53 protein-coding genes (1 of these 53 running past the window's edge) are annotated in these 55859 nt (G+C 69.8%); 22 read left to right on the top strand and 31 right to left on the bottom strand.

What is annotated here, in order from left to right; translation table 11 throughout:
* Positions 1 to 435, bottom strand: partial view of an HAD domain-containing protein gene (locus tag IEZ09_RS34900; RefSeq protein WP_189258085.1) — the 5' portion only. 78 nt of this gene lie to the left of the window's left edge; 435 of the gene's 513 nt are visible here — the first part of the coding sequence; it begins with the start codon at positions 433 to 435; its stop codon lies beyond the left edge, outside the window.
* Between the two features lie 59 nt (positions 436 to 494).
* Here IEZ09_RS34900 and IEZ09_RS34895 point away from each other — a divergent pair, with 59 nt between their 5' ends.
* Positions 495 to 815 (top strand): hypothetical protein, encoded by a 321-nt coding sequence (locus tag IEZ09_RS34895; RefSeq protein ID WP_189258084.1) that lies wholly within the window; start codon positions 495 to 497, stop codon positions 813 to 815.
* A 111-nt stretch (positions 816 to 926) separates the two neighbouring features.
* Here the strand turns inward: IEZ09_RS34895 and IEZ09_RS34890 are convergent, their stop codons facing one another.
* The 4 genes from IEZ09_RS34890 to IEZ09_RS34875 all read right to left on the bottom strand — a co-directional run bounded on the left by IEZ09_RS34890 (position 927) and on the right by IEZ09_RS34875 (position 5655).
* A complete protein-coding gene (locus tag IEZ09_RS34890; protein WP_189258083.1) occupies positions 927 to 3035 on the bottom strand; it encodes a 3-hydroxyacyl-CoA dehydrogenase NAD-binding domain-containing protein in 2109 nt (702 codons plus the stop codon).
* Entirely contained in the window at positions 3032 to 4249 is a 1218-nt protein-coding gene (locus tag IEZ09_RS34885; protein WP_189258082.1) for a thiolase family protein, read from the bottom strand. Before IEZ09_RS34885 ends, IEZ09_RS34890 begins: the two co-directional genes overlap by 4 nt.
* Before the next feature lie 90 nt (positions 4250 to 4339).
* The gene (locus IEZ09_RS34880; RefSeq protein WP_189258081.1) at positions 4340 to 4789 is read right to left on the bottom strand and encodes an ABA4-like family protein; all 450 of its coding nucleotides are present in this window, start codon (positions 4787 to 4789) and stop codon (positions 4340 to 4342) included.
* Positions 4786 to 5655 (bottom strand): hypothetical protein, encoded by an 870-nt coding sequence (locus IEZ09_RS34875; RefSeq protein ID WP_229813240.1) that lies wholly within the window; start codon positions 5653 to 5655, stop codon positions 4786 to 4788. Before IEZ09_RS34875 ends, IEZ09_RS34880 begins: the two co-directional genes overlap by 4 nt.
* A gap of 96 nt (positions 5656 to 5751) precedes the next feature.
* Between IEZ09_RS34875 and IEZ09_RS34870 the strand changes: the two genes are divergently transcribed.
* On the top strand, positions 5752 to 6390 hold the full coding sequence (locus IEZ09_RS34870) for a MerR family transcriptional regulator (RefSeq protein WP_189258079.1): 639 nt from the start codon (positions 5752 to 5754) through the stop codon (positions 6388 to 6390).
* 96 nt (positions 6391 to 6486) lie between these two features.
* Here IEZ09_RS34870 and IEZ09_RS34865 read toward each other — a convergent pair whose 3' ends face one another.
* Together IEZ09_RS34865 and IEZ09_RS34860 are read right to left on the bottom strand one after the other, a co-directional pair.
* Positions 6487 to 7005, bottom strand: a complete 519-nt coding sequence (locus IEZ09_RS34865) for a GNAT family N-acetyltransferase (RefSeq protein WP_229813239.1) — start codon at positions 7003 to 7005, stop codon at positions 6487 to 6489.
* Positions 7006 to 7120: 115 nt separating this feature from the next.
* Positions 7121 to 8056 carry an NAD-dependent epimerase/dehydratase family protein gene (locus IEZ09_RS34860; RefSeq protein ID WP_189258077.1) on the bottom strand — a complete coding sequence of 312 codons (936 nt, stop codon included), beginning with the start codon at positions 8054 to 8056 and terminating at the stop codon, positions 7121 to 7123.
* Positions 8057 to 8165: 109 nt separating this feature from the next.
* Here IEZ09_RS34860 and IEZ09_RS34855 point away from each other — a divergent pair, with 109 nt between their 5' ends.
* Positions 8166 to 9128, top strand: coding sequence for a GlxA family transcriptional regulator (locus IEZ09_RS34855; protein ID WP_189258076.1), 963 nt, complete (start codon positions 8166 to 8168; stop codon positions 9126 to 9128).
* Here the strand turns inward: IEZ09_RS34855 and IEZ09_RS34850 are convergent.
* Both IEZ09_RS34850 and IEZ09_RS34845 read right to left on the bottom strand, forming a co-directional pair.
* Complete coding sequence (locus tag IEZ09_RS34850) at positions 9076 to 10326, bottom strand: ribonuclease D (RefSeq protein ID WP_189258075.1); 1251 nt, start codon at positions 10324 to 10326, stop codon at positions 9076 to 9078. The genes IEZ09_RS34855 and IEZ09_RS34850 overlap by 53 nt on opposite strands.
* Positions 10327 to 10396: 70 nt before the next feature.
* Complete coding sequence (locus IEZ09_RS34845) at positions 10397 to 11113, bottom strand: response regulator (RefSeq protein WP_015099292.1); 717 nt, start codon at positions 11111 to 11113, stop codon at positions 10397 to 10399.
* A 254-nt stretch (positions 11114 to 11367) separates the two neighbouring features.
* On the opposite strand from IEZ09_RS34845, the gene IEZ09_RS34840 reads away from it, so the two are divergent.
* Positions 11368 to 12513, top strand: coding sequence for a dipeptidase (locus tag IEZ09_RS34840; RefSeq protein WP_189258074.1), 1146 nt, complete (start codon positions 11368 to 11370; stop codon positions 12511 to 12513).
* Between the two features lie 226 nt (positions 12514 to 12739).
* Here IEZ09_RS34840 and IEZ09_RS34835 read toward each other — a convergent pair whose 3' ends face one another.
* On the bottom strand, positions 12740 to 13285 hold the full coding sequence (locus tag IEZ09_RS34835) for a DUF3000 domain-containing protein (RefSeq protein ID WP_229813237.1): 546 nt from the start codon (positions 13283 to 13285) through the stop codon (positions 12740 to 12742).
* Between the two features lie 92 nt (positions 13286 to 13377).
* On the opposite strand from IEZ09_RS34835, the gene hemE reads away from it, so the two are divergent.
* The 3 genes from hemE to hemQ are packed head-to-tail and all read left to right on the top strand — an operon-like array spanning position 13378 to position 16558.
* A complete protein-coding gene (hemE, locus tag IEZ09_RS34830) occupies positions 13378 to 14415 on the top strand; it encodes a uroporphyrinogen decarboxylase (protein ID WP_189258072.1) in 1038 nt (345 codons plus the stop codon).
* Positions 14415 to 15842, top strand: coding sequence for a protoporphyrinogen oxidase (gene hemG, locus IEZ09_RS34825; RefSeq protein WP_189258071.1), 1428 nt, complete (start codon positions 14415 to 14417; stop codon positions 15840 to 15842). Before hemE ends, hemG begins: the two co-directional genes overlap by 1 nt.
* 23 nt (positions 15843 to 15865) lie before the next feature.
* Positions 15866 to 16558, top strand: a complete 693-nt coding sequence (gene hemQ / locus IEZ09_RS34820) for a hydrogen peroxide-dependent heme synthase (protein WP_189258070.1) — start codon at positions 15866 to 15868, stop codon at positions 16556 to 16558.
* Here the strand turns inward: hemQ and IEZ09_RS34815 are convergent.
* The 10 genes from IEZ09_RS34815 to IEZ09_RS34770 form a co-directional block, all read right to left on the bottom strand.
* A complete protein-coding gene (locus IEZ09_RS34815; RefSeq protein ID WP_189258069.1) occupies positions 16542 to 19586 on the bottom strand; it encodes a S8 family serine peptidase in 3045 nt (1014 codons plus the stop codon). The genes hemQ and IEZ09_RS34815 overlap by 17 nt on opposite strands.
* 119 nt (positions 19587 to 19705) lie before the next feature.
* Positions 19706 to 22780: a S8 family peptidase gene (locus IEZ09_RS34810; protein WP_189258068.1), complete on the bottom strand. Its 3075-nt coding sequence runs from the start codon at positions 22778 to 22780 to the stop codon at positions 19706 to 19708.
* 164 nt (positions 22781 to 22944) lie between these two features.
* The gene (locus IEZ09_RS34805; protein ID WP_189258067.1) at positions 22945 to 23307 is read right to left on the bottom strand and encodes an SCO6045 C-terminal-like domain-containing protein; all 363 of its coding nucleotides are present in this window, start codon (positions 23305 to 23307) and stop codon (positions 22945 to 22947) included.
* A 1-nt stretch (position 23308) separates the two neighbouring features.
* Positions 23309 to 24139, bottom strand: coding sequence for an MbnB/TglH/ChrH family RiPP precursor modification enzyme (locus IEZ09_RS34800; RefSeq protein WP_189258066.1), 831 nt, complete (start codon positions 24137 to 24139; stop codon positions 23309 to 23311).
* Entirely contained in the window at positions 24139 to 24930 is a 792-nt protein-coding gene (locus tag IEZ09_RS34795; protein ID WP_229813236.1) for a TIGR04222 domain-containing membrane protein, read from the bottom strand. The genes IEZ09_RS34800 and IEZ09_RS34795 overlap by 1 nt, the downstream gene beginning before the upstream one ends.
* 10 nt (positions 24931 to 24940) lie before the next feature.
* The gene (locus IEZ09_RS34790) at positions 24941 to 25765 is read right to left on the bottom strand and encodes a TIGR04222 domain-containing membrane protein (RefSeq protein ID WP_189258065.1); all 825 of its coding nucleotides are present in this window, start codon (positions 25763 to 25765) and stop codon (positions 24941 to 24943) included.
* 90 nt (positions 25766 to 25855) lie between these two features.
* Positions 25856 to 26749: a TIGR04222 domain-containing membrane protein gene (locus IEZ09_RS34785; RefSeq protein ID WP_189258064.1), complete on the bottom strand. Its 894-nt coding sequence runs from the start codon at positions 26747 to 26749 to the stop codon at positions 25856 to 25858.
* Positions 26750 to 27001: 252 nt separating this feature from the next.
* Positions 27002 to 27424: a peptide-methionine (R)-S-oxide reductase MsrB gene (msrB, locus tag IEZ09_RS34780; protein ID WP_189258063.1), complete on the bottom strand. Its 423-nt coding sequence runs from the start codon at positions 27422 to 27424 to the stop codon at positions 27002 to 27004.
* Positions 27425 to 27516: 92 nt separating this feature from the next.
* On the bottom strand, positions 27517 to 27807 hold the full coding sequence (locus tag IEZ09_RS34775; protein ID WP_189258062.1) for a hypothetical protein: 291 nt from the start codon (positions 27805 to 27807) through the stop codon (positions 27517 to 27519).
* A gap of 23 nt (positions 27808 to 27830) precedes the next feature.
* Positions 27831 to 28796: an asparaginase gene (locus IEZ09_RS34770; RefSeq protein WP_189258061.1), complete on the bottom strand. Its 966-nt coding sequence runs from the start codon at positions 28794 to 28796 to the stop codon at positions 27831 to 27833.
* 103 nt (positions 28797 to 28899) lie between these two features.
* Here IEZ09_RS34770 and IEZ09_RS34765 point away from each other — a divergent pair, with 103 nt between their 5' ends.
* The 3 genes from IEZ09_RS34765 to IEZ09_RS34755 are packed head-to-tail and all read left to right on the top strand — an operon-like array spanning position 28900 to position 34142.
* Complete coding sequence (locus IEZ09_RS34765) at positions 28900 to 29547, top strand: GntR family transcriptional regulator (RefSeq protein WP_189258060.1); 648 nt, start codon at positions 28900 to 28902, stop codon at positions 29545 to 29547.
* A 10-nt stretch (positions 29548 to 29557) separates the two neighbouring features.
* Positions 29558 to 31810 carry an XRE family transcriptional regulator gene (locus tag IEZ09_RS34760; RefSeq protein WP_189258059.1) on the top strand — a complete coding sequence of 751 codons (2253 nt, stop codon included), beginning with the start codon at positions 29558 to 29560 and terminating at the stop codon, positions 31808 to 31810.
* Positions 31811 to 31814: 4 nt separating this feature from the next.
* The gene (locus IEZ09_RS34755; protein WP_189258058.1) at positions 31815 to 34142 is read left to right on the top strand and encodes an ATP-binding protein; all 2328 of its coding nucleotides are present in this window, start codon (positions 31815 to 31817) and stop codon (positions 34140 to 34142) included.
* Here the strand turns inward: IEZ09_RS34755 and IEZ09_RS34750 are convergent.
* A complete protein-coding gene (locus IEZ09_RS34750; RefSeq protein WP_189258057.1) occupies positions 34134 to 34514 on the bottom strand; it encodes an SsgA family sporulation/cell division regulator in 381 nt (126 codons plus the stop codon). The two genes, IEZ09_RS34755 and IEZ09_RS34750, sit on opposite strands and share 9 nt — an antisense overlap.
* A 187-nt stretch (positions 34515 to 34701) precedes the next feature.
* Between IEZ09_RS34750 and IEZ09_RS34745 the strand changes: the two genes are divergently transcribed.
* A complete protein-coding gene (locus IEZ09_RS34745; protein ID WP_189258056.1) occupies positions 34702 to 36771 on the top strand; it encodes a helix-turn-helix transcriptional regulator in 2070 nt (689 codons plus the stop codon).
* Here the strand turns inward: IEZ09_RS34745 and IEZ09_RS34740 are convergent.
* Genes IEZ09_RS34740 through IEZ09_RS34725 form a run of 4 tightly spaced genes read right to left on the bottom strand, consistent with a single transcriptional unit; the run spans position 36768 to position 40414 of the window.
* The gene (locus IEZ09_RS34740) at positions 36768 to 37328 is read right to left on the bottom strand and encodes a helix-turn-helix transcriptional regulator (RefSeq protein ID WP_189258055.1); all 561 of its coding nucleotides are present in this window, start codon (positions 37326 to 37328) and stop codon (positions 36768 to 36770) included. The genes IEZ09_RS34745 and IEZ09_RS34740 overlap by 4 nt on opposite strands.
* A gap of 19 nt (positions 37329 to 37347) precedes the next feature.
* Positions 37348 to 38073: a MaoC/PaaZ C-terminal domain-containing protein gene (locus IEZ09_RS34735; RefSeq protein WP_189258054.1), complete on the bottom strand. Its 726-nt coding sequence runs from the start codon at positions 38071 to 38073 to the stop codon at positions 37348 to 37350.
* 15 nt (positions 38074 to 38088) lie between these two features.
* Positions 38089 to 39258, bottom strand: a complete 1170-nt coding sequence (locus IEZ09_RS34730; protein WP_189258053.1) for an acyl-CoA dehydrogenase family protein — start codon at positions 39256 to 39258, stop codon at positions 38089 to 38091.
* A gap of 10 nt (positions 39259 to 39268) precedes the next feature.
* Positions 39269 to 40414, bottom strand: coding sequence for an acyl-CoA dehydrogenase family protein (locus IEZ09_RS34725; protein WP_189258052.1), 1146 nt, complete (start codon positions 40412 to 40414; stop codon positions 39269 to 39271).
* 40 nt (positions 40415 to 40454) lie between these two features.
* Between IEZ09_RS34725 and IEZ09_RS34720 the strand changes: the two genes are divergently transcribed.
* The 5 genes from IEZ09_RS34720 (at position 40455) to IEZ09_RS34700 (ending at position 44396) form a co-directional block, all read left to right on the top strand.
* Entirely contained in the window at positions 40455 to 41054 is a 600-nt protein-coding gene (locus tag IEZ09_RS34720; RefSeq protein ID WP_189258051.1) for a TetR/AcrR family transcriptional regulator, read from the top strand.
* Positions 41055 to 41063: 9 nt separating this feature from the next.
* Complete coding sequence (ligD, locus tag IEZ09_RS34715) at positions 41064 to 42065, top strand: non-homologous end-joining DNA ligase (RefSeq protein ID WP_189258050.1); 1002 nt, start codon at positions 41064 to 41066, stop codon at positions 42063 to 42065.
* 346 nt (positions 42066 to 42411) lie between these two features.
* Positions 42412 to 42612, top strand: coding sequence for a DUF8847 domain-containing protein (locus IEZ09_RS34710; protein WP_189258049.1), 201 nt, complete (start codon positions 42412 to 42414; stop codon positions 42610 to 42612).
* Positions 42613 to 42700: 88 nt separating this feature from the next.
* On the top strand, positions 42701 to 43615 hold the full coding sequence (locus IEZ09_RS34705) for a DUF1996 domain-containing protein (RefSeq protein ID WP_189258048.1): 915 nt from the start codon (positions 42701 to 42703) through the stop codon (positions 43613 to 43615).
* 88 nt (positions 43616 to 43703) lie between these two features.
* The gene (locus IEZ09_RS34700; protein ID WP_189258047.1) at positions 43704 to 44396 is read left to right on the top strand and encodes a DUF6319 family protein; all 693 of its coding nucleotides are present in this window, start codon (positions 43704 to 43706) and stop codon (positions 44394 to 44396) included.
* 261 nt (positions 44397 to 44657) lie between these two features.
* On the opposite strand, the gene IEZ09_RS34695 is transcribed toward IEZ09_RS34700, so the two are convergent.
* The 3 genes from IEZ09_RS34695 to IEZ09_RS34685 form a co-directional block, all read right to left on the bottom strand.
* On the bottom strand, positions 44658 to 46223 hold the full coding sequence (locus IEZ09_RS34695) for a tetratricopeptide repeat protein (RefSeq protein WP_189258046.1): 1566 nt from the start codon (positions 46221 to 46223) through the stop codon (positions 44658 to 44660).
* Between the two features lie 102 nt (positions 46224 to 46325).
* Positions 46326 to 46634, bottom strand: a complete 309-nt coding sequence (locus tag IEZ09_RS34690) for an ATP-binding protein (protein ID WP_189258045.1) — start codon at positions 46632 to 46634, stop codon at positions 46326 to 46328.
* A 64-nt stretch (positions 46635 to 46698) separates the two neighbouring features.
* A complete protein-coding gene (locus tag IEZ09_RS34685) occupies positions 46699 to 48201 on the bottom strand; it encodes an alpha/beta hydrolase (RefSeq protein WP_229813235.1) in 1503 nt (500 codons plus the stop codon).
* Between the two features lie 176 nt (positions 48202 to 48377).
* Between IEZ09_RS34685 and IEZ09_RS34680 the strand changes: the two genes are divergently transcribed.
* The gene (locus IEZ09_RS34680) at positions 48378 to 49247 is read left to right on the top strand and encodes an EamA family transporter (protein WP_229813234.1); all 870 of its coding nucleotides are present in this window, start codon (positions 48378 to 48380) and stop codon (positions 49245 to 49247) included.
* Here IEZ09_RS34680 and IEZ09_RS34675 read toward each other — a convergent pair.
* Positions 49244 to 50308: an ATP-dependent DNA ligase gene (locus IEZ09_RS34675; protein ID WP_189258042.1), complete on the bottom strand. Its 1065-nt coding sequence runs from the start codon at positions 50306 to 50308 to the stop codon at positions 49244 to 49246. The two genes, IEZ09_RS34680 and IEZ09_RS34675, sit on opposite strands and share 4 nt — an antisense overlap.
* A 17-nt stretch (positions 50309 to 50325) precedes the next feature.
* Complete coding sequence (locus IEZ09_RS34670; RefSeq protein ID WP_229813233.1) at positions 50326 to 50979, bottom strand: pyrimidine reductase family protein; 654 nt, start codon at positions 50977 to 50979, stop codon at positions 50326 to 50328.
* Positions 50980 to 51045: 66 nt separating this feature from the next.
* Here IEZ09_RS34670 and zapE point away from each other — a divergent pair, with 66 nt between their 5' ends.
* Positions 51046 to 52032 carry a cell division protein ZapE gene (gene zapE / locus IEZ09_RS34665; RefSeq protein WP_189258041.1) on the top strand — a complete coding sequence of 329 codons (987 nt, stop codon included), beginning with the start codon at positions 51046 to 51048 and terminating at the stop codon, positions 52030 to 52032.
* Here the strand turns inward: zapE and IEZ09_RS34660 are convergent.
* Positions 51953 to 53026 (bottom strand): M48 family metallopeptidase, encoded by a 1074-nt coding sequence (locus IEZ09_RS34660; protein WP_189258040.1) that lies wholly within the window; start codon positions 53024 to 53026, stop codon positions 51953 to 51955. The genes zapE and IEZ09_RS34660 overlap by 80 nt on opposite strands.
* 228 nt (positions 53027 to 53254) lie before the next feature.
* Here IEZ09_RS34660 and IEZ09_RS34655 point away from each other — a divergent pair, with 228 nt between their 5' ends.
* The 4 genes from IEZ09_RS34655 (at position 53255) to IEZ09_RS34640 (ending at position 55849) form a co-directional block, all read left to right on the top strand.
* Positions 53255 to 53500, top strand: a complete 246-nt coding sequence (locus IEZ09_RS34655; protein ID WP_189258039.1) for a DUF3040 domain-containing protein — start codon at positions 53255 to 53257, stop codon at positions 53498 to 53500.
* A gap of 49 nt (positions 53501 to 53549) precedes the next feature.
* A complete protein-coding gene (locus IEZ09_RS34650) occupies positions 53550 to 55145 on the top strand; it encodes an ABC-F family ATP-binding cassette domain-containing protein (protein WP_189258038.1) in 1596 nt (531 codons plus the stop codon).
* 99 nt (positions 55146 to 55244) lie between these two features.
* Positions 55245 to 55544, top strand: coding sequence for a hypothetical protein (locus tag IEZ09_RS34645; protein ID WP_189258037.1), 300 nt, complete (start codon positions 55245 to 55247; stop codon positions 55542 to 55544).
* Between the two features lie 68 nt (positions 55545 to 55612).
* Positions 55613 to 55849 carry a helix-turn-helix domain-containing protein gene (locus IEZ09_RS34640; protein ID WP_189258036.1) on the top strand — a complete coding sequence of 79 codons (237 nt, stop codon included), beginning with the start codon at positions 55613 to 55615 and terminating at the stop codon, positions 55847 to 55849.
* Positions 55850 to 55859 lie beyond the last annotated feature (10 nt).

Raw genomic sequence — 55859 nt, 5'->3', positions numbered from 1 at the left:
CACCAGCAGCGTGCCCGGCCGGGCAGCCGCCCACTCCGGGTCACGTGGCTGGAACTCGTCGTCGAGCCACGCGATCGGCCGCGTGCCCGCCCACTCGGTGATCGCGGGAACCTTGCCGTGGTGGCCGTCGCGGTGGTCGGCCCCACCGCCGCCGAAGTCGATCCACTCGAGCTCCGGCAGCCCGAGGCGCGGCCCGATGTACTTGTTCGCCTCGTGCTCCCACGTCGTCGCCCACACCAGGTCCGCGTCCGTCGCGGCGGCGAGCGACAGCAGCCACGGTCCGTGGGACGGGTCCAGCCACACGCGCAACGGCCTGACGAAACCCGCGGGCCGGATGCGGTGCGTGGTGTAGCCGGGCGGGCGTCGGGTCGGCTTCGCGAGGTACGGGTTCAGCGGGCCGTCGACGTCGAGCAGGATCGCGGGCCGGGCCATCATGACCTGATCGAAACATCCGGACTGCTAATGATCCCGCGAATTTTCCCGATACGGGACACATGACTCTCACGGAGATCGCGGCCTGGTGCACGGCAGACCACGTGCGGGCCGCGCTCGAACGTCAGCTCGAAGGCGCGCTGGTGGAGGTCCCCGAGGACGACGACTCACCGCGCCGGGCGTTCAGCGAAGCGTTGCGGCGGTCGCTCATGCTGCGCCAGAAGCACCCGTTCGACGTCGTGGCCCTCGGGCTGCCCGACCTGCTGCGCTACCGGGATCTGGTGGCCGGGTCCGAGGTGACGCTGCGGGCGACGAACATCGAGGCCTACTTCATCCGGCAGGACGGCAGCGCGGAGCAGTACCAGCCCGAAACCGAGGACTGATACTCGAGGCGGAGACGAGGCGCCGGACCAGCTGACGTACCAGGCGTAGTGCCGGCGACGCGAAGAAGCCCGGCTCCGTCGAGGAGGAGCCGGGCTTCGTCTGCGAGCGAACTACGCGGGAACGGACGCCACGCCCGGCGCCAGGAACCGCTTGCCTGTCACCTTCTCGGAGATGCCGGTGCGGTCCAGGTACGGCGTGATGCCACCCAGCCAGAACGGCCACCCGGCGCCCAGGATCATGCACAGGTCGATGTCCTGCGCCTCCGCGACCACGCCCTCGTCGAGCATGATCCGGATCTCCTCGGCCAGGGCCTCCAGCGCGCGGGTCTTGACCTCTTCGCCCGTCAGCGGGGAGTCACCGAACTCCCACAGCTCCAGGACCTCGGGGTCGACCGTCTGGTTGCCGGACGCGTCCCACTGCCAGACGGCGCCCTTGCCCGCGGCGACGAACTTCTTCATGTTCTCCGACACCGAGAAGCGGTCCGGGAACGCGTTGTGCATCGTCTCCGACACGTGCAGCGCGACGGCGGAACCGACCAGCTGCAGCAGGATCATCGGCGACATCGGCAGGCCGAGGGGCTCGGTGGCCTTGTCCGCGACCTCGAAGGGGGTGCCCTCGTCGACCGACTTGATGACCTCGCCCATGAAGCGGGTCAGCAGGCGGTTCACGACGAACGCGGGCGCGTCCTTCACCAGCACCGAGGACTTCTTCAGCTGCTTGCCGACCGCGAACGCCGTGGCGAGCGTGGCGTCGTCGGTCTGCTCGGCGCGCACGATCTCCAGCAGCGGCATGACCGCGACCGGGTTGAAGAAGTGGAAGCCCACGACCCGCTCGGGGTGCTTGAGCTTCGACGCCATGTCCGTGATGGACAGCGACGAGGTGTTCGTGGCGAGGATGGCCTCGGGGGAGACGTGCTCCTCGACCTCGGCGAACACCTGCTGCTTCACGGCGAGGTCCTCGAACACGGCCTCGATCACGAAGTCGGCGTCGGCGAACGCGGCCTTGTCCAGCGAGCCGGACACGAGAGCCTTGAGACGGTTCGCCTCGTCCGGCGAGATGCGGGACTTGCCGAGCAGCTTGTCGATCTCGCTGTGGACGTAGCCGACGCCCTTGTCCACGCGCGCCTGGTCGATGTCGGTCAGCACGACCGGCACGTGCAGGCGGCGGATGAACAGCAGCGCCATCTGCGAGGCCATCAGACCGGCGCCGACGACGCCGACCTTGGTGACCTTGCGCGCCAGCGACTTGTCCGGCGCGCCGGCCGGACGCTTCGCGCGCTTCTGCACCAGGTTGAACGAGTACAGCCCGGCACGCAGCTCGTCGCTCATGACGAGGTCCGCGAGGCCCTCGGTCTCGGCGGCGTAGCCCTTCTCCAGGTCGTTCTCGCGCGCCAGCTCCAGCAGCTCCAGGGCCTTCTGCGCACCCGGCGCCGCGCCCTTGGTCTTGCCGTGCACGATCGCCTTGGCCCGCGCGACGGCGGCGTCCCACGCCTCGCCGCGGTCGATCTCCTTGCGCGGCACGGTGATCTCGCCGCGCACGACACCGGACAGCCACAGCAGCGACTGCTCCAGGTAGTCGGCGGAGTCGAACAGCACGTCCGCGATGCCCAGCTTCAGCGCCTCGGCGGGCTTGAGCATCTTGTTCTGGTTCAACGCGTTCTCGAAGATCACCGTCACGGCGTCGTTGGCGCCGATCAGGTTCGGCAGCAGCTGCGTGCCGCCCCAGCCCGGGAACAGGCCCAGGAACACCTCGGGCAGCGCGATCGCGGCCGCGTTCGACGCCAGCGTGCGGTAGTGGCACGACAGCGCGAGCTCGAGACCGCCACCCATGACGGCGCCGTTGACGAAGGCGAAGGTCGGGATGTCCGAGTCGGTGAACTTCTTGAAGACCTCGTGGCCCAGCCGGCCGATCGTCAGGCCCTGCGAGCGGTCCGTCGCCTTCTCGACGGCGGACAGGTCCGCGCCGACGGCGAAGATGAACGGCTTGCCGGTCACCGCGATCGCCGCGGGCTTCGCCGCGTAGGCCTCGTCGAAGGCCGCACCGAGCGACACCAGCGACTGCGGGCCGAACGTCGACGGGCGGGTGTGGTCCAGGCCGTTGTCGATCGTGATGAACGCGACCGGCTTGTCGAGGCCCGGCACGTCGATCAGACGCGTCTTGGCGTGGGTGACGACCTCGTCGGGGAAGATCGCCTTTGCTTCCTCAGCGGTGATGGTCACTTGTCGCCACTCCAGTTCGGGTTCTCCCAGATAACGGTGCCGCCCATGCCGATGCCGATGCACATGGTGGTGAGGCCGTAGCGGACGTCCGGCCGCTCGGCGAACTGACGCGACAGCTGCGTCATCAGGCGCACGCCCGACGAGGCGAGCGGGTGGCCCGTGGCGATCGCGCCGCCCCACTGGTTCACGCGCGGGTCGTCGTCGGCGATCTTGAAGTGGTCGAGGAACGCCAGCACCTGCACGGCGAACGCCTCGTTGATCTCGAACAGGCCGATGTCCTCGATGGACAGACCCGCGCGCTGCAACGCCTTCTCGGTGGCGGGCACCGGGCCGACGCCCATGACGGACGGGTCGACACCGAGGAACGAGTAGCCGACCATGCGCATGCCGATCGGCAGACCCAGCTCGCGCGCCGTGTCCTCGTCGGCCAGGATGCAGCCGGTCGCGCCGTCGTTCAGGCCGGCCGCGTTGCCCGCGGTGACCCGGCCGTGCGGGCGGAACGGCGTCTTGAGCTTCGCCAGGTCCTCGACCGTGGTGCCGGGACGCGGCGGCTCGTCGGCGGTGGCGAGGCCCCAGCCGTGCTCCGCGGAACGGGTCGCGACCGGCACCAGCTCGGGGCCGATCTTGCCCGCGGCGAGCGCGGCGGCGTACTTGGCCTGCGAGGCCGCGGCGTACGCGTCGGCGCGCTCCTTGGTGATCTCCGGGAACCTGTCGTGCAGGTTCTCCGCGGTCTGGCCCATGACCAGTGCGCTCGGGTCGACGATCTTGTCCGACAGGAAGCGCGGGTTCGGGTCGACGCCCTCGCCCATCGGGTGGCGGCCCATGTGCTCGACGCCACCGGCGATCACGACGTCGTACGCGCCGAACGCGATGCCGCTCGCCGCCGTGGTGACGGCGGTCATCGCGCCCGCGCACATGCGGTCGATGGCGTAACCGGGCACCGACTTCGGCAGGCCCGCGAGCAGTGCGGCGGTTCGGCCGATCGTCAGGCCCTGGTCACCGGTCTGCGTGGTCGCGGCGATGGCGACCTCGTCGACGCGCTCCGGCGGCAGCTCGGGGTGCCTGCGCAGCAGCTCACGGATGACCTTCACGACGAGGTCGTCGGCACGGGTCTCGGCGAAAATCCCCTTGGGGCCGGCCTTGCCGAACGGCGTCCGGACACCGTCGACGAAGACCACGTTCCGAACGCGTGCCGGCGCTGCTGGTGCGGCCACGGCGTCTCCTCCACTTGTGGTGACAACTCTGTCCACTCCGGCGGGGTGCGCGACATCCCTACCGGTCGGTAACGCCAACTCTAGCCCTAGTTACTGGCGGGTAACCACAGTGGCACCCCTGTTCTCTGTGTCACACACCTTGCGGACGATCAGGAACAGCGGCAACCCGACCGGGGCCAGCAGGATCGTGATCACCAGAACGGGTGCCATGACCAGCGGGTGGACGTTCAGGCGGCGCCCCTCGAGGTACATCCAGCGCCCGACGAACAGGTCCCACGCGATCATGTGCGCCCACACCAGCGCCGCGCCGGTGTCCGTGCTCATGAACTCGGCGAGCGCGGGCAGTTCCGGCCGCGTGACCAGCGGCAGCAGTTCCGGCAGCACGGGGATCATCAGCACCACGTAGATCGCGACCACGGGCAGGATGATCAGGTACGACTCGACGATCCTCTTCGTCCACGACCACCTCGGCACGAAGATCATGAGCGCCCAGAACGGCGCGGCCAGCAGGAACGTCAGGGAGAACAGGACGGCGGTCATGCGAGCGCGTACTCCTTCTTGATGTCGTTCTTGGTCTGCCGTGCCCACATCACGCCCAGCCCGGTCGCGACGGCGATGGCGGCGGCAACGATCAGAGTGAGCGCGTCGGGCTTGATGAGAGCCTGTCCGCGCAGCGCCTGCCACGTGACGAGCAGGGTGATGCCGAGGTAGCCGCCGCTGAGCACCCACGCGAGGCGCGCGTTCGCCCACCGGCCGGCGAAGAAGATCAGCAGCGGCAGGATCTGCACCGCGTGCATGCCGACGAAGTGCCCGATGCGCAGGTCGCCGTGGACGGTGCTCCAGCCGGTGAGCGGCATGTACGCGCCACCGTCCGGCCCGCCGATCGAGTGGCTGCCGACCACGCCCTTCGCGGGCGACTGGCCGGCGTGCGGCTGCGTCATGAGGAAGCCGACGCTCATGCCGACGAGCGAGATGAGCAGGCTGAGCCGGATCGCCCACTTCTTGGCGGCGTCGTCGAACTTCTTGCGGAACAGCACCACCGCGATGACGAAGCTCGTGCCGAACAGGACCATCGCCAGCACGCCCATGGCTCCGAACAACGCCGTGTCCAGCGGCGTCTCGAAGTTGAAGTGGCTGCGCTTCCCGCGGACGACCTGCCCGACGATGATCGCCATCTCGGCGACGCCGGCCAGTGCGAACACGGTGCCGAACCACCACGCGATCTTGTGCAGGCGCCCCTCGAGCAGGCTGGTGAACCACGCCAGCGAGGCGCTGTAGAGCGTGAACGACACGGCGAACTTGAACGGCTTGAACCAGATCGGCGAGTCGAGCAGCACCCGGTCGTCCAGCAGCATGCCGAGCGCGGCGATCGGGGTGAGCACGACCATCGACAGCGTGAAGAGCATTAACGGCCGGTGCCAGTGGTACGCGGTCTTCAACATCTGAACCCCCTGCAGAATGGATAGCGGCGCTTACCGCTGTCGGTAAGGTACACTATCCATATGCGTGTTGGCGAGCTTTCGAAGAGATCCGGCGTCCCAGTGCCGACGATCAAGTACTACCTGCGCGAGGGACTGCTGCCCGCCGGCGTGCTGACCAGCCCGAACCAGGCGCACTACGACGACGAGCACCTCCGCCGGCTCCGGCTGGTGCGCGCCCTCGTGGACGTCGGCGGCCTCTCCATCGCGGCGGTGCGCGAGGTCCTCGCCGCCATCGACACCCGCGACGACTCGCTGCACAACAAGCTCGGCGCCGTGCAGGAGGCCATCAGCCAGCCCGGCTCAGGTGAGCTCGACCCGCTCGCCGTCAAGGACGTCCAGGCGTTCTTCGAACGGCAGGGCGAGCGCGACTGCGTCGACGTCACCGAAAGCAACGTGACCCACATGCTCGCCGCCGCGCTGTCGGCCGCGCGCTCGGTGGGCCACGACCACTTCCACGACCTGCTCGACCCCTACCTGGAGGGGCTGAAGATCATCGCGCGGGCCGACGTCGAGTACATCGCGCGGCGCGGCTCGTCCGATGACGTCATCGAGGGGATGGTCGTCGGCACGCTCATCGGCGACGCCGTCATCAAGGCTGTGCGACGTCTCGCGCACGCCCAGGTGTCTCGCGATGTGATCGGCAACGGCTCCGACGACTGACCCGCGTGGAACTGATATATCGCGCGACATATCAGTTCCGCGGTGCCTGCTACCTGCGCCTTAGCAACGACTCTTTGGACTTCGTCCGCAAAACACTCATTGCAAGGGGCGCTGCCAGCGGACCTCGCCGTCGTGTCGTTCGTCGGTGGCGGTGAGTCCCGCGGAGGCGGCCACAGCGGCGGACGCGTGGTGGTCGGGATGGATGTGGGCGACCACGGTGTGCACCGGCTGGGTGCTGAGCCAGTCGACGAGCGCCCTCGCTGCTTCGCGCGCGATGCCGCGGCCCTGCCACGGCGTGCCGACGACCCAGGCGATCTCGGCGGTGTGGCCGGTGATCGTCGCCTGGACGGTGCCGGCGAGGCGGTTTTCGGCACGCACGAAGATCACCCAGTTGAGCCAGCGTTCGGCCGGGTCGGGGGAGCCCGCGGCCAGGCGCCGGTATCGGGCGAGGAGTTCTTCCGGGGAGAGCGGGGTGCCGCCGATGAAGGCGTGCAGTGCCGGGTCGGCCAGCACCTCGGCCATCTCGGCGGCGTGCTCGACCCGGAGCGGGAGCAGGTCCAGCCGGGCGGTGCTGATGGCCGGCGCCGGGCGGGTGTCCGTGCTGTCGTCCGTCACGCGGCCGATCATCGTCCAACCCGCCCCTTTGCAACGGCTCTTTTGCGGACGAAGTCCAAAGAGTCGTTGCTAAAGGGGCAGGTCAGATGGGGTGTGGGAACTGATATATCGGTGCTCAGGCGGTTGTCAGGGCGCGTGGCGGGGTGTTTGCCCGGTGCAGGGTTGCGGTGAGGACGTCGTCCAGCGGTGTCGCCGTCAGGCCGAACGCCGACTCGATGCGGGACGCGTCCACGATGAACGGGCGGTGCGACATGTGGTGCGTCTCCCAGAGCTCGTCCCACAGCGGGGCGGTGGCGCCGAGCAGGGTCAGTTCTCGGTCGGTCATCTCCATGAGCCGTGGTGTCGGTGCTTCCGCCAGCTCGGCGAGCCTCGTAGCCATGGCGCGGACGGAGGAGGTGACGACAGGGGCGTGCCAGGCCTGGCCGAGGGCGCGGTCGTCGTGGGCGACGGTGGTCAGGGCGCGCGCGGCGTCGTCGATCGAGGTGAACGAGTGCGGGGTGTCCAGGGCGGCGGGGACGAGCGCCGGTAGCCCGGCCAGGACCTTGGGCACGACCATCGCGTTGAAGATCGAGAAGGCGTCGGGGCCGATGAACTGACCGGCGCGCACTTCGGCGGCACGGACGCGGCCCGCGTCGTGGGCGGCCTTGGCCTCGAGCCACATGCGGGCGCGCACCTCGCCCTTCGGGCCGGTCGCGGCCAGTGGGTGGTCCTCGGTGAGCGGGCCGTCGACGGGGCCGTAGCCGTACAGGTTTCCGAGCATCACGTAGGTGGCGCCTACGCGTTCGGCGGCGGACAGGATCGCGCCGAACAGAGGCGGCACGGTCTGCGGCCACGTGTGATACGCGGGCATGGCGGCGTTGATGATCGTGGTGGCGCCGGTTGCGACCTCGGTCAGGGCGGTGGCGTCGCCGGCGTCGAGGGCGATCCTGGTGATCTGGGGGTGTTCGGGGCCGCCGCCGGTGCGGCTGACCATCCTCACCTGGTCGCCGGACTCTGCGAGCAGCAGCGCTGCGGCTGTGGCCGTGGCACCACGGCCGATGATCACGTGCATGATCCTCTTTTCGGGAACATCGGGTTCTGCGGATTTGCTTGATCCACTGTGGTGCGCGCTGTCGATTCGCGGCACCGGCCCGCTTGCCGAGTTCCCGGAGGTTCTGGCCATGCACCGTGTCGTTTTCGTCGTGGTTGCGCCGGTGTTCTCGTTCGACCTCGCCATCGCGCGGATGGTCCTCGACGCCGCCGACGGGTACGAGATCACGACGTGCACCGCCGAGCCCGGACGCGTCGAGGCTGTCGGAGGTCCGGACGTCGTCGTCGACCACGATCTTGCCGCCGTGCGGGACGCCGACACGTGCATCGTGATCGGCGGTGGTGGCCGCGACACCGACCCGAGGGTGCTGGATGCCGTTCGGACGGCGGCCGAGGCGGGGGCGCGCATGGCCGCGATCTGCACCGGTGCCTTCGTGCTCGCGCAGGCAGGGGTGCTCGACGGGCGTCGCGCGACCACGCACTGGGGGCTGACCGACGAGCTCGCACGTCGTCATCCCGGCGTGACGGTCGTGCCCGACGTGCTCTACGTCGCGGACGGTCCCGTGCTCACGTCGGCCGGTGCGGCGGCCTGCATCGAGCTGTGCCTGCACCTGGTTCGCACCGACCTCGGCGCCGCGAAGGCGGCCGAGGTCGGGCGACTCGCCGTCGTGGCCGCACCGCGGCCGGGAGACCAGGCCCAGGTGGTCGACACACCGGTGCCGGCCACCGAGGACACCTCGCTCGCCGCGACCCGTGAGTGGGCGCTGCGCCGGCTCGACGAGCCGCTCACGCTCGCCGACCTCGCCGCGCACGCCCGCGTGAGCGTCCGGACCCTGACTCGGCGGTTCCACGCCGAGACGGGGCTGAGCCCGCTCCGCTGGCTGTTGCACCGGCGTGTCGACCGCGCCCGTCAGCTGCTGGAGACCAGCACGTTGCCGATGGACCTGGTCGCCCACCACAGCGGACTGGGCAGCGCCGACTCGTTGCGGCAGCACCTCGTCCGCCGGACGGGACTCACCCCGACCGCCTACCGCCGGTCGTTCAGGACGACGGAGCAGTGGCGGTCAGTGCCTTCGCCAGCGCTTCGAGGGTGAGCTCGATCTGCCACGACCGGGCCCCGCCCTCGCGCAGCACGGTGGCCACGGATTCGGGGGAGAGGTCGGCCGGCGGCTGCCAGCAGGTGCGGCGCACCAGGTCGGGCAGCAGGAGGTTCTCCACCGGGAGGGTGTTGGCCTCGGCGATGGCCGTCAGTGCCGCGCGGGCGGCGGCCAGGCGGGCTGCTGCGTCCGGGTCCTTGTCCGCCCAGCGGTTGGGCGGGGGTGGGCCGTCGTGCTGGCCCGCGGGCTCGGGGAGCTCGGACTTGGGCAGGGCCGCTGCCTTGCGCAGGGCGTTCATCCAGACGCCGGACATGCGGCGCTGGGCTCGGCCGCGGAAGACCGGTAGCGCGAGCAGCTCGGCTTCCGAAGCTGGGTTGCGGGCGGCCGCCTCCATCAGGGCGGAGTCCGGGAGGACTCGGCCGGGGGCGATGTCGCGTTCGCGGGCCACGGCGTCGCGGGCTTCCCAGAGCGCGCGGACGAGGGCCAGTTGACGCTGGTTGCGCACGCGGTGGATACCCGACGTGCGCCGCCAGGGGTCGGTACGGGGGCGCGGCAACGGCGCCGTCCGTACCGCCTCGAACTCCTCGAGCGCCCAGGCGAGTTTGCCCTGGCGCTCCAGCTCGGCCTCGAGAACGTCGCGGAGCTGAACGAGCAGCTCCACGTCCAGAGCGGCGTACGTCAGCCAGTCGGCAGGAAGGGGGCGGCGCGACCAGTCGGCCGCGCCGTGCCCCTTCTCCAGCCGATAGCCGAGCAGTCGCTCGACCAGCGTGCCCAATGCCACGCGTTCGAACCCAGCCAGCCTGCCCGCCAGCTCGGTGTCGAACAGCGCGCCGGGTCGCAGCCCGAGTTCGGCGAGGCACGGCAGGTCCTGAGACGCCGCGTGCAACACCCACTCAGTGCCGTCCAGCGCCTGCACCAGCGGGTCGAGCCGTCCGCCCAAGGCGATCGGGTCGACCAACCAGGTGCCGGCGCCCTCCCGGCGCAGTTGCACCAGATAGGCACGCTGTGAGTAGCGGTAGCCCGAGGCTCGCTCGGTGTCCACCGCGACCGGGCCCTTCGCCCCGGCGAGCGCGTCAGCGGCTCGCCGGAGCGCAGCAGGATCGGCGACCACGGGCGGGACCCCATCAGCAGGTTCCGTCAGCGGTACCGGATCTGGTCCGGTCGGTGCGGTTGGCTCGTCGGCGGGAACATCCACAGCGGATGACCCTACGACGATCGCACCACTCACAGGTGTTCTCGGCCGGTTCAGTGCTTCAAACCGGTATCTAGCGGATCACGCCGGCACGCATGGCCAGCGCGACCATCTGAGCGCGATCCCCGGTGCCCAGCTTCCGGCCGATCCGCGACAGGTGAGACTTCACCGTCAACGCGGACAGGCTCAGAGCCTCGCCGATTTCCTTGTTGCTCTGGCCATCGGCGACCAGCTGGAGCACCTCGACCTCACGCGCGGAGAGTTCCCGCGGCGTGTTGTCGGTGCCCGGCACCCGAGTACCCGCTGCGAGTACTGGTGCCACGCTCGGATCTGCGTAAACGCCGCCATCGAGAACCCGGCGCACCCCGTCGGTGACCACCATCGGCGAGGCGGACTTCAGGAGGTACGCCTGAGCGCCCGCCTGGAAGGCCGACCTGACCGCGTAGGGGTCGTCGGAGGATGCGAGGACCACGATGCGGGGCCAGCCCTGGGCACGGAGTTCCGTGACCAGGTCGATGCCGGTGCCATCCGGCAGGCCCAGATCGAGGATCGCGAGGTCGCACGGTCCGGTAGCGAGTGCCCGCGCCCGAGCCTCCGCCACCGATGCGGCCTCATGCACTGTCCCGGCCCCCATCTGGGTGAGCCGAGCTGATATCGCCTCCCTCAGCAGTGGGTGGTCGTCGACCACCAGCACTGAAAAAAGCTCCTCCCGCGGGTGCGGGACCATGTTCGCCGGCAACGAGCCGGCTGGCGTGGTACGAACGGCCTGACCTAAGCCGACGGCAGCCACGTCACTACCTCCCTGGAGTCGGTCGTGCCCCCCGACCGGCACCGGGACTTTCGCCCAATCAGCCGCGCCACTGATCGACCGAAAGTGGTGTCGTCTGGGGCAGCGTAGCCGCCCAAGCGGGTCTACGGGACGATCAATCGGGTATCTATCCCTATTGAGTTGTGACAGATGGCCTCAGTTGTCACACGATTGGCTGACAACTGGATAGGGGGAGTAACGCGAGATGCCCTCATGACGACATCTAGGAGTTGGTTGTGTCGAGCCTGACCGGTCCCGAGCGAGCGCGGGCGTTGCTGCAGCGTGTGCCCCTCGTCGACGGCCACAACGACCTCCCGTGGGCGCTCCGGGAGTTCGGTGACGGAACGGGTGAGGACGTCTACACGACCGCTGCGAAGATCGATCTCACGGAACGTCATCCCAGCTTGCACACGGACATCGTGAAAATGCGCGAGGGCGGCCTCGGCATGCAGTTCTGGTCCGTCTGGATTCCCGGAAGGCTCGCCGGCGACGGAGCCGTGACGGCCGTCCTGGAGCAGGTCGAACTGGTCTACGAGCTGGCCGAGCGGTACTCCGCCGACCTGGGGATCGCCACCACGGCCGACGAGGCCGAAAAAGTCTTCGCGTCCGGGCGTGTCGCGTCCCTCCTGGGGGCCGAGGGCGGACATTCCATCAACTCTTCACTCGGAGTTCTGCGCGCCCTGCGCCGACTGGGCGTCCGCTACATGACGCTGACCCACAACGACAACACTCCGTGGGCCGACAGTGCCACTGACCAGCCGGAACACGGCGGCCTGACCGAGTTCGGCCGCGAGGTCGTGCGCGAGATGAACCGCATCGGCATGCTCGTCGACCTCTCGCACGTGGCGCCGAGCACGATGCACGCCGCGCTCGAGACCAGCGTCAAGCCCGTCATCTTCAGCCACTCGTCGTGCCGCCACGTCGCCGACCACCCGCGCAACATTCCGGACGACGTCCTGGTCAAGCTGAAGGACAACGGCGGTGTGGCCATGATCACATTCGTTCCGAGCTTCGTGGCGCCCCGGTTCGCTGAATGGGACGCAGCCCTTCGTGACGCCATGACGGCCGCCGGCGCGAACCACGCCGACATGGCCGAGCGCAAGACGTTCGCCGAGAAGTGGATGGTCGACAACCCGGCGCCGACCGCCACACTCGACGACGTCGTCGCGCACGTCGAGCACGCCCGTGAGGTCGTCGGCATCGACCACATCGGCCTCGGCGGCGACTACGACGGCGTGACGGCCCTCCCCGAGGGGCTCGAGGACGTCTCGACCTACCCGAACCTCATCGGGGCATTGCTCGACAAGGGCTGGTCCGAGGACGACTGCACCAAGCTCGCGGGCTCGAACATCCTGCGCGTCCTGCGCGACGCCGACAGCTGACGGGCCTCTGCCAACCGATATATCAGTTCCCGTGACGGGTTCTGGTCGTCGCTGACCTGCGCCTTAGCAATGAGTCTTTGGACTTCGTCCGCAAAAGCCTCATTGCTAGGGGCGGGGCGGGCTGTGCAACAGGAGTTTTGACTTCGTCCGCAAAAGAGTCGTTGCAAAGGGGTGGGCGGCGGCGGGCGGTGGGCCGAGCGGGCTGATATATCGGTTGGTCAGGAGCTCAGGAGCGCTGGCCGAACATGGTGACGCCGACCGGGGGGAGGCCCACGGCGGTGGCCATCAGTTCGTAGAAGGCGGTGCCGTGTTCGGCCAGCTCGCCGTCGAGGGCCGTCCAGGAGGCACGCAGTTCGAGGTCGTCGGTGCGGGCCGGGCCGGCGATGTCGCCGAAGCGGGCCGAGGACGTCTGCGTGACGGTGCCGCCGAGGGCGGTGAAGCGGGCGCCGGACTGTTCGAGGGCCTCGGTCAGCCAGGACCAGCCGACCTCGGGCAGCAGGGGGTCGGAGGCGAGTTCGTGGTCCAGTTCGACGCGGACGTAGGCGACCACGCGCAGGACGCCGCCCCACGCCTCGTCGCCGTCCGGATCGTGCAGGAGCACGAGGCGTCCGGTCGACAGTTCGTCCGACGGGCCGGTGACCTCAGCCGTCAGCGCGTACGCCCACGGCGCGAGCCGCTGCGGGGGGCGAACCTCGGTGAGTTCGATCTCGGGCCTGTGGCGAACCGACTTGAGCGTCCCCACCGCCCGGCGGAAGATTTCCGGCTCGGTCACACAACTGACTGTATGCCTCGGAAACCGACCGAGTGACGGCGGCACGCCGGGGCGTGGGACCATGAAGGCAAAGAAAGAGAGATGACTGCACAGTGTCTGATCTTTTGGCACCCCTTCTGGTCGCCGCGCGTGGCGGCACCCCGGCGCACACCCCCGTCTGGTTCATGCGGCAGGCAGGCCGGTCGTTGCCCGAGTACCGGGCGCTTCGTCAGGGCACCGCGATGCTCGACGCGTGCATGGATCCCGAGATGGTCTGCGAGATCACCATGCAACCCGTCCGGCGGCACGGCGTCGACGGCGCGATCCTCTTCTCCGACATCGTGGTGCCGCTCAAGGCCGCCGGTGTCGACCTCGACATCGTCGCGGGCACCGGGCCGGTGGTGGCGAACCCGGTCAGGACGCTCGAGGACGTCGAGAAGCTTCCCGAGCTGCGCGCCGAGCAGGTTCAGCCGGTCGCGGACGCCATCGGGTTGCTGCTCAAGGAGCTGCCGCAGCAGGTCGCGCTGATCGGGTTCGCGGGAGCGCCGTTCACGCTGGCGAGCTACCTCGTCGAGGGTGGGCCGAGCAAGAACCACGAGCTCACCAAGGCGCTCATGCACGGCAACCCCGAGCTGTGGCACGCGTTGCTGGCCAAGATCGCGGACATCACCGCGGCCTTCCTGCACGCGCAGCTCGACGCCGGGGTGCAGGCGGTGCAGCTGTTCGACTCGTGGGCGGGGGCGCTGTCCGAGCGCGACTACCGCGAGTTCGTGCTGCCGCACTCGAAGCGGGTGCTGGAGACGATCAGCACCGTGCCGCGCATCCACTTCGGCGTCGGCACCGGTGAGCTGCTGCCCGCGATGCGCGAGGCCGGGGCGGACGTCGTCGGCGTCGACTGGCGGATTCCGCTCGACGTCGCCGTGGAACGACTCCGCAAGGCCGCTCCGGAGCTGTCCAAGCCGGTCGTGCAGGGCAACCTCGACCCGGCGCTGTTCTTCGCGGGGTTCGAGGCCGTCGAACGCGAGGTGCGGCGCATCCACGCGGAGGGCAAGGCGGCCGCCGGCCACATCTTCAACCTCGGCCACGGCGTCCTGCCCGACACCGATCCGGAGATCATCACCCGGACCGTCGAACTGATCCACAGCTTGTAATGCACGACAGAACGCCGCACGTCGCAGTCGTCGGGGGAGGTATCTCCGGGCTGGCCGCCGCACACCGGTTGCGCATGCTGCTCGGGCCCGACGCGAAGATCACCGTGATCGAGCAGTCCGATCGGCTCGGCGGGAAGCTGCGGACCACCGAGCTGGCCGGCGTGCGGTTCGACGTGGGCGCCGAGGCGTTCCTGCACCGCAAGCCGGAGGCCCAGGAGCTGATCAACGAGGTCGGGCTCGCGGACGACGTCGTGCACCCGACCGGCGTCAAGGCGTCGGTGCACGCCGCGGGGCGCACGCATCAGCTGCCCGCGCACACGTTCATGGGCGTCCCGGCGAGCGTGGAGACGGTGCGGCACATGCTGTCGTCCGAGGGCGCGCTGCGGGTCGAGATGGAACCGACGCTGCCGCCGATCGAGCTCAGGGGCGGTGACGTCGCCGTCGGCGCGCTGATGAAGGACAGGTTCGGCCCCGAGGTGGCCGATCGTCTCGTCAGCCCGCTGCTGGGCGGTGTCTACGCGGGCCGCGCGGACGAGCTCGGCCTGCGCGCCACGATGCCGCAGATCGCGACCCTGCTGGACAAGGGCGTCGGTTCGCTGCTCGCGGCCGCCGCGATGATGATGCCCGCGCCGCCGCAGCCGAGGGCCGCGCGTCCGCCGGTGTTCGCGTCGCTGCGCAACGGCGTCCAGTCGCTCGTCGACAAACTGGCCGAGGTGGCGAAGCCGGAGATCAGGCTCGGCCTGCCGGTGCGCGTGCTGTCCTGGCAGGGCGACGGCTGGCGGCTCGAGATCGGGTCGGCCGCGACGCCCGAGTACCTGGAGTGCGACGGCGTCGTGCTCGCGGTCCCCGCCCCGTCGGCGCGCAAGCTGCTGTCCGAGATCGCGCCGCAGGTGTCCGCCGCGTACGGCAAGGTCGAGGTCGCCTCGATGGCCGTCGTCGCGCTGGCGCTGCCGCCGGGCACCGAGCTGCCGGAACGCTCCGGCACCCTGATCGCGGAGGGGGAGCGGTACAGCGACCGCATCACCCCGTTCACCGCCAAGGCGTTCACGTTCTCCAGCCGCAAGTGGTCGCACCTGAGCGATCCGGTGATCCTCCGCGGTTCGGTCGGGCGGCACGGCGAGACGGCGTTGCTGCAGCGCAGTGACGCGGACCTCGTGAAGGCCGTGCGCAACGACCTGTACGAGCTGACCGGGATCAAGGCCGAGCCCATCGACTACGTGGTGCAGCGCTGGGGTGGTGGCCTGCCGCAGTACGGCGTCGGGCACGTCGACCTCGTCGAGACCATCGAGAAGGGCATCGGCGACGTCCCCGGCCTCGCCGTGGCGGGCGCCACGCTGCACGGAGTGGGCGTGCCCGCGTGCATCGCCACCGCCGACGCGGCCGCCGCCCGTGTCGCAGCACACCTGCTGGGCCGCGTTCGCCGCTGAGTCAAGTCTGGGAAGATGGAGCCATGGCGCGCCTGAACTACAACGAACTCAACGACACCATCCGCTACACGATGTGGTCGGTGTTCCGGGTCGAACCCGGCAAGCTGCCGGAGGACCGTTCGGCCGCTGCCAGCGAGACCCAGAACTACCTGGACGCGTTGGAGGGCAAGGGCGTCACCGTCCGCGGTGTCTACGACGTGGCCGGTCTGCGCGCGGACGCCGACTTCATGATCTGGTGGCACGCCGAGGAGATCGAGCAGGTGCAGGCCGCCTACACGGGCTTCCGCCGCACCCCGCTCGGGAAGGTCTCCACGCCGGTCTGGTCGCAGGTCGCCCTGCACCGGCCCGCGGAGTTCAACCGCAGCCACATCCCCGCGTTCCTCGCGAACGAGGAGCCGCGCAAGTACGTCTGCGTCTACCCGTTCGTGCGCTCCTACGAGTGGTACCTGCTGCCGGAGGAGGACCGCCGCAAGATGCTGGCGGACCACGGCAAGGAAGCCCGCGACTTCCCGGACGTGCGCGCGAACACCGTCGCCTCGTTCGCCCTGGGCGACTACGAGTGGATGCTCGCGTTCGAGGCCGACGAGCTGCACCGCATCGTCGACCTGATGCGGCACCTGCGCGGCACCGAGGCGCGGCTGCACGTGCGTGAGGAGATCCCCTTCTACACGGGCACCCGCGTCCCGGCCGCCGAGCTGGTTACGAACCTGCCGTAACCCGGTACGCGCGGATGATCGTCACCTCGAAGGAGTTGCCCTTCGAGTCCGTCGCCGCCGCGCGCAACGAGGCGTACTTCGCGTCCGCCGGGTGGTAGATCAACGCGCTCGCGCCGCTGATCCCCGCCCGGCGCCAGGACGCGCCGTCGTCGAACGAGTACTCGACCCGCAGGTCGCGCAGCTCACCGGTGTCACCCTGCGACTGCGTGAGCAAACCCAGGCGTTGCAACGTTCCCGCGGGCAGCGCGCCGTTCGCGTCGAGCTTCGGTTCGAACCGCACGACCGACAACGGCAGCGCGGTCTCGCGAGCCGTCGCGGCCGAGCGGAACGTCCACACCGCCGAGACCCGCGTGCTCAGCTCGAACTTCGTGCCGCGTTCGAACGACCTCTCGACCCGGAAGGTCGCGTCCCGCGCGGGCAGGTCGGTGAACGTCGGGTTGGTGAAGAAGGTGCTTTCGCCCGCCAGCACGTCGTCGACGTACAGCGCCGTCCGCAACTCGTCCGTGGTGGTGACGCCGGCACCGTGGTTCCCGTCGCTGAGCAACGGCATGGCCAGCACCACGCTCGTACCGGTCCTCCGTCCGGTCGCGTGCTCCGGCAGGCCCGGCCCGAACACCGGACGCACCTCGCTCTCGCGGTAGGACCGGCCGGCCTGGTAGCTCCGCGACGGCGACAGGTTCGACGTGGCACTCACATTCGAGTGGATCACCGCCGCGGTCGACTCCCAGCGCACGTTCTCGGTCGTGACGAGGTCGACCGCCGGCTGCCCGTGCGGCACCTCGAAGGCCGTGGTCTCACCGCGCACGCCGAGCGACGTGCGTGCCGTCTCGCCCTTCAACGCCAGGCTGTCCGGCCGGACGGACCCGATCGTCGTCTCGACCCTGGCGAACTCCTCCTCGCGCGACTCGCGGACGAACCCGGTCGGAAAGCCCGGCACCTGGTGGGCCACCCGGTAGAACGTCCCAGGGGTCGCCGTCGTGGCGTCGAGCGAGACGAGCGAGGAGAACTCCCGCTCCGGCACCGGTGAGCCCAGCTGCTTGGTCCTCACGAGTGCCCTGCCGTCACGCACCGAGATGCTGCCTCTGGCCGGGACACCGTCGAACGTGCGCTGGTAGGCGACCACCGCCGTCGAGCTCGTGCCCAGCCCTGGGGCCGTCAGCGAGACCGGCTGGGTTTCCCGCACGTCGATCGCGACGGTTTCGTCGCGTGTCAGCCGCACGCCGGGGTGGACGAGCTGACCGGTGACGGTCCGTCCGGCGGGATCGACCCGGTCGATCTTCGAGTCGATCAGGTAGGTGCCCTTCGGCAGCCGCAGGACGTGGTCGCGCGTGGCGTCCAGCAGAACCGAGTGAGGCACGTCGAGCCCGGTGACGATGGTCAGCCCGGAGGCCGGGTTCTGCCCGTCGTACCCGGTGTGGTCCAGCCGCAGCGTGTAGCTCTCCGGCTCGCGGTCGAGACCGATCAGCGTGCGGACCCGCTGGTCGCCCGACGTCGCGACGACCTCACCGGTGACCACACCGTCCGCCGAGGCGGCGCGGGGATCGCCGGTCACCCGCACGGTCGCGGTGCCCTTCGCGGGCACGATGAGACTGTTGGTGCTCAACGAGAACACGCGCGCGGCCGAGTCGAGCGTCAGGTCGAGCGTGATGTCCGCGTCGGCCGTGTTGGTGTAGGTGATCTGCTTCGTGGTGGGCGTGTCGTCCTCACGCGGCCACACGTGGGTGCCGAGGTCGAGGGTCGCGGCGTCGGCGACGACCCGCTGCGTGATCGCCTTCGCCACGTCGATCCGCCCGGCGCCCTGCTGGAACGGGGTGAGGCCGGTGGTGGGCTTGGCGGTGGCGGCGAGGGCCGCCTTGAGCTGGCTCGCGGTCCACTCCGGATGTTGCTGCTTGAGCAATGCCGCCGCGCCCGTCACGTGCGGGGTGGCCATCGACGTCCCGCTCATCGCGATGTGGTCGTAGGAACCGGCCTTGGCGGCGACGATGTCGACTCCGGGTGCGGTCACCTCGGGCTTGACTGAGCCACGCGCGCCTGTTTTCGGGCCCTGGCTGGAGAACGGCGCGAGCTGGTCCTCGCGGTCGACGGCACCGACGGTCAGCGCGGCCTCGGCACTGCCGGGCGAGTTGATCGTGCCCGGCCTGCCGTCGTTGCCCGCGGCGACGACGAACAGCGTGCCGTACTCCGCGGTCAGCGTGTTGATCTCCTGCTCGACCGGGTCGATCTCGGGCCCGTCGGGGCCGCCTAGGCTCACGTTGACGATCTGGGCGCCCTGCTCGACGGCCCAGCGCAGGCCGCTGATGATCGCTGAGTCGGGGCAGCCGGACGACTGGCAGACCTTGGCGTCGAGGATCCGCGCACCGGGCGCGACACCGCCGTAGGTGGCGTGCCCGCTGACGATGGTCGCGGCAACGTGCGTGCCGTGCGCGTTGTTGGCCATGTCCGGTTCGGACGTGAAGTTGCGGCTGGCGATCTCCCGGCCCCACAGGTCGGGACCCCAGTGGTCGACGCCGGTGTCGACGACGGCGATCTTGACACCCTTGCCGGTGAGGCCGGCGGCGTGCGCGGCCGGTGCGCCGATCTGCTTGACGCTGCGGTCCAGCGACGGTTGCCGGAGGCCGTCGAGCCACACCTTGTCGGCGCTGTTCTTCAGCGAAGACCAGTCGCCGGCCGCCAGGCGGGGTGAGCCGCCGACGAGCAACGGTGTCCGGTCGCGATAACCGAACTCCTGCAACGAGGTGACGTCGAAGAGGCGTTGGTCGAGCCGGTTCGCGGCGAGCGGTGCCGCGGCGTCGCTCGGGATGACGAGCGTGTGGCCGTCGGGCCTGCGGTGGGTGCGGAACGTGATGCCGGTGCGGCCTTCGCCCGGCTTGATCGCGGTGACGGTGCCGTCGGGACCGAGCGAGACCTGGTCGCCGGTGACGAGCGTGATCTCATTGGCTGTCGCATGTGGACTGTCAGCGGCCGAGGCGACGGCGGGAACGGTGGTCAAGGCGAGCGCGACTACCGCGCTCAGTGCTCTGATGCGCATGTTTTACCCCCAGGACACAGCAAGTTAGCGTCCTGTTACGGGGTGTGCGCAGAGCTGAACGGCCGAATCGGAGGGTGATCTCGGCCGCCCGGCACACACCGGGCGGCCGAGAACCGGAACTAGCTCACCTTGTAGGCGTGGATCACCGTCACCTCAACGGTGTTGCCCTTGGTGTCCTTCGCCGTGGCCTTCAACGAGGTCCACTTGGCGTCCTTCGGGTGGTAGATCAACGCGCTGTTGCCGACCACACCCGCGTTGCGCCACGACTTGCCGTCGTCGTGCGAGTACTGGACGCCGGTGATCCGCACCCTGCCCGTGTCACCCTGGGACTGGGTGACCAGTCCGACGCGCTGCAACGAGCCTGCGGGCACCGCGCCGTTGTCGTCGAGCTTCGGCGTGAACCGCACCACCGAGAGCGGAAGCGTGTCGACCACGCCCGGCGTGCCCTTGGACCTGAACGTCCACGCCGCGGACACCTTGGTGCTGAAGTCGAACTTCGAGCTCCGGTCGAGGCTCGCCTCTGCGCGGAAGTCGGCCTCCGGCAGCGGCACGTTCGCGAAGTTGCCGCCGTCGGTCTCGCCGAGCAGCACACCGTTGCGGTACAGGGCCAGCCGGTAACTGTCCACAGTGGAACCGCCGCGGCCGTTGCTCGCGTCGCTCAGCATCGGCACGCCGATGAACATCTGCGTGCCGTTGCGCTGGGCGTACGGGTACGGGGACTCGGGCAGCGCCGGTGAGAACACCGGCTGGTGGTCCCGCTCCTGGTAGGTCTTGCCCGCCTCGTACGTGCGGTAGCCGGACATGGCGTCCTCGCGGGCGCCGTTCGCGTGGTCGATGCTCACGATCGACTGCCAGCGCAGCTCCTCGGTCGTCACGTAGTCGACCGCCTTGCTGCCCGCCGGCACCGGGTAGAGCGCCGAACCGCCGCCCACGCCGTGCACCGACATCGGCAGCTCGCCCTTGAGGGCCCTGCTGTCCGGCTTGAGACCGCCAATGGTGGCCTCGACGCGGGCCAGGTCCCTCTTGCCCGGCGCGCGCGTCAGGCCGTTCGGCAGGCTGCCGCCGAGCGGGTAGGACAGCCGGTAGTAAGTGTTGGCGTCGGCCGCGGAGTTCGCGTGCAGCGTCGTGAGGGACGCCAGCTCCTTCGGTGAGAGCGGCCCGCCGACCTGTCCCGCGGCGATGCGGTCGAAGCCGCCGAACGAGATCAGCCCGGCCTGCACGATCGTCTGGCCGTGCGTGCGCTTCCAGGACACCTCACCGATCACGAAGTCACCGGTGGGTTCCGGTGCCGTCACCGACAGCGGCTGCGCCAGGCGGGAGTCCATCTTGATCGTCAGGTCGCCGGTCAGCTTCACCGTCGGCTGCAGCAGCATGTCCAGGCCGTTCGGCGAGCTGATCGACGAGTCGATCACGTAGGTGCCCTTGGGCATGCGGACCTTCTGGTCACCGCCGCCGAAGATCGCCTTGAACGCCCTGACGTCCAGGCCGTCGACGAACGTCAGCGCGTCCGCCGGGTCCTGCCCGTCGCGGCCGATCATGTCGATCGTGAGGGTGTAGCTCTCCACCTCGCGGTCGATGCCGACGAGCGTGCGGACCGTGTGCGTGCCGGACGTGGCGACGACCTCGCCGGTGTACGCGGCGTCCTGGGTGCCGACCCTGGCGTCGCCGGTGACCTTGACGGCCGCGGTGCCCTTCGCGGGAACGGTGACCTTCGAGGCGCTCAGCGAGAACATGCCCTGCGGCGCACCGCTGGTGAGCTTCACGTCGAGCGTGATGTCCGCGTCGGTCGGGTTGCTGTAGGTGATCGACTTGGTCTCGGGCTTGTCGTCACCGTGCGGCCACTCGTGCCGGCCGAGGTTCACCGCGACGACGTCGGCCGTCAGCACCTGGTTGATCGCCTTGGCCACGTCGATGCGGCCCGCGCCCTGGTCGAACGCGCTCACGCCAGGAGTCGGCTTGGCCGTGGTGGCGAGCACCGACTTGAGCTGTGCCGGGGTCCACTCCGGGTGCTGCTGCTTCAGCAGCGCCGCGGCACCGGCCACGTGCGGCGTCGCCATGGACGTGCCGCTCGCCGCCAGGTGCTCGGTGGTGCCGGCCTTCGCGGCGACGATGTCGACGCCCGGCGCGGTCACCTCGGGCTTGAGCCCGCTGTCCCCGGCGCGAGGACCCTTGCTGGAGAACGGGGCGAGCTGGTCGTCGCGGTCCACGGCACCCACCGAGAGCGCGGCCTCGGCCGTGCTGGGGGAGCTGACCGAGCCCGGCGAACCCGAGTTGCCCGCCGCGATGACGAACAACGTGCCGTACTTCGCGGTCAGGTCGTTGACCGCCTGCTCCAGCGGGTCGATCTCCGGCGTGTCGCCGCCGCCGAGGCTCATGTTGACGACCTGGGCGCCCTGCTCGGCGGCCCAGCGCATGCCGTCGAGGATCCAGGACTCCTGGCAGCCGAACTCGACGCAGACCTTCGCGTCGAGCAGCTGGGCGCCCGGTGCGACGCCGCCGTACTTCGACCCGGCGCTCGCGACGGTCGAGCCGACGTGCGTGCCGTGGCCGACGTTGTCGGTGTTGTCCGGGTCGGTCGTGAAGTTCTTCTCCGCGATCTGCTGACCCTTGAGGTCCGGGTGGTTCTCGTCCACACCGGTGTCGACGATCGCGACCTTGACGCCCTTGCCGGTGATGCCGCGCTGGTGGGCGGCCGGCGCGCCGATCTGGGCGACGCTGCGGTCGAGGCTCGGCTTGCGGATGCCGTCGAGCCAGATCTTGTCACCCGAGTCGGCCTCGGCCTTCAGAGCGGCCCAGTCGTTCGCCGACCGCGCCCCGAGTCTCGCTCGGCCGTCCACGATCAACGGCATCCGGTCCCGGTAACCGAACTCCAGCAACGTGGTGACGTCGAAGAGTCTGCGGTCGAGCCGGCCCGCCGCCAGGGGCCCGAACGCGTCCTTGGGGACGACCATCGTGTGGCCGTCGGCACCGCGGTGGGTCTTGAAGGTCATCCCCTTGCGACCTTCACCCGGCTGAATCGCGACGACCTGCTGTCCTTGCCCCAGAAGGACCTTGTCGCCGGTGACCAGCGTGATCTCGTCGATCGACGGTGGTGGATTGGTGTGCTGCGGTGCGGCCGCCGCAGCGGTGGCCGTTCCCGCGGTCAGTGCGAGCGCCGCGAAGGCGGCACCCAGCACTTTCGGATTTCCGCGCATTCGAATCCCCTCGTGGTTCGAAATGCTGCGCGCTGTGGTCCGCGCAGGCCGGAAGGCCTTCCACGGCAAATGAAAATGGCCCCCCGACCCTTTCGAACGTATCGACGGTGGCCGGGGTCACACAGGGCTGAACGGGCGATTCTCGACGGCGTTCTGTTCGCCCGTCAGTTCGACTGCCAGAACTTCCAGCGCGCCTTGCGTTTCGCTGACAGTTCGCCCCTGGCCCGGCACCATTCGGCGAACGCCGCCGCGTCCTCGCGTGCGCGTGAGCCCGCGCGACGGGGGTTGTCCAGGGCATATGCGTCGAAGAGCGGCCGGAACCGGTCGCCGAGCTCGTCGGCGACGGCGGGTCCGAGCATCCGCACGACGCCGCGGCGTTTCGACAGCAACGCGCGGCGTTCGACGTCGAGTCGTTGTTCGTCGAATCCCGCCGGAGCCGGTCCGTTCGCGAGCAATGCATTTAGCAGCTCGGCCTGTGCGGCGGCAAGCCTTTCGCGTGCGGCCGAAGGGTCATTACCGCCCGTCATTTCAGCCACGGTGTTTGTCCACGACGGCGCGGATCGCGGCCAGCTCGGACGCGATTTCGGTGTCGGACGGGTAGTTGTCGTCGCGTTCCAGCAGAACGCCGGGTGGTGTCACGCGCGAGCACAGTTCGTCGAGCACCCCGAGCACCTCCGGCAGCACCGCGTGGGCGTGGGTGTCGTGGTAGACGTCGCCGTGGTCGACGCCTCCGGCCACGTGCACGTAAGCCAGGCGCTCCAACGGGATCTCGTCGAGGAACCGCCCAGGATCCGTGCCGATGTTGCGGGCGTTCGCGTAGAGGTTCGCGACGTCGACGAGCAGCCAGCAGTCCGTGCGCTCGACGAGCTCGGCGAGGAACTGGCCCTCGGAGAGCTCGCCGTCCGGCCACTCCAGCAGCGCGGCGACGTTCTCCAGCGCGAGCGGGACGGGCAGGTTCTCCTGTGCCAGCTTGACGTTCGCGACGAGCACGTCGAGCGCGTCCTTCGTGCGCGGCACCGGCATCAGGTGGCCGGAGTCGAGGCCGCCCGCGCGGACGAAGCACACGTGGTCGCTCACCATGGGCGCACCGACGGCCTCGGCGATCTTGCCCAGGTGCTCGACGCGGCTGAGGTCGACCGGGTCCGCGCCGCCCAGCGAGAGCGAGACGGCGTGGGGGAGCACCGGGATGCCGCGCTCCAGCAGCAGCGTCACCGACTCAGGCAGGTGTCCCCTGTGGACGTTGCTGTGGAGGTTCTCGGCGACGACCTCGACGAAGTCCACGCCGGGCAGCCGTTCCACGGTCAGGTCGATCTCCGAGCGCCAGCCGATGCCGACGCCCAGGTCCGTGATGCCCGCCATCAGTCGCCTCCTCCGCCACCGCCGCAGCCTCCGCCGCCGCAGCTGCTGCCACCCGACGAGCAGCTGCTGCCGCTGCTGCTCGAAGAACAACTACTGCTACCACATCCGCTGCCGCAGCTGCTGCAACTCGATCCGCAGCCACCGCCACCGTCCGAAGAGGACTTGCGCTTGCGGTTCTGCTTGAGCGGCAGCATCTTGACGATGCTCTGGGACAGCTCGAAGAGATCTCCGACGGCCCGGCCGTTCACCTTGCCACAGAAACCGTAGAGCGCCACCGCGTGCACCCGGTCGGTCGCCACCACGTGCCGCAGAGCTTCCCTGCCCGCCTGCGTGACGGCCTTGCGCCCGCGCTGCCACACGAAGAACAGCAGGGCGATCGGCACGCCGAGGAAGAACACCGGTGTCGAGAAGCCGAGCAGGACCAGCACGATCGCGATCACGAGCGGGAACCACCACCCCTCGTGACGGCGGCGGGGCTGCTGCATCAGCTTCTGGTCGAGCAGGTGCTGGTGCAGCCTCTTCATCTCCGTGCTGTACGCGGTGGACTGCACGACCTGGTCGAACCGGACGCCGGTCCGCGCGTAGCTCAGCGTGCGCCTCTCGAGCTCCGTCATTGCGCCGTGGTTGTTCAGGTGCACAGCCGAAACGAGGCCCTCGCGCGACACCCGTACCAGGCCCGCGTCGATCAGCCGGGCCAGCGCGGTCTCCGCGGCACGGCCAGGGCCCGCCGTGAGGTAGCCGATCTCCTCGGCGGAGAGCCTCGTCCCCTGTGATGTCACCGGTGTGACCATGATTTCCCCCTCAACTGCTGGAACTGCTGCAGCTGCTGCTACTGCTGCTGCAACTCGAACTGCTGCAGCTACTGGAAGAACTGCTGCAACTGCTGCTGCTGTTGCAGCTGTTGCTCGAACAACTACTGCTGGAGCAGCTGCTGCTGGAACAGGAGGACGAACCGCAGCCGTGGTCGTAGCTGCTGCTGCAACCACTGCCGCACCCGCCACCGTCCGAACGCGACTTCCTCCTGCCGTGGTGGTGGCGCATCGGGGCGATGCCCATCCCGGCACGCAGCCCGTGCAACGCCACGGCGTCCACCCGGCCCCGCGGGTTCCTCCGCGCGTGTCCGAGGACGCCCCTGCCGATCGGCGTGAGCATCTTCTTGTCGCGCATCAGGAACGCCACGAACCATGCGACGATCGTGACGGCCAGCAGGTTCCGGTCCGCGAACAACCCGGCCGCGAGGAACGCGATGCCGAGCAGCACCAGCAGGACCCGGAGCGCCACCACACCGCCGCGCGCCCTGCCCCACTGGCGGCGGACCACCGCCCTGTCGACCAGGCTGCGGCGCAGCGCGCCCATTTCGTGGCTGTTGGCCGTCGGCCCCACCACCAGACCGACCGGGCGGCCCACCCCGCCCAGCCCGGCGAGGATGTGCGCCTCCAGCGGTGTCGTCGCGCCGTAACCGTTCTGGTGGACGGCGGTCACGAGTCCCTCCCGGGAGAACCGCACGAGACCGCCGTCCATCAGCCGGGCCAGTGCGACCTCCGCCGCCCTGCCCGGTCCCCCTGCCAGGAACCCGATCTCCTCCGCGGTCCAGCTCGCCTGGTGCGGTGTCGAAGACTTGGCCATCAGCACTCCCATCACTGGTGCCAGTGCATCTTCGACGTGAGATCTACCCCCGGGTTCCTGGTGTTACCTGATTCAGACCGGACAGCGGAATCAGCCGCCTCCTCCGCAGCCCCCACCGCAGCCGCCGCCCCCGCCGCAGCTGCTTCCACTCGAACACGAGGAAGAGCCCGCCGAACACCCGCCGTAGCCGGAACCGGTGTAGCCCCCGGAACTTCCGGCGGACGAGGCGAGCAACGAGCTGCGCACCGTCAGATCCGGGTACACCGCCAGGCCACCGAAGAGAACCAGCCCGGCCGCGCCCGCGTACAGCGCCTCGTCCGACGTGGCCGCCCTGCGGCTGCTCGTGGTGCGGGCCTCGTCGAGCACGCGGTTCCCCTTGGACGTGCGGACGTGCTTGCCGCGCCGCGTGAGGAGGAACAGGAGCACACCGGTGATGAGGAGCTGCAACGTCAGCCAGCCGACGGGCGCGCCGATCGCGAGGCCGTTGATCCAGCGCACGACACCGATCGCGAGCAGCACCCACAGAGCGATGGACCCCTTGCGCAGCGCGCTTTTCGCGACGTCCGGGTTGACGACCAGGCCCATCTCCTCGAGCCTGCGGCCGATCGCGAGGACCACGCTGTCGGAGGAGACGGCGGGGATCATCAGCTTGACGGTGCGGTTGGTGTAGCGCTGGCTGTCGCTGATGACGGCGCGGTCCACCGGGTTCACCGAACTCGTGGTGGTCGTGACCTGAACGGTGCCACGCCGTGAAGTGCGAAGCTCACCCGAAGTGAGCAACCGCGCGATGGACGTCTCGACCACGCGCCTCGGACCGCCCGCGAGATAGGCGAGCTCGTCCATGTCCAGGGAGCGCACGGGCTGGGTGCCGTGACCCGCCCGCACGCGAACCCGGACGATGATCGCGACCAGCACCGCCAGTGCCAGCCCGATCCAGTACAGCTGAAGGAACTCCGGTCCGGACAATCCCCAAGGCCTCTGCATGCGACCCACCCCCTGACTGCCCCGAAAGTGCTTCGGTGGCGTCCATGGTGTGGTCCGGGCCACATGCCCGCAATGCTTGTTGACGAAGCCTTAGGGTTGTCCGCTTTCTGTCAATCAGCGGTGGTTGTGGCCGGCTCTCAGCTGGACGAGCCGCCGTCGACTCCGCTGGAGCCTTCGCCGTCGGTACCGAAGAAGATCATTGCGCCTCCCAGGTCGGTCCGGTCCCGTCCGACCGGACTGGGACTCAGTCTCCTATTCGGACGGAACGAGTTTCAAGGAGACGGAGTTGATGCAGTACCGCTGGTCCGTCGGCGTGGGATACCCCTCACCTTCGAAAACATGCCCGAGGTGGCTGTGGCATGTGGCGCAGAGCACTTCGACGCGGGTCATGCCGAGCGTGCGGTCCTCACGCAGGATGACCGCGTCTCCCGCCAGCGGCGAGAAGAACGACGGCCAGCCGCAGTGCGAGTCGAACTTGGTGTCACTGCGGAACAGCTCAGCTCCGCACGCGCGGCACTCGTAGACGCCCTTGGTCTTGGTCTCGGTGTACTCGCCGGTCCACGGACGCTCGGTGCCTGCCTGGCGCAGCACCGCGTACTCGGCGGGGTTCAGCTGGGCGCGCCATTCCTCTTCGGAACGCACGACTTTGGGGGTGGCGCCGACAACAGGTTCCATGTCCCTTTATAACGCGGGCACCCGTGCGGGGCTTCCCGGCGAACGCTCCGCGCGCCCCGCCGTAAGGCGTGGGTAAGAAGTTCTCGTTCGGCTCAGAAGATGATGCTGAGGATGTCGCCGAGCGCGAACCAGATCGTCAGGACGACGCCGAGCAGGATCAGCCCGACGACGATGACGGCCACCAGCCGCTGGTGGCCCGTCGTGCGGTTCGCGGAGTCGGCGAAGTCCTGGACGCCCTCGAGGTAGCCCTCGACGGTGTAGCCGGGGCGCTCACGCTTCATCCGGTCGAGGTGCTCGGCGAACGCCTGCGTCTCCGGGTCCTGCGGGTCGAGGCCGATCAGCTCCTCCTGGAGCCTCTCGCGCTCGTCCTTCGAATCGCCCATAACGCTCAGGGTAGTGCCAGACCTCAACTCGCCAGTGCCAGCGAGGGCTTGACGGCACCGACCGCGCGTCCGTGACCCAGGACCGGAACCGTGGCGAGGTCCTCGACCTTGCTCACGTCCACGCCGAGGCGCCTGAGCACCGCGACGATGACGACCGCACGGGCGCGCGACGAGCCGTCCGCGATCTTCAGCGCGACACCCTCGCCACTGGGCAGACCGACGGCGTAGACGCCCTCGGCGCCGTCCTTCGCGATGACGCCGGGCAGGGCGTCCATCAGAACCGTGACGTCACGACCGGTGCCGCCGACCCACTGCGGGTGGGCGTTCATCGCGGCGGCGACGCGATGCTCCAGCGTGCCCTCGGGGGCGGAGGCCAAGCGGCCGAACGCGCGCGCCAGGCCCGTGAGGCTGATGGCGAAGATCGGGGCGCCGCAGCCGTCGACGCCGACCTGGGCGACGGGCTCGCCGGCCACGTCCTCGATCGTCTCGCGCGTGGCGACCTGCAGCGGATGGGTCGGGTCCAGGTAGTTGTCCGTGGACCAGCCGTTGACGACGCAGGTGGCGAGCATGGCGGCGTGCTTGCCCGAGCAGTTCATGTACTTCGGGGCGGCGGACAGGCCGCGGGCGAGGTGCCGGGCGCGGGCCTCCTCGCCGAGCGGCAGGTCGGGCGTGCACTGCAACGCGTCCTCACCGAGACCGGCGGAGGCGAGGATCCGCAGCGCCCCCTCGACGTGGAAGTCCTCGCCCGAGTGCGACGCGCAGGCCAGGGCGAGCAGCTCGCCGTCGAGGTCCAGGCCCCGAGAAATGCCACAGCGGAGCATCGCGAGCGCCTGGAGCGGCTTGTTGGACGAACGAGGGAACGCGACGTCGTCAGGCCGGCCGACGGACAGGACGGCGGTGCCGGACGCGTCGGTCGCGACGACGGTGCCGTGGTGCACCGACTCCAGGAAGTCGCCCCGCCAGACCTCTGCCACAACCTCGTGTCCCATGTCGTCCCTCCCACACGCCGCAGAAACTGCCAACTGTCGACAGTTGACAACTCGGTTAGTGTAACCAGGAGACGGCGGTTGCCGTCCAGAGCAGGAGACGAACGTGACACCTCCGCTGCACCTCAGTCTGGCCGGACAGGCCGTGGACGTCTTGCGCGAGCAGGTGCTGACTGGGGAAATCCCTCCAGGCTCGCGGGTCAACGAGGTCGAGGTGGCCCAGAAGCTCGGCATCAGCCGCGGGCCGCTGCGCGAGGCGATCCGGCACCTGGCGTCCGAGGGCCTGCTGACGCTCGTGCCGCACCGGGGCGCGTTCGTGCCCGACGCCGATGCCGACGAGGTCAGAGCGTTGTTCGAGCTGCGCACGGCGCTGGAGTGCGCGGCGGCGGAACTGGCGGCGTCGCGCCGCACCGACGTCGACCTGGTGCGGTTGCAGGAGGTGTGCGCGGAGAGCCGCCGCAACTACCGGGCGGGGCAGCCGTTCCCGTACCGGCTCGATCTCGCGTTCCACCAGACGCTGATCGACGCGGCCCGCAGCCCGCGCATCGCCGAACAGGTCCGGCTCGTCCAGCAACGGGTGGTGCTCCTGCGCAGCGCCCTGGACGACGACCCGCCGCACCAGCACGCGTCGATGGACGATCACGACGAACTCGTCAAAGCCGTCGCGGACGGTGATGCGGCCGCGGCGTCGACCGTGATGCGGCGGCACCTCTCCCGCGTGTGTGCGCAGATGCTGACGAGCCTGAACCACTAACTTCGGTGGCATGACGTTCGGCGCCCGGCTCCTGCACCACCGCAAGGCCGCGGGACTCAGCCAGGAGGAGCTCAGCGAGCGCTCCGGGGTCAGTGTCCGCGCGATCAGCGACATGGAACGCGGCCGGGCCCGTTCGCCGCAACGCCGCACGACAGAGGCCCTGCTCGACGCGCTCGACCTCGACGAACCCGCCCGCGAGGAGCTGCGCAGGCTCGCCAGGACGGGCCGGGTCGCGCTGCCGGGACCCGTGTGGTCGCTGCCGATGTACGTGGCGGACCTCGTCGGGCGGGACGCGGAACTCGACGCGATCGGCGCGAAGGACAGCGGGCTCGTCGTGGTGCACGGCGCGGCGGGGACGGGCAAGACGAGCCTCGCCGTGAGGGCCGCCCATCTGCTGGAAGCACGGTTTCCGGACGGACAGCTGCTCATCGAGCTGGAGGGCTCCACACCGCCGTTGCAGCGGTTGCTCAAGGACCTCGGCGTCGCCGCCGAACACCTGCCGGAGGACGCGGCGGGCCAGGTGCGGCTCTACCGGTCGTTGCTCGCGGGCAGGCGCTTGCTGCTCGTGCTCGACGGCGCGAGCACGGAGGAGGAGGTCCGCACGCTCGCGGCCGACCTGCCGGGCTGCCTCACGATCGTGACGTCCCGGCGGCGGCTCGCCGGACTCGCGGGTGCCACCTGGATCCGGCTCGGCGGGCTCACCGAGGAGGCGGCCGTCGAGCTGCTCGCGTCGATCATCGGTCCCCAGCGCGTCCAAGCCGACCCGCGGACCGCGCGGGAGCTCGTGCGGCTGTGCGGGATGTCCCCGTTGGCACTGCGGATCGTGGGCAACCGGCTCGCCAGCCGCCCGCGCTGGCCGCTCGGGCACCTCGTCGAGCAGATCGAGGAACGGCGTCTGGCCGCGCTCACCGCGGGCGACCTGGAGGTGCGCGGTGCGTTCGAGGTGTCGCTCGCCCACCTGCCGGACACCGCGAAGCTCGTGTTCCGCCGGCTGGGCCTGCTCATCGGCACCCACGTCACCCCGGACCTCGCCGCCGAACTGGCCGGGATCGGCGTCGCGGAGGCGGAGCAGGCGCTGGAGGACCTCACCGACGTCAGCCTGCTCGACGCCGACGACCTCGGGTACTCGATCCACGGCCTCGTGCGCACGTTCGCCAACGGCCTGATCGACGCCACTGACGACGACGCGCACCGCAAGATGCTGGTCTGGCTGCTGGAAACCACCGTCACTGCGGGAGTCCTCTTCGGACAGACGGGTGACGCACGGCGCGTGAGTCCGCGTGGCCGCACGGACATGCCCACGGCGAGACGCTGGCTGGACGAGCACCGCGACCTGTTGCCCGAGATCATCGAGCAGGCGCAGAACAGGGGCCTGCACGACGACGTCGCGCGCGCGGCGATCGCGGTGTCGCACTACGCCGCCATCGAACCCGGCCCGGTGTGGGAAGGCGTCTACCGCGCCGCCCTCGCGTCGACGTGTCAGCCGTGGCAGGAGATCGTCGTGCTCAGCCAGCTCGGCTGGGTGCTGTTCGACGTGGTCGACCGGCCCGCGGACGCGCTGGAGGTGCTGACCCGCGCGGCCCGGATCGCCGAGTCGTCGGGGGAGACCGGGCACATCGGCTGGGTCTGGCTCATCGCGTCGGCCGCGCACAGCGGGCTCGGCGACCTCGAAGAGGCCGAACGCGTGTGCCGCAAGGCGATCGAGTGGATGCGCGAGCCCGTGGACGTGCTCTACGCGCGGTCCGTGCTCGGCGTGCTGTGGCAACGGATGAACCGCCCGGACGACGCGGTGACCGTGCACGAAGAAGTGGCGAACGAATTGCGCGCCTTCGCCTGCAGCACCTACGAGCTTTCCGCGCTCGGTCGCACGCTTTGGTGGCTCGGCCTCGCCCTGATCCAGGCGCACAGACCGGACGACGCCGTCGTGGCGTTGACCGAGGCCGAGAACGTATACGAGCGCGCACAGATGACGTCGTGGCGTGCGCGCGCACTGTGGCATCGCGCCGAAGCCCACCGTGCCGCGGGACGGCTCGCCGAGTCCGATGAGGACTTCGCCAGAGCACTCGACGGCTTCCGCGCGTCCGGCGACGGCGTGCGAGAGATCGAGACGTTGCGCGCGCTCGCGGACAACGCCAAGTCACGAGGCGATGACAGCGCGTATCAACGCCATCTGCGAGACTCGCTGGCGGCGTGCGAGCGATGGGACACCGACGCGACGCGCAAGATCGCCGCCGACGTGCGGGAGAGCCTGTCCAGAGGGTGAGGGAATGCGGGCGACCACCTTCAGCGAGTTCCTGCGCTTCTACCGGCGCCGGGCCGCGCTGACCCAGGAGGATCTCGCCGCCCGCACCGGCCTGAGCGTGCGCACGCTGAGCGATCTGGAACGCGGCCGCGTGCAGACCCCGCAGGCGCAGACCGTCGAGCTGCTGGTCACCGGGCTCTGCCTCGACGACGCCGAGGCAGGCGAGTTCGTCGCGCTCGCCCGGTCGTCCGAAACAGCCCAGTCCGGCTCCGAAAGGACGGACTGCGCGCCGCCACCGGCCAAGGAGCTGACCGGTCGCGCAGCCGAGCAACAAGAGCTCGCGGAGTGCATCGGCCGTGCGGTGTCGTCGTCAGCGCTGGACGTCGTCGTCCTGCACGGACCACCAGGTGTCGGCAAGACCTCTCTCGCGGTCGACGCGGCTCACCGGTTCGCGGGCACGTTCACCGACGGCTGCCTCTACCTCGACCTGCGCGGCATGGACACCACCCCGCTCACGCCGGAACGGGCGGCGGAAAGGGTGTTGCGCGCGTTCGGTGTGCCGGACGCGCGGATGCCGTCCGACGCCGACGACCGCTTCCGCCTGTACCGGTCGATGCTGCGCGAACGGACCGTGCTGCTCGTGCTCGACAACGCCGCGAACGAGGCGCAGGTGCGGCCGCTGCTCGCCGCCGGACCCGGTTCGTTGGTGCTCGTGACCAGCCGCAACGTGCTGGCGGGCCTGGACTGCCGCTCCCGCCTCGACCTCGGTCCGCTGAGCCACGACGGAGCCGTCGCGCTGCTCGCCGCCTCCGCCGGTGCCGACCGCGTCAGCGCGGATCCCCGGTCCGCCGGCCTGATCGCGACGCTGTGCGGGGGAGTGCCGCTCGCGCTCGCCATCGCGGGTCACCGGCTGACCGGCCGCACCGCGTGGTCGTTGCGCCGTCTCGCCGAGCAGCTCTCCGACGAACGAGAACGCCTCGACGTGCTCGCGACCGGTGACGTGCAGGTGCGCACCGCGTTCGAGATGTCGTACCGGCAGCTCGCCCCGGAAACCGCGCTGATCTTCCGCAGGCTCGCGCTGGTGCACGGCCCGGACACCTCCGTCGCGCTCGCCGCCGTCGCCGCCGGGATCCCTGACGCCGACGCGGAGACGTTGCTGGAGGAACTCGTCGACGCGAGCCTCCTCCGGCCGGACGTTCCCGGCCGGTACTCGTGCCACGACCTGATCCGCGACTACGCGCGCGAACGCTTGCACAGCGAGGAATCCGACCTCGACACCCACCGGCTGCGCACGCGCGATTGGCTGCTGACGTCCGCGATGAAGGCCGCGTCGTCGTTCCGCCCCGACGACGAGGGCGCGTCCGACCTGGCGAGTGCGGACCGCTGGCTGTCCGACGAGATGGCGAACTGGCGCGGTGCTCTCCGCGAGGCCATCGCCGACGGCGCGCACGAGCAGGTGCTGGCGTTGGCCCAGTCGATGCACTGGTATTCCGACCATCGCGGCGCTGATGAGCTGTGGCTGGAGGTCTACTCGGCGGGCGTGGAGGCCGCACGGGCACTCGGCAGGCCGGAGGAGGAGGCGCAGCAGCTCAACTTCGTGTGCTGGGTCTACACCGTGCGCGTGACGAACCTGCAAAAGGCCATGGAGACGCACGAAGAGGCTCTGCGTGTTGCCGAAAAATGCGGCTCGCTGCTGGAGACGGCATGGGCGCACTACTACCGCGCGCCCATCGAGTCGCGCAGCGGCAACCACGCGGCGGGCGTGATCCACGCGCGGCGCGCCGCCGAGCTGTTCCGCGAAGCGGGGATGCCGTACGGGATGGTGTTCGCGCTGTCGTTCGCGGGGGTGCTGCTGCAACGGCTGGGCCGTTTCACCGAGGCCATCGAGACGCACCGGGCGTGCATCGCAGAGGCGTGCGCGGTGAGCGGCACCCGGCGCGGTGTGGCCGACGAGAACACCGCCCAGTTGCTGTTGCGGCTCGCGGACTGCCTGACCGCTGCCGGGCAGCACGAGGAGGCGCTGGCCGTGGTGGACGAGGCCGAGGCACTCGTCGAGGCGGCCGTGTCCGGCGTGCGGGCACTCGTGCGGCACACGCGAGGCATCGCGCTGAGCAACGCCGGGAGGCTCGCCGAAGCCCGTGAGCAGCTGGCCGCCGCCGTCGACGGGATGGCGGACCCCGAGACCAAGGTGTCGCTGCTGATCGCTCTCGCCGACGTCTGCGACCGGATGAACGACCACGACACGGCGACCCGGCACCGGGTGCGCGCGCTCGCGGAGTCGGAGGGCTACGAGTCACCCGGCATGACCAGGTTGCAGCACGAGCTGACGACGGCTCTGCGCCTGTCAGCGTAGAACCGTGTCGAGGAACGCGTCGGCGTCGAACCGCTCGGCGCCGCGCGGCACGAGCCGGTAGCTGGCGTCGAGGAACTTCCGCAGCGTGCTCGCGGACAGCCGGAACACCGTGACGTGCCGGTCGGAGATCAGCTCCAGCAGCAGCTTGCGCCCGGCCGGCCGCACCCGCACGTCGCCGATGCCCGCGGTCCCGGTCATGCCCTCGGCGAGCAGGTCCCTGCTCATGATCCAGGTCGCGACCGCGCCACCGGCGTGGAACCTCATCGTCACCGCGAACGGGTCGTCCGCCTGGTAGAGCAGCTCGGTCTCCACTCCAGCAGTGCTGCCATCCGGCCGGACGAAGTCGAAAACGGTGCGTGACGCGACCCGCATCGGGACTCCCTGAGGTGTTCGTCTGTGTTCGACAGTTCTCACGCAAACGACACCGAATTGGTTCACGGCGGCTTGTTGCCATTACCAATTCCCCGCGTGCGGGCCCTGTGCGAACGGGCAGACCTGCCGGACTTCTGCCGGTTTTTCTGCATGGTCCTTCCCGGCACCTGCCGTTTTCCTGGAAGGCATGGTTGCACCGCTCCGCCCTGGCCTCGTCGACACCGTCGTGCGGCAGGCGGGCGGCGTGCTCGTCGGGCGTGAGCGGGAGATCGCCGCCTTGACAGACGCGCTCGGCGGTGGTGCGCGGGCGTTGGTCGTGCACGGCTCGACCGGGATGGGCAAGAGCGCGTTGCTGTCCGTCGCGTCGTCGATCGCGGTGCGCAGCGGGCTGCGGCCGGTGCGCGGGGTGCGGGCGTTGTCGGGGGTCGACCGGCACACGGTGCTCGTGGTGGACGACGTCGAGCGGCTCTGCGCCGAGGAGGCCGAGCGGCTGGCGCGGTTCCGGGGCGCGGTGGTGCTCGCGGGCGACTTCGATCCCGAGAGCCTGGACCTCGTCGCGGACGCCGTGCGGGTGCCGTTGCGGCCCGTCGACGCCGATGCCGTGGCGGAGATGATCCGGCGCCGGTTCGACGTCGAGGCCTCGCCGGAGCAGACGGCGTTGTGTCTCGACCACTGCGGAGGCGCGCCGGGCGTGCTGAGCGACGTCCTGGACCTCGTCGGGCCCGGTGGGCTGTCGGCGGCGTCGTTGCGCGGGCTGAGGGTGCCGCGGCTGCTGCGGGCGGTGCGGCGGTACTGGCAGGTGCTGGACGCCGAGGCGGTGGCGGTGGCCCAGGCCCTCGCGGTGCTCGGGAGTGCGCCGCTGGACCTGGTGTGCGAGGTCGCCGGAATGGGGTCCTGCGACACTCTCGCCGCTTTCGAACGTCTCACCGACGCGCGGCTGGCGGTGAATGAGCCGATGCGAATTCATTCGCCGGCTTTGAGCCATGCGATCCGGCACGAGATGGCACCGGAATCGCGCGAACGATTGCACCGCGCGGCCGCGGGAGTGATGCACCGGCGGTCCGATCCGGCGACCGCGGTGGCCGAGCACGTCGTGGCGTGCGCGGGACCCGTCGGGGAGCACTGGGTCGCACCGGTGTTGCGCACGGCCGCCCGGTTGCACGGGGCGGCTGGGCGGCCGGAGAACGCGGCCGCGTGCCTGCGGGCGGCTCTGCGGGAGCCGATGAGCGAGCGGGTTCTGGCCCAGGTGGCGATCGGGCTGGCGGATCTTCACCTGCGGTGCGGGGTGCCACCTCGGGCGGACGAGCTCTCCCGGTGCTGGCAGCGGCTTTCCACCGCGGGCAACCCGGACGGCGCGCTGGACCGGCTGGCCGCCGTGGTGCTGGACTGGCAGTGCGACGAGGATGTCCTCGGCGTGCCGGCTGGTGACGAGGGACCGCCGGTGCCGTTCCGCGCCGTCGCCATGGCGATGAGCCCGTTGAGCGAGCGCGAGGTCGTCGGCGATGCCGCGGTGGTTCCCGCGTTGCGCGCGTTCTGGTCGGGGCGAGGCGCCGAGGAGGTGCTCGGCGACCTGCCGGAGTTCGCGCTGCCGTCGGTCGTGCTCGCCGGGCTCGGGCTTCTGCGCGGTGCTTCCGAACGCGTCGTGCTCGACTTCGCGCTGCGAGACCAGCTCGTTGGCGCGGAGACCGACTGGGTGGTGGCGCTGGAGATGTGGGCGCACCGGGCGAACGGCGACCACGCCGAGGTGTCCCGGCTCATGCACGACCTGGCCGGACGCGTCTCTGCATCGCGAGGCTGTGCGGCACTGGCGGCAGCGGCCTTCGTCGCGTCCTGTGTGGACACCGGAAGGTCCTGCGAGGCGCGGGAGATGCTGGTGCGGCTCGGTTACACCGGTTCGTTGTCACCGGCGTGGGTGTGCACGTTGTTGTTGCGCCAGCGGGCGCGCATGCACCTCGCTCTCGGTGCGCCGCGGGCCGCGCTGGCCGACGCCGAACGGGCGGGGGCCGCCGACGTCGCGAGTCTGGCGCGGGCCGCGCTGATGGAGCGGCCCGCGCCGGTACGTGGTGGCGCGTGGGGGAAGCTCACCCCGCACGAGGCGCGCATCGTGGAGCTGGCCCTCGACGGGGAGACGAACCGGGAGATCGCCGTGCGGTTCAACGTCACCCAGCGCACGGTCGAGCTGCACCTCACCCGCGTCTACCGCAAGGTCGGCATCAGCAGGCGGGTGCAGCTGTCCTCCGTCTTCGGCACCGCCTAGAGCAGACCCGACCGGATGGCCCACGCCACGGCGTGCACCCGGTTGCGCAGCCCGAACCGGTCCAGCAGCTGGTGCAGCGCGTACTTCACGGTCCGCTCCGAGCAGAACAGCCGGGCGGCGACCTCCGCGATCGTCGCGCCGCAGGCCAGCAGCCGCAGCAGCTGCAGATCGCGGTCGGTGAGCACCGGCGAGCGTTCCTGCACCGGCTGCCCGCCGACGAGGAGCCTGATCAGGCGTTCGGCGTTGACGTCCGCGCGCCGCAGGGGAACGGCCAGCCCCGCCTGCGCTGCGATCGACGGTGTGAGGTCGTGCACCCGTGCCGCGATCACGACGATCCTGGACGATCCGGTGGCCCGCAGCCGCGCCGCCTGTTGCGCGCACAGCTCGTTGACGACGGCGAGCAAGACGTGCGCGTCCGAGCGGTCCTGCACCACGCGCACGCGCGGGGAGCTCTTCAGCAGGTGCGTCACGCCGGCCGCGCTGATCAGGTCTCGGGACTCCACCGCAACGCGCACCGGTTCGATTCCGGAGTCCACGGTCGCCAGGGCACTACTCATGGTGCGATCGTGCGCACTTTCAGCGGCTGTCCACTTCGGAAAACCGAACCGATCCGATGAGTACCTGCCGACCGCCCGCCGACGTGCGGAACTCGCCGGTCTCCCAGTGCTCGATCCGCAGCTCGTCTCCTGGGAACACCGGCGCGGTGAACCTGGCGTGCAGTTCGGTGAAATTTCTACCGCGCACGGTGATTCCGAGCGTGCAGAGGCCGTGCAGGATCGGCCGCGGGAACCCCGCCCTGCGCGCGAACTCCGGGTCGTGGTGCATCGGGTTCACGTCACCGGTCTCGCAGTACCGCAGGGCCTGGTCCTCCGACGTCTGGAAGAAGCTGACCTCGGGCTCGGTGTCCGGGAGGTCGAACCCGCGTGTCTCGCCGCGTTCGCCGCCGAAGCCGCCTTCGCCTTTGAGGAAACACGACGAGCGCGTCGAGGCGTATTCGGACTCCCACGTGCTGACGACGAGCGCTCCCGAACCCTTGTCGTGGATGGCGGTCACGGTCTTGGTGACGATCATCGAGCCGTGCGCGGGGAGTGTCCGGTGCAGCCACAGCGACTGCTCGGCGTGCAGGACCTGGGTCATGTCGGCGCCGGTCAGGCCGAGCTGCGGGCCGCCGTGCTGCAGCAACGGGATGGCGAACGCGGGGGAGTAGCGGCCGCCCGTCGCGGCCGCGTACACCTCGGCGTCGTCGGCCGACCAGGTGCGGACCTGTCGTTCGACGACGCCGAGGATGCCGTGGTTGAGCACTTCCCCAAGATAGAACTAACCGAGCGTGCCCCGGACGTTCGCGTGGCCCTTGAGCAGATTGCGCGCGATCGTGCGGCGCTGGATCTCGTCCGTGCCCTCGTAGATCCGCAGCAGCCGCAGCTCGCGGTACCAGCGCTCGATCGGCAGCTCGCGGGTGTAGCCCATGCCGCCGTGGATCTGCAGGACGCGGTCGACGATCTCGTTGGCCTTGATGCCGCCGTAGAGCTTCGCGATCGACTGCGCCTGCCGTGAGTCCTGCTTCTGGTCGACGAGCCACGCGGCGTGCAGCACGAGCCAGCGCAACGCCTCGATCTCGACCGCGGAGTCCGCGATCATCCACTGGATCGCCTGGTACTCGGCGATGGGCTGGCCGAACGTGACGCGGTTCTTGGCCTGCTCGATCGCCATCTCGACCAGCCGCTCGACGCTGCCGAGCGCACGGGCGGGCAGCAGGTAGCGGCCCTGGCCGATCCACTGCATCGCGAGGTGGAAGCCCTTGCCCTCCTCGCCGAGGATGTTCTCGTGCGGCACGCGGACGTTGTCGAACACGAGCGCCGCCGGACCCCACTGGCCCATCGTCGGGATGGGCTCGGACTTCCAGCCCATGTCGCGGTCGACGAGGAAGCACGTGACGCCGCCGTCGGCGCCCTTCTCCTTGTCCGTCACGGCGAACACCATCACGAAGTCGGCCTCGTTGCCCTGCGTGATGAAGGTCTTCTCGCCGTTGATGACCCACTCGTCGCCATCCCTCACGGCGGACGTGCGGATGGCCTTGGCGTCACTGCCGGCGCCGGGTTCGGTGATCGCGAAGCACGACACGCGTTCGCCGGAGATCGTCGGCAGCAGGTAGCGCTGCTTCTGCTCCTCGTTGCCGTGGAACAGGATGTTGTCCGCGTAGCCGCCGAACCGGAACGGGACGAAGCTGCGGCCGAGCTCCGCCTCGATGAGCGCGGTCATCATCGCGCCGAGGCCCATGCCGCCGTACTCCTGCGGCGTGAGGACGCCGAAGAACCCGGCCTGCTTGGCCTTGTTCTGCAACGCCTTCAGCTCGTCCTTGGGCAGGCCCGGCTGGCCGGCGCGTTCGCGGCGCAGCACCTCAGGCTCCAGCGGGATGATCTCCTTGCGCACGAAGGTCCGCACCCAGTCGCGGATCTCCTTCTGCTCTTCGTCGAGCGTGAAGTCCATGTCACTTCCTTTACTGGAACGCGTTGATGCCCGTCAGCGCGCGACCGATGAGCAGTTTCTGGATCTGGCTGGTGCCCTCGTAGAGGGTGGTGACGCGGGCGTCCCGGAGGTACTTGCCCACCGGGTACTCGTCGATGTAGCCGTAGCCGCCGAAGACCTGGATGGCGTTGTTGGCGACTCGCACGGCGGCTTCGCTGGCGTAGAGCTTGGCCATGGACGCTTCGGTGCTGAACGGCTGGTTCTTGTCGGCGAGGTCGGCTACTCGCCACGTGAGAAGCCTCGCGGCGTCGGTTTCCACGGCCATGTCCGCGAGGAGTTCCTGCACGAGCTGGAAGCCAGCGATGGGCTTGCCGAACTGCTCGCGTTCCTTGGCGTACTTCAGCGCTGCCTCGAAGGCTCCTCTGGCCGCGCCGACGCAGCCCGCCGCGACGGACATGCGGCCCTTGTCGAGGGCGCCCATCGCGAGCTTGAAGCCTTCCTCGCTGAGCAGGGCGTCGTGGGGGACCTCGACGTCCTCGAGGGTGATCTCGGCGGTGGCCTGGCCGCGCATGCCGAGCTTGCCCTTGATCTCGGTGGCGGTGAAGCCGTTCGTCTCCGTTGGTACGAGGAAAGCGCTGATGCCCTTGGGGCCCGGTCCACCGGTGCGCGCGAAGACCAGCGCGACGTCCGCCCACGTGCCGCTGGTGATGAAGACCTTGCGGCCGTTGAGCACCCAGCCGTTGTCGGTTCTCACGGCCTTGGTGGTGAGACTGCCCGCGTCGCTTCCGGTGCCGGGTTCGGTGAGCGCGAAACAGCCCAGCTTGGTGCCCGCGGTCAGGTCCGGCAGCCAGCGTTGCTTCTGCTCTTCCGTGCCGTGCTTCGCGATCGACTTCGCGACCAGCCCGAGCGACACCGAGATGATGCCCCTGACGGCGCTGTCGCCGCGCGCGACCTCTTCGAGCACGAGGCAGTAGGCGAGGTTGTCGCCGCCCGATCCGCCGTACTTCTCGTCGATGCCGAGCCCGAGGAACCCGACCTCGCCGAGCGCGGGGACCAGCTCCCTGTCGATCGCCTCCTCGCGGTCCCAGCGTGCCGCGTTGGGGACGACGCGCTCGTCGGTGAAGCGCTGCGCCAGCTCCCTGAGCTGCCGGTGTTCGTCCGAAAGCGTCAAGTCCACGGGCCCTCCCGATTAACCGAACAGTGTTAGGTTAACCCACATGCCCCGGCCGAGCACCCCTCTGCTGAGCCCCGATCGCATCAGGTCGGTGGCTCTGGCCATCATCGACCGCGACGGCCTCGACGGCCTTTCGATGCGCAAGCTGGCCGCTGAGCTGGGCGTTCAGGCCGCTTCGCTGTACGGGCACGTGCGCACCAAAGATCAGCTCCTCAACGACGTCGCCTCGTCGATCCTGTCGTCCGTCGACGTCTCGGGCTTCGACGTCGACTGGCGGGAAGGCCTGCTCCGGTGCGCGCGCTCGTACCGTGAGGCGCTCTCGTCGCACCCGAACATCGTCCCGTTCCTCGCCTACGGCCCGGCACGGCGCGACGAGTCGTTGAAGCGGCTCGACGTGGTGCACGGTTCGCTGGTCGACGCCGGCTGGTCGCGCCGCGAGGCCACGATGATCGCCGCGGGCCTGATGTACATCGTGTTCGGCTCGGCCCTGTCGTCGTTCTCCAGCGGCTTCTCCTCCGACCCCGCCGACTACTCCGGCCGCTACCCGCACCTCGACCGCGCCCACCTGCTGCCGGGTGTCGCCCGCGAGCTGGACCGCGACAGCTTCGAGCTGGCGCTCGCGGCGTTCGTGCGCGGCCTCTAGTGTCTTGACGTGGCTTCCAAGGCGATCGAGCTAGAGGTCGGTGACCAACTCGTGCGGGTGTCCAACCCGGACAAGCCGTACTTCCCCGCGCGGGGCATCACCAAGGGCCAGGTGGTCGAGTACTACCGGACCGTCGCGCCCGTGCTGCTGTCCGTGCTGCGCGACCGCCCGGTGGTGTTGAAGCGCTACGTCGACGGCGTCGAGGGTGAGGCGTTCTACCAGAAGCGCGTGCCCAAGGGAGCGCCTCCGTACGTCGAGTCCGTGCAGGTCCGCTTCCCGTCCGGCCGGCCGGCCGACGAGATCTGCCCGACCTCCGAGGCCGTGATCGTGTGGGCGGCCAATCTCGGCACGTTCGACTTCCACCCGTGGCCTGTTCGCCGTGCTGACGTGGATCATCCCGACGAGCTGCGGATCGACCTGGACCCCCAGCCGGGTACGGATTTCCGTGACGCCGCTCGGGTCGCCGCGGTGCTGCGCGAGGTGCTGGCCGACGCCGGTCTCGTCGGTTATCCGAAGACTTCCGGCGGCCGTGGCATCCATGTGGCCGTGCGGATCCGGCCTTCGTGGGACTTCATCGACGTGCGGCACGCGGTGATCGCGTTGGCTCGTGAGGTGGAGAAGCGGGCGCCGTCTTTGGCCACTTTGGCCTGGTGGAAGGAAGAGCGCGGGGAGCGCGTTTTCATCGACTTCAACCAGGCTGCCCGTGACCGCACGATCGCGTCCGCCTGGTCGGTGCGGGGGACTCCGCGGGCGACGGTTTCGACTCCCGTGACGTGGGATGAACTGTCCACTGTGGACCCTGATGACTTCGACGTGCTGACCGTGCCGAAGTACCTGGAGGAGCGCGGGAATCCACACGCGGACCTGGACTCGGAGGCGTTCGGGATCGAGACGCTGCTGGAGTGGTACGCCGCTGATCCGCGCGGCGAGATGCCGTATCCGCCGGACTACCCGAAGATGCCGGGCGAGCCGATGCGGGTGCAGCCGTCGCGGGCTCGCAAACAGGAGTAACGGTCGCCGCCGGAGGTGCTGAGGCCGGGGGACTGGGCCGCGTTCGTGGCCGAGCGGCGCGCGAAATGTGTTGAGCAGCAACGGAAGCGCGGGCTGGGCGAGCGGTGGCTGGAGCATGTTCCCGGGTTCCTGTACGGCGTTCACCTGTTGCGGCAGAACCGAGGGTGACCGGCGGTGCCGGAAGGTGATGGTCGACGCGTGCCGTGGTTCATGAAAGACCTCCCGCGGGCCGACACGCTCGACGAACTGGCCGTTCGGTGGTTCTGCGAGTGAGCCAACCGGCTGTATCGGGGACTGATCCAGCCGCCGACCTCGTAGAATGAACAGAACGCGAGAGGAGGTCGCCATGTCCCAGCCCTATGTGGTGCGGTACGTCGGCGGTCCTCTCGACGGCCGGGTCGACTCGTTGCCCTCCACGCCGGAGGACCCGAAGCAGATCGTCACGTACGTGCATCTGCACGGCGGGCCCAAGATCGTGCACATCTACGAGCTGTCGTACGCGGTCGAGTACGGGTGCGAGTACCGGCTGCGCGCCGAAGAGGCCTGAGCGATCCTCACGTGGACATGTCCGGTCAAGAGGGTTTACCGTTTGTCATGAGAGCGCTCTCACACACTGTGGTGCGAGAGGAGATTCCATGCACGTGCGGATTCGTGGAGCGATCGGCATCGCGGCGGTGGCGGTGTCGCTCGTGGCGGCGGGGCTGGTCGTGGCGCAGCCCGGGGTGTCCCACGCGGGGCACGGGTACGGCTACAGCGCCGAGCAGGCGCGGGCGATGGTCGAGCAGCAGGCGATTCCGGGGTCGGAGTTCCGGGTCACCTGTGCGAGCAGTCATCGCAGGCAGGACGACCCGATCGTCTTCCAGAACCAGTCGGGTGTCTCGCACATGCACGAGTTCTTCGGCAACCGGACGACGAACGCGTTCTCGACGCTGACGTCGCTCAGGGCCGGGACGACGAACTGCGACCCGATCTCGGACAAGTCGGCGTACTGGGTGCCCACGCTGTACAAGGACGGGCAGGCGGTGGCGCCGGACAGCGTGACGATCTACTACCAGGGCATCCACGACAAGGAGAAGGCGGTCGCGCATCCGCAGGGCCTGCGGTACGTGGTCGGCAACGCGAAGGCGACGTCGCCTGAGCAGAACCCGGCCGCGCGGTGGTCGTGCACGACGCAGTCGCCGTCGAACCGGGACTTCCTCACCTGCCCGCCCGGCACCAAGGTCGAGACGTACCTGGACTTCCCGACGTGCTGGAACGGCCGGGATCTCGACTCGCCGAACCACCGCGACCACATGGCGTTCGCGGTCGGGCTGGTCTGCCCCGCCTCGCATCCCGTGGTGGTGCCGCGGCTCGAGTTCCTGATCACCTATCCGGTGAACGGCACCGGGTTGTCGTTGGGAGGCACGGTCAACGGGGTGAACGTGACCAGCGCGCCCGGTTACACGTTCCACGGTGACTTCATGAACGCCTGGGACGCGGCGGAACTGCAACGGCGGGTCAAGAACTGCATCAACGCGGGCTACATCTGCGGGACCGACGGCAATCCGTAAACGATCTTGCTGCCTACCCGGTGCTCAGAATTGTCAGGGGTGTAGGGCATGCTGGGGCACAGGTGTTCGAAAGGCGGGAGGCAGCGCGATGGCGAAGAAGAGCGGGCTGTCGGCGGAGGACGTCGACAGCCTGCGCTCGCAACTGGACGCAGGCACCCAGCCGCTGGTGTGGTTCACGGCGGCCGCGGTGGGCATGGAGGCGGGGAGGTCGGCGAAGCTCCTCGCGTTCACCGAACCCGAGGAGGGCGATTTCATCCAGGTGCGCCCCACCGGGTCGAAGGACGAGATGTCGTTCTCCCCGGCGGAGCTGACGCTGGAGAAGCCCCCGCCGCGCAAGAAGGCGGCGGCCCCACCTCCTGCGCCGCCGGAGCCGCCGCGAGAGACTGAGATCCTCCATCCCTACGTTCCGGAGGCGCCGGTGAAGCCCGCGGCCCCCAAGCCGAAACCCGCCCCTGCCGTTGCCGAGCCCGCTCCCGCTCCTGCCAAGCCGGCGCGCAAGCCGTCTGCCAAGGGAGCCACACCCGAGGTCACGGTCACGCTGGTGACGACGGGCGAGGGCGAGTGGACGGTCGAGGTGCTGCAGGGCACGCGCAAGGCGGTCCGCCCGACCCCGGTGTCGCCGGCCGCCGTGGCGCAGGCCGCGAAGCTGCTCACGCCGGAGGTCGCCGAGATCGTCGAGGGCGTTCTGAACGCGGCGCGTGCTCAGCAGCTCGCCCGCGTGGAGCAGTTGCGCGCCGAACTGGAGGCCGCGCAGAAAGCTCTGGACGAGCTGGGCGCGTAGCGCGGTCACGGGCTGCGACGCCTCGGTGGTTGTGCCGGCGCGTTCGGGTGAGGGGGCTTCCCAGGTCTGGTGCCGGGGCGGACCGTGGGACTCGCGGATGTCCCGCGCAGGTCCGGCTTGGAGGACGGGGAGGCCCTGATGGGTACGTGTGGGTGCTGTTCCGGGTGCACGGGGCCCGGCTGCGGCTGCTGTTCGAGCTGCTGACACGAGATTCGCTCGGAGAGCCTTCCGCGTTCTGGCCGCGGGAGGCTCCCCGACGTCCTATCCGCGTTCGAGAGCTTCGAGTTTCCCGGCCACGTCGGCGGCTTGAGGCGCACCGAGGTCGCGGAAGATCGTGAGCGCTTGCGTCCACGCCTCGCGTGCCTCGCCGGCCTCACCGAGGCGGAGCTGGATGTTCCCGACGCAGGACAAGAGCTCGGCCTCACCGCGCCGGTCGCCGATCTCGCGGCGGACGGCCAGCGACTGCCGGTAGGCGTCCATGGCCTCGTTCAGCTGACCGAGCTGCTCGTAGGTCGCGCCGATGCTGTGGAGCGCGAAGCCCTGTCCGTGCAGATCGCCGATCTCGCGCCTGATCGCGAGCGAGGAGTTCAGGTGCTCGAGCGACTCGTCGAAGCGCCCGAGATCGCGGTACGTCGAACCCAGCCGGTTCAACGTCACGGCCACGCTGCGCTGATTGCCGTCCGCGAGCCGGAGCGCGAGCACGGCCCGGTGGCATTCGAGCGCCCGGTGGAACTGCCCTTGCTTGCGGTAGGTGGAGCCGAGCCTGTCGAGACTGCCGGTGTCGTCGTCGCCGACGGTCCGGCTGACCGCCAGTGACTCCTCGAAGAGCGCGGCGGCCTCGTCGAAGCGCTGGAGGTCGTAGTAGGCCACGCCGAGCGCACTGGTGATCCTGGCACGCTTCCTCTCGTCGCCCAGCAGGCGCGCGGACGACAGCCCGATCTCGTGGGTCGCGATCCAGTCGGTCCACGGCTTGCGCAGGTCGTAGTAACCCCACAGCGCGCCGGGCAACTGCACCGCGAGCGCGTGCTCGCCGAGCTGGGCCGCGCAGCGGACAGCCGCCGCGAGGTTGGCGGCCTCCGTCTCGCACCACGCCAGGGCGTGACCGCGGGTGGTGAAGGGAGCCGGAATGTCCGGCGGTTCCGGCAGAACCACCGGGTGTGGCGTGAACAGCGGCAGGAGGAGGTGGTGGGCGGCGCTGGCACAGTGGAGGTACCAGCAGAGCATGCGACGGGCCGCGGTGTGCCGGATCTCCTCCGCCTCGACGAGTTCGGCGGCGTAGAGGCGCAGCACGTCGTGAAACCGGTAGCGGCCCGCACCGCTCGCCTGCACGAGATGCGCACCCGCGAGCGACTGGAGAAGCCGTTTCGCTTGCGGCAAAGGCACATCGGCGAGCACGGCGGCCACCGGCACACCGAAGTCGGGGCCGGGATGCAAGCCCAGCAACCGGAACAGCCGTGCCTCGGCCGGAGGCAGATTGCGGTACGACCACGAGAGAACCGCGCGGACGGCACTGCTCGCATCCCCGTCGTCACTCGCGAGCAGGTCCAGGCGACCGCGCTCGTCCCCGAGGTCGAGAGCCAGTTCCCGCAACGGAAGGCCGGGCTCGGCCGCGGCTCGTTCGCCCGCCACCCGCAGCGCCAGCGGCAGCCGCCCGCACTGGTCGGCGAGCGTCGCGGCCGACTGCGGTTCGGCGTCCACCCGGCCCGCACCGACGACCTCACGCAGCAGCCGGAGGGAGTCGTTGCAGGACAACAGGTCCAGGGTCAGTCGGTGTGCTCCGTTGCGCGCCACGAGACCGGCGAGGCCACTGCGGCTGGTGACGAGCACGAAGCAGCTGCTCGAACCGGGCAGCAGCGGACGCACCTGGTCCGGTGAGCTCGCGTTGATCGGTAGAGAGCGGCCTGGTCGTCGAGCTGTGGCGTTACCGCGTCACCGGACACGCCGAGTGCGTGCAGGAAGCCTTCCAGCGCCTGGGCCGGTGTGAGCGGAGCAGCCGAGCAGGTCGGCGTACAGCTGGCCGTCGGGGAAGTGGTCGCGGACGCGGTGGGCCCAGCGCACGGCCAAGGCGGTCTTTCCGACTCCTGCGGTGCCGGTGATCGCGCAGATGACCACCGCGGCAGGCGCTTGGGCCAGCAGGCCGTCGAGGTGCTCCAGCTCGTCGTCGCGGCCGCTGAACGGACGGACGGATGGACGGCTGGTGCACGTACAGATCGCCGTGCACGTCCCGGACCTGAACAACGTTGTTCGCGTCGCCGTGAAACAGGTTCGCCGTCTCACCGTCCATGGACGCAACTCAACCAGATCAGGGCGGGCAGACGGTTCCGTTCGACGGCACCTTCGCGTCGATCAGGTAGTCGCGCACGGCCGTCGTGGCGCAGCCGGACAACGTCAGCGCGCCGTGCCCGCTGCCCTGCCAGCCGATCAACGCCGAACCGGGCAGCCGCTGCGCCGCGTGCTCGGTGCCCGCCGCGGGCGTGAGGACGTCGTTGGCCGTGCTGAGCACCACGATCGGCGGGGCGCTCTTCAACGGGTCTACCTTCTCGGTCTTGGGCGGCGGGAACGGGTTGCAGTGCAGCAGCTGGCGGGCGAACAGCGCGCCGAACATCGCGTACTTGCCCTGCCAGTCGGCGGTCAGGGCCTTCACCCGGTCGGGCGGGATTCGGGTCGCCGTGTCGTTGCAGCCGATCACGAGGCCAGAGTCGAAGCGGGGCGGGTTCTCGTCGAGGTCGTTCACGAGCGGGTCGAGCAGCGTGAACAGGCCGCTGCCGTCGCCCCCGCGGGCCTTCCCGATCGCGTCGGCGAGCTGTGGCCAGCGCGCCCGGTCGGCGAGACCGGCCATGATCGCGTTCAGCGCGGAGCCGGGGGTGAGGTCCACGTACTCGCCGCGCAGCCGGCCTGACCGCAGCTTGGTCAGCAGCGCCTGGACGTCCTCGCGCGGGTTCGCCAGTGCGCAGCCGCGGGTCTTGCAGTCGCGCGCGAACGCCTCGAACGTCGCCTCGGTCGCCGCGGCACGGGACTCCAGCACGCCGACCTGGTCGAGCGTCGGGTCGGGCGCGCCGTCGAGCACCGTGCGGCCGATGCGGTTCGGGTAGCGCTGGGCGTAGGTGGTGAGGACGCGGGAGCCCTCGCCCAGGCCGATGGCGTTGAGGCGGTCGGTGCCGAGGTAGTCGCGGAGACGGTCGAGGTCGGCGGCCGCACGCCACGAGTCGAACGCGGTCAGCCGGCCTTCGAGGTCGAGCACGCACTCCTGCGACGCCTCACCGGCGGCGACGACGAGGCTCGACTGCTCCGCCTCGGCCGGGTCGTACTCGACGAGCTGTGCGCGCGTTGCGGGCGGCACGCACGACACGCCGTCCGAACGGCCCGTGCCGCGCCGGTCCATGCCGATGATCGTGTACGTGCTGAGGACGTCCTTCGGCAACGACGCCGCGAGCCGCGCGGCCTTGACCGTGCCCGGCTCGCCTGCGGGGTCGTTCACGACGACCAGCGCGCTCTTGCCCGTGCCGACGCGCATCAACGCGATGCCGAGGGTGCCGCGGCCAGGACGGCCCGGCGGGTCGAGCACGACCGTCATGCGCGCGCATTCGTAGGTCTGGTCGCCCTGCGGAGCGTTGGCGCCGAGGCGGTCCTTCATCTGCTCGTTGCACGGTGACCAGCCGAGCGAGTCCTTCTTGTACTCGCTCAGCGGCGGCACGGGCTGCGGCCCCGCGAGCGCGCTCTGGTCGACCGGCTGGTTGTCCTCGCCCTTGACCGCGATCACCGGCCGGGTCGAGGGTCCCGCGCTGCACGCCGTCAGCACGCTCACTGCCAACAGGGCCAAGGCAGCGCGACGCACAGATGTCCTCACTCTCATTCACACTCCGACACAGCGAGCCTCGCATGTTCAAAGTGAGGCGGAGGTGAGTGTGATCCGTGTGTGTTGGCTCACCGGTGCGCATATATCGGATGCCTCGCCCGAAAGCCCTGAGTCAGGATGGGCCCATGGCTCACGCTGATCGGCTTCCCGTCGCCCGCTTGATGGGCGGCATCCCGCCGACAGCGCTCGTGCTGCTCGGCATCGTCAGCGTCCAGGTGGGCGCGGCCGTCGCGAAACAGCTGTTCACGGTCGCGGGCGCGGCGGGCACCGTCACGCTGCGGCTGGTCGTCGCCGCGCTCGTGCTGGTCGCGATCTGGCGGCCGTCGCTGCGCATGGACCGCCGCACGCTCGCGGTCGTCGTGTCCTACGGCGTCGTGCTCGCCGCGATGAACCTCTGCTTCTACCTCGCGCTCGAACGCATCCCGCTCGGCGCCGCCGTGACGATCGAGTTCCTCGGCCCGCTGGCCGTGGCGGTCGCGGGTTCGCGGCGCTGGCTCGACGGCCTGTGGGTGCTGCTCGCGGGGGTCGGCGTGGTGCTGCTGACCCGCGTGCAGGGCGGTCTGGCGTTGTCGGGCGTGCTGTTCGCGCTGGCAGCGGGAGCGTGCTGGGCGGCGTACATCCTGGTCACGGCCAAGCTCGGCGCCAAGACCACCGACGGCAAGGGCCTCGCGCTCGCGATGGTGGTGGGCTCGGCGGTCGCGTTGCCGTTCGGCATCACGTCCTCCGGCACCGCGATGCTCGACCCGGTCGTGCTCGCGGCGGCGTTCGCGGTGGCGCTGATGTCGTCGGTGATCCCGTACTCGCTGGAGCTGGAAGCGTTGCGGCGCATGCCTCCGCGCGTGTTCGGGATCCTGATGTCGCTGGAGCCCGCGGTGGCCGCGCTGGCCGGTCTGGTGCTGCTGGGGGAGCAGCTCAAGCCGGCGCAGTGGGTCGCGGTGTGTTGCGTCGTCATCGCCTCGGTCGGGGCGACGCGGTCGGCGCGGCCGGACGTCTAACGGGCGCGGAGCTCGCCCTTCAGCACCGAGGCCACGTCGTAGCGGGCCGGGATCTCCAGCTGGTCGTAGCGGCACGACAGCGGCTCGCGGTCGGGACGCCACCGCGCGAACTGGCCGTTGTGCCGCAGCCGCACGGGGTGCTCGCCCTCGGTCTGGGTGTAGTGGATCTCCAGCACCCGCTCGGGGCGCAGCGCCACGTACTCGGCCTGCTTGCCGCGCCACCGGTTGATCTCGCCGGGAATCCGCTGGCCCGGCTGGGGATTCGCCCACGGGTGGTCGTCGGACTCGGTGATCAGCGGCGCGAGCTCGGTGGCGAGCTCGCGGCGTTCGGCGGCCTTGAACGAGCCGCAGACGCCGATGTGGTGCAGCAGGTCGTTCGAGTCGTAGACGCCGAGCAGCAACGAGCCGACAGCGGTGCCCGGCTCGGTGTCCTTGTGCCAGCGCAGGCCCGCGAGGACGACATCGGCCGTGCGCGCGTGCTTGACCTTGATCATCGTGCGCTTGCCCGGCGTGTACGGGCCGTCCGCGGGCTTGCCCATCACGCCGTCCAGGCCGGCGCCCTCGAACAGCGTGAACCACTCGCGCGCGGTCTCCACCGAGGTGGTCGCGGGCGTGATGTTGAGGTCGGGGATCTTCAGCAGAGCCTCGCGCCTCGCCACGGTCGGCGACTCCAGGAGCACCTCGGATCCCAGGGCCAGCAGGTCGAACGCGACGAACGTGGCCGGCGTCGACTCGGACAGCAGCGCCACGCGCGAGGCCGCCGGGTGGATGCGTTCGGACAACGCGTCGAAGTCGAGCTCGTCGTTGCGCGCCACGACCAGTTCACCGTCGACGACCGCGCGCTCGGGCAGCACCTCCAGCATCGAGGCGACGACCTCGGGGAAGTACCGGTTGAGCGGCTTGCCGCTGCGGGACTGCAGGAAGACCTCGTCACCGGAGCGGAACACCACGCAGCGGAAACCGTCCCACTTCGGCTCGAACACCAGGTCCGAGGAGTCCGGGATGCCGTCCACCGCGGTGGCGAGCATCGGCTGCAGAGGTGGCGTCAACGGTAGGTCCACGCGCACATCCTGCCTCTTCAGCTGGAATTTCGCCGCTGATACCGCAGCAACAGCACGTCGTCCGCGCGCAGCACCGAAGCGAGCGCGAGATCCACGGGCGGCACCACGGGCCCGACCGCGATCCGCCCAGCGTCACCCACCGCCAGCAGCGGCGACACCGTGAGGTTCAGCCCGTCCACCAGTCCCGCGGCGATCATCGACCCGAAGAGCTTCGGCCCGCCCTCCAGGTTGATCTTGTGCAGCCCTCGTGCCGCGAGCTCGGCGACCGCGACCTCCAGGTCGACCGCCTCGTCACCGGTGACGATCACGTCGGCGGGCAGTTCCGGCAGCTGCGCGCTCGCGCAGGTGATCACGATCGGAGGCACCGCGCTGTTCGTGAACAGCGGCAGGTCGGGCGTGAGCGTCCCGCGTGCCGTGACCACGGCGATCGGCAGCGGCCGCTCCCGCCGCGCGGGCCGATATCCCTCGACCAGCACGGTTCCGGCCCCGACCAGCACGACGTCCGCGAGTTCGCGTCCGAGCAGGTAGATCTGCTTGTCCGCGGGCGAACCGAGCCCGGCGGACCGTCCGTCGACCGACACCGCACCGTCCACGCTGGACACGAAGTTCGCGATGACCCACGTGCGGCCCTCGGGATACGCGTAGAGCGACTCGAGGGCTGTGTCGGTCATCTCAACGCCCGGTGAGGGCCACAACATCTGCACGAACACATCCCATCACGCCGATAGGCTGCGGGCATGCGCTTGTCCGACCGGGATCCCCAGATCGGGGCTGACGAACTGATCGAGAACCTGGTGCCGCCACCGAGGTTCGACCACGTCAGCTTCGACAGCTACATCCCCAACCCGGACGAGCCGAGCCAGGCCGCCGCCGTCGAGGCGTGCCGCCTGTTCGCCGCGCGGGTGAGCGTTCGCCGCAAGAAGTGGTCGCTGTTCGGCGGCAAGGAGGACGAGGGCAAGCTCGGCCTCTACCTCGACGGCGGCTTCGGCGTCGGCAAGACCCACCTGCTCGCGTCGCTGTGGCACGCCGTCCCCGGCCCGAAGGCGTACGGCACGTTCGTCGAGCTGACCAACCTCGTCGGCGTCCTGACCTTCCCCGAGGCCGTGAAGCGGCTGTCGAACCACAAGCTGCTCGCCATCGACGAGTTCGAACTCGACGACCCCGGCGACACCATGCTGATCACCCGCCTGATCAAGGAACTGACGGCGCAGGGCGTCTTCATCGCCGCCACCTCGAACACCCTGCCGGACAAGCTCGGCGAGGGCCGGTTCGCCGCCGCCGACTTCCTGCGCGAGATCCAGTCGATGTCCTCGAAGTTCGACGTCGTGCGCGTCGACGGCCCCGACTACCGCCACCGCGGCCTGCCCGACGCGCCGCCGCCGATGTCGTCCGACGAGCTGGAGACCAAGGCCGGTGCGCTGCCGGGCTCGACGATCGACGACTTCGACGACCTCTGCAAGGCGCTCGCCCGCATCCACCCGTCGAAGTACGGGCGGCTGCTGGACGGGGTGACCGCCGTGCACCTCAAGGACGTCAAGCCGGCACCGGACCAGAACGTCGGGCTGCGGCTCGTGGCGTTCGGCGACCGGCTCTACGACCGCGACATCCCGGTCGCGGTGTCGGGGCAGCCGCTGTCGGAACTGTTCACCGACGAGATGTTGCGCGGCGGGTACCGGAAGAAGTACCTGCGGGCGGTCTCGCGGTTGGTCGCGCTAAGCCGCTGACCAGGCGATGTCCCGGCCCGCGCGGGCGTAGAACCGGTGCAGTTCTGCGTCGATCTTCGCGGAGTCGGCATCGCTGAGCACCACCGCGGGGTCGGTGTGCGGCCATGACCGCACGATCCGCGCCCGCAGTCCCGTCTTCGGTGACGGACTTCTCCAGCGCCTCCGCCGCGTCTCGCGCGGCCCGCCAGGCGTCCGCCGCCTCCCGCCACCGCGCCGCACCCGGATGGTTGCGCCGGGCCGTCTCGGCATTCGCCTGCGTGCCGCGTTCGGCGGCCGCGATCGCCCCGGACAACTGCCCGGCCATGGCGAAGTCGATCATCAACGCCGCCACCGCCGAGGTCCCTGCCAGGCGCACGGCGAGGGCGTCGGCGCAGTACTCCGCCCGCTGGTGGTCCCGCGCCGCGACGGCCACGACACCGGTGCCGATCAGCACGAACACCCTCTCCAGCAGCAGCTGGAACGGCCACAACGCCCGCTCGGCGAGCTGGGTCCACAGGTTGTCGCCGACGAACGACTCGGAGGGCCGCACCAGGTCCGCCAGGATCAGCGGCGTCCTCACCGCGGGGGAGGTCAGCACGCCACGCGCCGGGTCGCCGTTCACGAAGTGCCCGAACTCGTGCCCGAGCACCGCCACCCGCTGCTGGGGCGTGAGCACCCCGAACAACGGCAGCCCGACGATCAGCGTCCGTCGCCGCCGCAGCCCGTGGGTCCCGGCCGAGGCGTTGAAGCGGGCGTCGAGCGCCACCCGGTCGGGCAGCGGGGCTCCCGCCGCGGCGGCGACCCGGTCGAGCAGCGCGAAGAACGTCGGCGCGTCGTCGCGGCGCAGTGCGTGCCACACGTCGCCCGCACGCCCCAGCCTGGGCCGCAGCGCCCACGCCACCAGCAGGACCGGGATGCCGGCGACGATCGAGAAGAACGACGGGAAGTCGCGCAGCACGAGCCAGCCGCCCAGCACGGCGAGTCCGGCCACCAGCGCGACCAGCACCGCGGACACCGCGACCAGCGCGGCCCGCGCCGCGGTCCACTCCGGCCGGGTGGGCGGCGTGCCCTCGTAGGCGGCGTACTGCGCGGCGTCGAGTCTGATCGCGAGCTTCTTCGAGAATCCCCCCAGGCATGCGCGGGAGTATGACTGACTGACTGCGGGTTTGACTGCGGCGGCATCCGAGTATCCACTGGGTGACGAGCGGGAACGATGCCGTCCCGATGTCTTCCGGAGGCACCCATGCTGAGTGAGGCCGAACGTCGCTCGCTCCAGGAGATCGAGCAGCGGCTGCTAGCCGAAGAACCCAGACTCGCGCGCACCATGAGCCGCCAGGTCCGGCCGTGGCTGTTCTACCTGCTGCTGCTCGTGTTCGGCGGACTCACCGTGCTCCTGATGGTGATCAGCGCGTTCGGTCCCGCGTTCCAGTGCCTGCTGGTCACGGCCGCCGCGCTGGTGTTGCGCCGCTACCCGATCCGCCTCCGGTAGCCGGAAACTCGCTGGCGTCCGCGCCGGGCGACCCCGGACCATCACCGGCGTGGGTTATCTGGAAGCGAACGGGCTCGCGTACGCGCTGCCGGACGGCAGGGAGCTGTTCCGCGACGTCTCGTTCAGGGTGGGCGCCGGCACCGTCGTCGCGCTGGTGGGCGCGAACGGCGTGGGCAAGACGACGTTGCAGCGCATCCTGTCCGGCGAGCTCGCGCCGAAGCAGGGCAGCGTGCACGTGCAGGGCGGGCTGGCCGTCATGCCCCAGTTCATCGGTTCGGTCCGCGACGACTCGCTCGTCCGAGACCTGTTGCTCTCCGTCGCGCCACCGGCGCTGCGCGACGCCGCCGAGGAGCTCGACCAAGCCGAGCTCGCGCTGATGGACACCGACGACGAAACCACCCAGATGCGTTACGCCAACGCCCTCACCGCCTACGGCGAGGCAGGCGGGTACGACATCGAGGTTCTCTGGGACACCGTCACCGTTCTCGCGCTCGGCCTGCCCTATGACCGCGCACGGTTCCGTGAGGTGCGCACGCTTTCCGGCGGCGAACAGAAACGCCTGGTCCTGGAAACCCTGCTGCGCGGCCACGAACAGGTGCTCCTGCTCGACGAGCCGGACAACTACCTCGACGTGCCCGGCAAGCGCTGGCTGGAAGAGCGACTCAAAGCCACCGACAAGGCCGTGCTGGTCGTGAGCCACGACCGCGAGCTGCTGGCCAACGCCGCCACGCACGTCGTCACCGTCGAAGCGCACTCCGCGTGGACGCACGCCGGGTCGTTCTCGACCTGGCACGGCGCCCGCCACAAGCGCATCGAGAAGCTGAAGGAAGATCACCGCCGCTGGAACGAGGAACACGAGCGCTTGAAGGAGCTCGTGCGCACGTTGCAGCAGCAGGCCAAGTACTACGAGTCGATGGCACCGAAGTACCGGGTCATGTGTGGTCGTCTCGAACGGTTCGAGGAAGCCGGCCCACCGCCGGAGATCCCCACCGACGAGAAGGTCAACCCTCGGCTGAAGGGCGGTCGCACCGGCGTTCGCGCGATCACGTGCGAGCAGCTGGAGCTGACGGGGTTGATGAAGCCGTTCTCGCAGGAGATCTTCTTCGGCGACCGCGTCGCGGTGCTGGGCTCGAACGGCTCGGGCAAGAGCCACTTCCTGCGGCTGCTGGGTGGCGACGACGTCAGGACCTCCGGCACGTGGAAGCTCGGCGCGCGGGTTGTGCCGGGCCTGTTCGCGCAGACGCACGAGCACCCCGAGTGGATCGGCCGGACGCTCGTGGACATCCTCTGGCACGGCGACGACCAGCGCGCCGGCCGCGATCGGGGCGCCGCGATGTCCGTGCTCAAGCGGTACGGGCTCGACAAGGCGGGCGACCAGCGGTTCGAGAACCTCTCCGGAGGTCAGCAGGCGCGGTTCCAGATCCTGCTGCTGGAGCTCTCCGGCGCCACCTTGCTGCTGCTGGACGAGCCGACGGACAACCTCGACCTGGCGTCGGCGGAGGCGTTGCAGAACGCGCTGAACGACTTCGAGGGCACGGTCGTCGCGGTGACGCACGACAGGTGGTTCGCGCGGTCGTTCGACCGTTTTCTGCACTTCCGGGCGGACGGCCGGGTGTCCGAAGTGGACGAGCCAATGTGGACGTAGTGTCCGAAACTGCCGAAAGATCTTGCGAACGCCTTGTGGGAACAGGGAACGCCAGCGAATGTGATCACGCATTCGTTGGTGTTCTCCTTGGAGGTAGTTGTGCGCAAGAAATCCGGCAGGACCGTGCGGACGGTGGGCGGTGCGCTCGCCCTCGCGCTGGGAGCCGGGGTCGTTCTGGGGACCGTGCCGGCGCAGGCCGACTGGTCCATCTATCCGATCCAGCTCGGTTACCGCGGCAGCGCGCGGCCTTCGGACGCCGCCGCGCAGAACGAGACGCGACCTGCCGCTGACCGGGAGTGCTTCTCGAAGTACGGGTTCCGTGCTCGCGGAGTGACGCCTCTCTGGCTGGTCAGCAACAGCGGCAACTGGTACCAGTACTGGCGCTGCGACACCAACTGACGGTCTCAGCGTTTTCACCCGAACGAAGGCGCTGCTGGGAGTGACTCCAAGCCATAGCGTCAAAGGCTATGACTGCGTTCACCTCCACCGCCTACAGCCGGGACCTCGGCGATGAGCTGCGCCGGTTGCGTGAGACCTGCACGGGCCTGAACGGCCGTAATTTGGCCAAAAAGCTTGGATGGGATCCAAGCAAGGTGTCCAACATCGAGCACGGTCGGGCCCGTGCCAGCGAGATCGACCTGGTGCAGCTCTTCACTGTCGGGCTTCAGGTGATGGTTGACGGTTTGGCTTCACCTGATCCTTGACGTCGGACCT

Source organism: Lentzea flava (assembly GCF_014648475.1).
GTDB lineage: Bacteria > Actinomycetota > Actinomycetes > Mycobacteriales > Pseudonocardiaceae > Lentzea > Lentzea flava.
Note: the sequence above shows the minus strand (reverse complement) of the source record. Positions and strands in the feature narration are given on the sequence as shown.

Bases quoted from the DNA above. Each gene is read 5' to 3' on its own strand.
- IEZ09_RS34800 (WP_189258066.1), bottom strand. From the start codon at position 24,139: ATGGCGGGCATCACGGACCTGGGCGTCGGCATCGGCTGGCGCTCGGAG.
- IEZ09_RS34655 (WP_189258039.1), top strand. From the start codon at position 53,255: ATGCTGAGTGAGGCCGAACGTCGCTCGCTCCAGGAGATCGAGCAGCGG.
- IEZ09_RS34775 (WP_189258062.1), bottom strand. From the start codon at position 27,807: ATGGGCGATTCGAAGGACGAGCGCGAGAGGCTCCAGGAGGAGCTGATC.
- IEZ09_RS34790 (WP_189258065.1), bottom strand. From the start codon at position 25,765: ATGGCCAAGTCTTCGACACCGCACCAGGCGAGCTGGACCGCGGAGGAG.
- msrB (WP_189258063.1), bottom strand. From the start codon at position 27,424: ATGGAACCTGTTGTCGGCGCCACCCCCAAAGTCGTGCGTTCCGAAGAG.
- IEZ09_RS34745 (WP_189258056.1), top strand. From the start codon at position 34,702: ATGGTTGCACCGCTCCGCCCTGGCCTCGTCGACACCGTCGTGCGGCAG.
- IEZ09_RS34710 (WP_189258049.1), top strand. From the start codon at position 42,412: ATGTCCCAGCCCTATGTGGTGCGGTACGTCGGCGGTCCTCTCGACGGC.
- IEZ09_RS34860 (WP_189258077.1), bottom strand. From the start codon at position 8,056: ATGCACGTGATCATCGGCCGTGGTGCCACGGCCACAGCCGCAGCGCTG.
- IEZ09_RS34760 (WP_189258059.1), top strand. From the start codon at position 29,558: ATGACGTTCGGCGCCCGGCTCCTGCACCACCGCAAGGCCGCGGGACTC.
- IEZ09_RS34670 (WP_229813233.1), bottom strand. From the start codon at position 50,979: ATGACCGACACAGCCCTCGAGTCGCTCTACGCGTATCCCGAGGGCCGC.
- IEZ09_RS34770 (WP_189258061.1), bottom strand. From the start codon at position 28,796: ATGGGACACGAGGTTGTGGCAGAGGTCTGGCGGGGCGACTTCCTGGAG.
- IEZ09_RS34750 (WP_189258057.1), bottom strand. From the start codon at position 34,514: ATGCGGGTCGCGTCACGCACCGTTTTCGACTTCGTCCGGCCGGATGGC.
- IEZ09_RS34810 (WP_189258068.1), bottom strand. From the start codon at position 22,780: ATGCGCGGAAATCCGAAAGTGCTGGGTGCCGCCTTCGCGGCGCTCGCA.
- IEZ09_RS34740 (WP_189258055.1), bottom strand. From the start codon at position 37,328: ATGAGTAGTGCCCTGGCGACCGTGGACTCCGGAATCGAACCGGTGCGC.
- IEZ09_RS34880 (WP_189258081.1), bottom strand. From the start codon at position 4,789: ATGACCGCCGTCCTGTTCTCCCTGACGTTCCTGCTGGCCGCGCCGTTC.
- IEZ09_RS34700 (WP_189258047.1), top strand. From the start codon at position 43,704: ATGGCGAAGAAGAGCGGGCTGTCGGCGGAGGACGTCGACAGCCTGCGC.
- hemQ (WP_189258070.1), top strand. From the start codon at position 15,866: ATGGCGCGCCTGAACTACAACGAACTCAACGACACCATCCGCTACACG.
- IEZ09_RS34680 (WP_229813234.1), top strand. From the start codon at position 48,378: ATGGCTCACGCTGATCGGCTTCCCGTCGCCCGCTTGATGGGCGGCATC.
- IEZ09_RS34720 (WP_189258051.1), top strand. From the start codon at position 40,455: ATGCCCCGGCCGAGCACCCCTCTGCTGAGCCCCGATCGCATCAGGTCG.
- zapE (WP_189258041.1), top strand. From the start codon at position 51,046: ATGCGCTTGTCCGACCGGGATCCCCAGATCGGGGCTGACGAACTGATC.
- hemG (WP_189258071.1), top strand. From the start codon at position 14,415: ATGCACGACAGAACGCCGCACGTCGCAGTCGTCGGGGGAGGTATCTCC.
- IEZ09_RS34855 (WP_189258076.1), top strand. From the start codon at position 8,166: ATGCACCGTGTCGTTTTCGTCGTGGTTGCGCCGGTGTTCTCGTTCGAC.
- IEZ09_RS34805 (WP_189258067.1), bottom strand. From the start codon at position 23,307: ATGACGGGCGGTAATGACCCTTCGGCCGCACGCGAAAGGCTTGCCGCC.
- IEZ09_RS34640 (WP_189258036.1), top strand. From the start codon at position 55,613: ATGACTGCGTTCACCTCCACCGCCTACAGCCGGGACCTCGGCGATGAG.
- IEZ09_RS34815 (WP_189258069.1), bottom strand. From the start codon at position 19,586: ATGCGCATCAGAGCACTGAGCGCGGTAGTCGCGCTCGCCTTGACCACC.
- IEZ09_RS34870 (WP_189258079.1), top strand. From the start codon at position 5,752: ATGCGTGTTGGCGAGCTTTCGAAGAGATCCGGCGTCCCAGTGCCGACG.
- IEZ09_RS34755 (WP_189258058.1), top strand. From the start codon at position 31,815: ATGCGGGCGACCACCTTCAGCGAGTTCCTGCGCTTCTACCGGCGCCGG.
- IEZ09_RS34730 (WP_189258053.1), bottom strand. From the start codon at position 39,258: ATGGACTTCACGCTCGACGAAGAGCAGAAGGAGATCCGCGACTGGGTG.
- IEZ09_RS34705 (WP_189258048.1), top strand. From the start codon at position 42,701: ATGCACGTGCGGATTCGTGGAGCGATCGGCATCGCGGCGGTGGCGGTG.
- IEZ09_RS34795 (WP_229813236.1), bottom strand. From the start codon at position 24,930: ATGGTCACACCGGTGACATCACAGGGGACGAGGCTCTCCGCCGAGGAG.
- IEZ09_RS34785 (WP_189258064.1), bottom strand. From the start codon at position 26,749: ATGCAGAGGCCTTGGGGATTGTCCGGACCGGAGTTCCTTCAGCTGTAC.
- IEZ09_RS34895 (WP_189258084.1), top strand. From the start codon at position 495: ATGACTCTCACGGAGATCGCGGCCTGGTGCACGGCAGACCACGTGCGG.
- IEZ09_RS34875 (WP_229813240.1), bottom strand. From the start codon at position 5,655: ATGCTCTTCACGCTGTCGATGGTCGTGCTCACCCCGATCGCCGCGCTC.